Annotated in this window: 53 protein-coding genes and 1 pseudogene; 35 read left to right on the forward strand and 19 right to left on the reverse strand. The window is 63.8% G+C overall.

Annotated elements, in window-relative coordinates; all coding sequences use genetic code 11:
• Positions 1–88: 88 nt before the first annotated feature.
• Positions 89–913, forward strand: coding sequence for a VanW family protein (locus QZS21_RS04415; RefSeq protein WP_295580709.1), 825 nt, complete (start codon positions 89–91; stop codon positions 911–913).
• 38 nt (positions 914–951) lie between these two features.
• Here the strand turns inward: QZS21_RS04415 and QZS21_RS04420 are convergent, their stop codons facing one another.
• From QZS21_RS04420 to QZS21_RS04435, 4 genes are all read right to left on the reverse strand, one after another.
• The gene (locus tag QZS21_RS04420; RefSeq protein WP_295580711.1) at positions 952–2,328 is read right to left on the reverse strand and encodes an MATE family efflux transporter; all 1,377 of its coding nucleotides are present in this window, start codon (positions 2,326–2,328) and stop codon (positions 952–954) included.
• A gap of 156 nt (positions 2,329–2,484) precedes the next feature.
• The gene (locus QZS21_RS04425; protein ID WP_295580713.1) at positions 2,485–3,327 is read right to left on the reverse strand and encodes a MetQ/NlpA family ABC transporter substrate-binding protein; all 843 of its coding nucleotides are present in this window, start codon (positions 3,325–3,327) and stop codon (positions 2,485–2,487) included.
• Positions 3,328–3,355: 28 nt separating this feature from the next.
• Positions 3,356–4,039 carry a methionine ABC transporter permease gene (locus QZS21_RS04430; RefSeq protein ID WP_295580715.1) on the reverse strand — a complete coding sequence of 228 codons (684 nt, stop codon included), beginning with the start codon at positions 4,037–4,039 and terminating at the stop codon, positions 3,356–3,358.
• Positions 4,032–5,036 carry a methionine ABC transporter ATP-binding protein gene (locus tag QZS21_RS04435; RefSeq protein WP_295580807.1) on the reverse strand — a complete coding sequence of 335 codons (1,005 nt, stop codon included), beginning with the start codon at positions 5,034–5,036 and terminating at the stop codon, positions 4,032–4,034. The genes QZS21_RS04430 and QZS21_RS04435 overlap by 8 nt, the downstream gene beginning before the upstream one ends.
• A 537-nt stretch (positions 5,037–5,573) precedes the next feature.
• Between QZS21_RS04435 and QZS21_RS04440 the strand changes: the two genes are divergently transcribed.
• Together QZS21_RS04440 and QZS21_RS04445 are read left to right on the forward strand one after the other, a co-directional pair.
• Positions 5,574–6,422 carry a DUF368 domain-containing protein gene (locus tag QZS21_RS04440; RefSeq protein WP_295580717.1) on the forward strand — a complete coding sequence of 283 codons (849 nt, stop codon included), beginning with the start codon at positions 5,574–5,576 and terminating at the stop codon, positions 6,420–6,422.
• 123 nt (positions 6,423–6,545) lie between these two features.
• Positions 6,546–7,601: a hypothetical protein gene (locus QZS21_RS04445; RefSeq protein WP_295580719.1), complete on the forward strand. Its 1,056-nt coding sequence runs from the start codon at positions 6,546–6,548 to the stop codon at positions 7,599–7,601.
• Between the two features lie 60 nt (positions 7,602–7,661).
• Here the strand turns inward: QZS21_RS04445 and QZS21_RS04450 are convergent, their stop codons facing one another.
• The 4 genes from QZS21_RS04450 to QZS21_RS04465 form a co-directional block, all read right to left on the reverse strand.
• Entirely contained in the window at positions 7,662–8,948 is a 1,287-nt protein-coding gene (locus QZS21_RS04450) for a methionine gamma-lyase family protein (RefSeq protein ID WP_295580721.1), read from the reverse strand.
• 120 nt (positions 8,949–9,068) lie between these two features.
• Positions 9,069–9,968, reverse strand: a complete 900-nt coding sequence (locus QZS21_RS04455) for an SH3 domain-containing C40 family peptidase (RefSeq protein WP_295580722.1) — start codon at positions 9,966–9,968, stop codon at positions 9,069–9,071.
• Positions 9,969–10,013: 45 nt separating this feature from the next.
• The gene (locus QZS21_RS04460) at positions 10,014–10,322 is read right to left on the reverse strand and encodes a hypothetical protein (RefSeq protein WP_295580723.1); all 309 of its coding nucleotides are present in this window, start codon (positions 10,320–10,322) and stop codon (positions 10,014–10,016) included.
• A gap of 240 nt (positions 10,323–10,562) precedes the next feature.
• Positions 10,563–11,333 (reverse strand): IclR family transcriptional regulator, encoded by a 771-nt coding sequence (locus QZS21_RS04465; protein ID WP_295580725.1) that lies wholly within the window; start codon positions 11,331–11,333, stop codon positions 10,563–10,565.
• A 385-nt stretch (positions 11,334–11,718) separates the two neighbouring features.
• Between QZS21_RS04465 and QZS21_RS04470 the strand changes: the two genes are divergently transcribed.
• The 13 genes from QZS21_RS04470 (at position 11,719) to QZS21_RS04530 (ending at position 25,295) form a co-directional block, all read left to right on the forward strand.
• Positions 11,719–11,919 carry a 4Fe-4S binding protein gene (locus tag QZS21_RS04470; RefSeq protein ID WP_295580809.1) on the forward strand — a complete coding sequence of 67 codons (201 nt, stop codon included), beginning with the start codon at positions 11,719–11,721 and terminating at the stop codon, positions 11,917–11,919.
• Positions 11,920–11,963: 44 nt separating this feature from the next.
• Positions 11,964–13,034, forward strand: a complete 1,071-nt coding sequence (gene vorB, locus QZS21_RS04475) for a 3-methyl-2-oxobutanoate dehydrogenase subunit VorB (RefSeq protein ID WP_295580727.1) — start codon at positions 11,964–11,966, stop codon at positions 13,032–13,034.
• A complete protein-coding gene (locus tag QZS21_RS04480) occupies positions 13,031–13,771 on the forward strand; it encodes a thiamine pyrophosphate-dependent enzyme (RefSeq protein ID WP_295580729.1) in 741 nt (246 codons plus the stop codon). Before vorB ends, QZS21_RS04480 begins: the two co-directional genes overlap by 4 nt.
• A gap of 3 nt (positions 13,772–13,774) precedes the next feature.
• The gene (locus tag QZS21_RS04485; protein ID WP_295580731.1) at positions 13,775–14,302 is read left to right on the forward strand and encodes a 2-oxoacid:acceptor oxidoreductase family protein; all 528 of its coding nucleotides are present in this window, start codon (positions 13,775–13,777) and stop codon (positions 14,300–14,302) included.
• A 12-nt stretch (positions 14,303–14,314) separates the two neighbouring features.
• Positions 14,315–14,746: a hotdog domain-containing protein gene (locus QZS21_RS04490; RefSeq protein WP_295580733.1), complete on the forward strand. Its 432-nt coding sequence runs from the start codon at positions 14,315–14,317 to the stop codon at positions 14,744–14,746.
• 39 nt (positions 14,747–14,785) lie between these two features.
• Complete coding sequence (locus QZS21_RS04495; protein WP_295580736.1) at positions 14,786–16,051, forward strand: DUF362 domain-containing protein; 1,266 nt, start codon at positions 14,786–14,788, stop codon at positions 16,049–16,051.
• Between the two features lie 55 nt (positions 16,052–16,106).
• Positions 16,107–17,159, forward strand: a complete 1,053-nt coding sequence (locus QZS21_RS04500) for a DctP family TRAP transporter solute-binding subunit (protein ID WP_295580738.1) — start codon at positions 16,107–16,109, stop codon at positions 17,157–17,159.
• A gap of 91 nt (positions 17,160–17,250) precedes the next feature.
• On the forward strand, positions 17,251–17,811 hold the full coding sequence (locus QZS21_RS04505) for a TRAP transporter small permease (RefSeq protein WP_295580740.1): 561 nt from the start codon (positions 17,251–17,253) through the stop codon (positions 17,809–17,811).
• Positions 17,808–19,088, forward strand: coding sequence for a TRAP transporter large permease (locus QZS21_RS04510; protein WP_295580742.1), 1,281 nt, complete (start codon positions 17,808–17,810; stop codon positions 19,086–19,088). Before QZS21_RS04505 ends, QZS21_RS04510 begins: the two co-directional genes overlap by 4 nt.
• Positions 19,089–19,315: 227 nt before the next feature.
• Positions 19,316–20,398: an iron-containing alcohol dehydrogenase family protein gene (locus QZS21_RS04515; protein WP_295580744.1), complete on the forward strand. Its 1,083-nt coding sequence runs from the start codon at positions 19,316–19,318 to the stop codon at positions 20,396–20,398.
• Between the two features lie 36 nt (positions 20,399–20,434).
• Positions 20,435–21,094, forward strand: a complete 660-nt coding sequence (locus QZS21_RS04520) for an RraA family protein (protein ID WP_295580746.1) — start codon at positions 20,435–20,437, stop codon at positions 21,092–21,094.
• A gap of 211 nt (positions 21,095–21,305) precedes the next feature.
• Positions 21,306–23,447 carry a YcdB/YcdC domain-containing protein gene (locus QZS21_RS04525; protein ID WP_295580748.1) on the forward strand — a complete coding sequence of 714 codons (2,142 nt, stop codon included), beginning with the start codon at positions 21,306–21,308 and terminating at the stop codon, positions 23,445–23,447.
• 198 nt (positions 23,448–23,645) lie between these two features.
• Complete coding sequence (locus tag QZS21_RS04530; RefSeq protein WP_295580750.1) at positions 23,646–25,295, forward strand: bifunctional diguanylate cyclase/phosphodiesterase; 1,650 nt, start codon at positions 23,646–23,648, stop codon at positions 25,293–25,295.
• Between the two features lie 91 nt (positions 25,296–25,386).
• Here the strand turns inward: QZS21_RS04530 and QZS21_RS04535 are convergent, their stop codons facing one another.
• From QZS21_RS04535 to QZS21_RS04555, 5 genes are all read right to left on the reverse strand, one after another.
• Positions 25,387–26,535 (reverse strand): aldo/keto reductase, encoded by a 1,149-nt coding sequence (locus QZS21_RS04535; RefSeq protein WP_295580752.1) that lies wholly within the window; start codon positions 26,533–26,535, stop codon positions 25,387–25,389.
• 155 nt (positions 26,536–26,690) lie between these two features.
• A complete protein-coding gene (locus QZS21_RS04540; protein WP_295580754.1) occupies positions 26,691–26,936 on the reverse strand; it encodes an IreB family regulatory phosphoprotein in 246 nt (81 codons plus the stop codon).
• Positions 26,937–27,088: 152 nt separating this feature from the next.
• Positions 27,089–29,788 carry a phenylalanine--tRNA ligase subunit beta gene (pheT, locus tag QZS21_RS04545; protein WP_295580756.1) on the reverse strand — a complete coding sequence of 900 codons (2,700 nt, stop codon included), beginning with the start codon at positions 29,786–29,788 and terminating at the stop codon, positions 27,089–27,091.
• A gap of 84 nt (positions 29,789–29,872) precedes the next feature.
• A complete protein-coding gene (gene pheS, locus QZS21_RS04550; RefSeq protein WP_295580811.1) occupies positions 29,873–30,898 on the reverse strand; it encodes a phenylalanine--tRNA ligase subunit alpha in 1,026 nt (341 codons plus the stop codon).
• 422 nt (positions 30,899–31,320) lie between these two features.
• On the reverse strand, positions 31,321–32,874 hold the full coding sequence (locus QZS21_RS04555; protein ID WP_295580758.1) for a hypothetical protein: 1,554 nt from the start codon (positions 32,872–32,874) through the stop codon (positions 31,321–31,323).
• A gap of 159 nt (positions 32,875–33,033) precedes the next feature.
• Here QZS21_RS04555 and QZS21_RS04560 point away from each other — a divergent pair, with 159 nt between their 5' ends.
• The 6 genes from QZS21_RS04560 to QZS21_RS04585 all read left to right on the forward strand — a co-directional run bounded on the left by QZS21_RS04560 (position 33,034) and on the right by QZS21_RS04585 (position 38,125).
• Positions 33,034–34,560: an NAD(P)H-hydrate dehydratase gene (locus tag QZS21_RS04560; protein ID WP_295580760.1), complete on the forward strand. Its 1,527-nt coding sequence runs from the start codon at positions 33,034–33,036 to the stop codon at positions 34,558–34,560.
• A gap of 21 nt (positions 34,561–34,581) precedes the next feature.
• The gene (locus QZS21_RS04565; protein WP_295580762.1) at positions 34,582–35,187 is read left to right on the forward strand and encodes a hypothetical protein; all 606 of its coding nucleotides are present in this window, start codon (positions 34,582–34,584) and stop codon (positions 35,185–35,187) included.
• A 39-nt stretch (positions 35,188–35,226) separates the two neighbouring features.
• Entirely contained in the window at positions 35,227–36,393 is a 1,167-nt protein-coding gene (alr, locus tag QZS21_RS04570) for an alanine racemase (RefSeq protein WP_295580764.1), read from the forward strand.
• Between the two features lie 171 nt (positions 36,394–36,564).
• Positions 36,565–36,933, forward strand: coding sequence for a type II toxin-antitoxin system PemK/MazF family toxin (locus QZS21_RS04575; protein ID WP_295580766.1), 369 nt, complete (start codon positions 36,565–36,567; stop codon positions 36,931–36,933).
• Positions 36,934–37,016: 83 nt separating this feature from the next.
• On the forward strand, positions 37,017–37,523 hold the full coding sequence (locus QZS21_RS04580; RefSeq protein ID WP_295580768.1) for a hypothetical protein: 507 nt from the start codon (positions 37,017–37,019) through the stop codon (positions 37,521–37,523).
• Positions 37,524–37,594: 71 nt separating this feature from the next.
• A complete protein-coding gene (locus QZS21_RS04585) occupies positions 37,595–38,125 on the forward strand; it encodes a hypothetical protein (RefSeq protein WP_295580770.1) in 531 nt (176 codons plus the stop codon).
• Here QZS21_RS04585 and QZS21_RS04590 read toward each other — a convergent pair.
• Positions 38,119–38,442, reverse strand: a complete 324-nt coding sequence (locus QZS21_RS04590; RefSeq protein WP_295580773.1) for a hypothetical protein — start codon at positions 38,440–38,442, stop codon at positions 38,119–38,121. The genes QZS21_RS04585 and QZS21_RS04590 overlap by 7 nt on opposite strands.
• Before the next feature lie 199 nt (positions 38,443–38,641).
• Between QZS21_RS04590 and nrdR the strand changes: the two genes are divergently transcribed.
• Positions 38,642–39,097, forward strand: coding sequence for a transcriptional regulator NrdR (gene nrdR, locus QZS21_RS04595; RefSeq protein WP_295580775.1), 456 nt, complete (start codon positions 38,642–38,644; stop codon positions 39,095–39,097).
• Between the two features lie 7 nt (positions 39,098–39,104).
• Here nrdR and QZS21_RS04600 read toward each other — a convergent pair whose 3' ends face one another.
• Both QZS21_RS04600 and QZS21_RS04605 read right to left on the reverse strand, forming a co-directional pair.
• Positions 39,105–39,488, reverse strand: coding sequence for a DUF4363 family protein (locus QZS21_RS04600; RefSeq protein ID WP_295580777.1), 384 nt, complete (start codon positions 39,486–39,488; stop codon positions 39,105–39,107).
• The gene (locus QZS21_RS04605; protein WP_295580779.1) at positions 39,485–40,168 is read right to left on the reverse strand and encodes a DUF421 domain-containing protein; all 684 of its coding nucleotides are present in this window, start codon (positions 40,166–40,168) and stop codon (positions 39,485–39,487) included. Before QZS21_RS04605 ends, QZS21_RS04600 begins: the two co-directional genes overlap by 4 nt.
• A gap of 359 nt (positions 40,169–40,527) precedes the next feature.
• Here QZS21_RS04605 and glmS point away from each other — a divergent pair, with 359 nt between their 5' ends.
• From glmS to QZS21_RS04635, 6 genes are all read left to right on the forward strand, one after another.
• Positions 40,528–42,366, forward strand: coding sequence for a glutamine--fructose-6-phosphate transaminase (isomerizing) (glmS, locus tag QZS21_RS04610; protein WP_295580781.1), 1,839 nt, complete (start codon positions 40,528–40,530; stop codon positions 42,364–42,366).
• Between the two features lie 141 nt (positions 42,367–42,507).
• The gene (locus tag QZS21_RS04615; RefSeq protein WP_295580783.1) at positions 42,508–43,047 is read left to right on the forward strand and encodes an RNA polymerase sigma factor; all 540 of its coding nucleotides are present in this window, start codon (positions 42,508–42,510) and stop codon (positions 43,045–43,047) included.
• Entirely contained in the window at positions 43,028–44,158 is a 1,131-nt protein-coding gene (locus QZS21_RS04620) for a hypothetical protein (RefSeq protein ID WP_295580785.1), read from the forward strand. Before QZS21_RS04615 ends, QZS21_RS04620 begins: the two co-directional genes overlap by 20 nt.
• 133 nt (positions 44,159–44,291) lie before the next feature.
• Complete coding sequence (locus QZS21_RS04625; protein WP_295580787.1) at positions 44,292–45,104, forward strand: MerR family transcriptional regulator; 813 nt, start codon at positions 44,292–44,294, stop codon at positions 45,102–45,104.
• Between the two features lie 206 nt (positions 45,105–45,310).
• Positions 45,311–46,051: a hypothetical protein gene (locus tag QZS21_RS04630; protein ID WP_295580789.1), complete on the forward strand. Its 741-nt coding sequence runs from the start codon at positions 45,311–45,313 to the stop codon at positions 46,049–46,051.
• Positions 46,052–46,234: 183 nt separating this feature from the next.
• Positions 46,235–47,920, forward strand: coding sequence for an S-layer homology domain-containing protein (locus tag QZS21_RS04635; RefSeq protein WP_295580790.1), 1,686 nt, complete (start codon positions 46,235–46,237; stop codon positions 47,918–47,920).
• Positions 47,921–47,936: 16 nt separating this feature from the next.
• Here the strand turns inward: QZS21_RS04635 and QZS21_RS04640 are convergent, their stop codons facing one another.
• Together QZS21_RS04640 and QZS21_RS04645 are read right to left on the reverse strand one after the other, a co-directional pair.
• The gene (locus tag QZS21_RS04640) at positions 47,937–48,839 is read right to left on the reverse strand and encodes a DMT family transporter (protein WP_295580792.1); all 903 of its coding nucleotides are present in this window, start codon (positions 48,837–48,839) and stop codon (positions 47,937–47,939) included.
• Positions 48,840–49,003: 164 nt separating this feature from the next.
• On the reverse strand, positions 49,004–49,135 hold the full coding sequence (locus QZS21_RS04645) for a hypothetical protein (RefSeq protein ID WP_295580794.1): 132 nt from the start codon (positions 49,133–49,135) through the stop codon (positions 49,004–49,006).
• A gap of 292 nt (positions 49,136–49,427) precedes the next feature.
• Between QZS21_RS04645 and infC the strand changes: the two genes are divergently transcribed.
• The 3 genes from infC to rplT are packed head-to-tail and all read left to right on the forward strand — an operon-like array spanning position 49,428 to position 50,558.
• Positions 49,428–49,934, forward strand: coding sequence for a translation initiation factor IF-3 (gene infC, locus QZS21_RS04650; RefSeq protein WP_295580796.1), 507 nt, complete (start codon positions 49,428–49,430; stop codon positions 49,932–49,934).
• Positions 49,935–49,975: 41 nt separating this feature from the next.
• Positions 49,976–50,173, forward strand: coding sequence for a 50S ribosomal protein L35 (gene rpmI / locus QZS21_RS04655; RefSeq protein ID WP_187031929.1), 198 nt, complete (start codon positions 49,976–49,978; stop codon positions 50,171–50,173).
• A 34-nt stretch (positions 50,174–50,207) separates the two neighbouring features.
• Positions 50,208–50,558, forward strand: coding sequence for a 50S ribosomal protein L20 (gene rplT / locus QZS21_RS04660; protein WP_295580799.1), 351 nt, complete (start codon positions 50,208–50,210; stop codon positions 50,556–50,558).
• Between the two features lie 100 nt (positions 50,559–50,658).
• On the opposite strand, the gene trmB is transcribed toward rplT, so the two are convergent.
• Positions 50,659–51,705, reverse strand: coding sequence for a tRNA (guanosine(46)-N7)-methyltransferase TrmB (gene trmB, locus QZS21_RS04665; RefSeq protein WP_295580801.1), 1,047 nt, complete (start codon positions 51,703–51,705; stop codon positions 50,659–50,661).
• 367 nt (positions 51,706–52,072) lie between these two features.
• Here trmB and QZS21_RS04670 point away from each other — a divergent pair, with 367 nt between their 5' ends.
• The 3 genes and pseudogenes from QZS21_RS04670 to QZS21_RS04680 form a co-directional block, all read left to right on the forward strand.
• Positions 52,073–52,909 (forward strand): 3-hydroxyacyl-CoA dehydrogenase family protein, encoded by an 837-nt coding sequence (locus QZS21_RS04670; RefSeq protein ID WP_295580803.1) that lies wholly within the window; start codon positions 52,073–52,075, stop codon positions 52,907–52,909.
• Between the two features lie 29 nt (positions 52,910–52,938).
• Complete coding sequence (locus tag QZS21_RS04675; protein ID WP_295580805.1) at positions 52,939–54,081, forward strand: acyl-CoA dehydrogenase; 1,143 nt, start codon at positions 52,939–52,941, stop codon at positions 54,079–54,081.
• Positions 54,082–54,100: 19 nt separating this feature from the next.
• Positions 54,101–54,212: pseudogene (locus tag QZS21_RS04680) on the forward strand (electron transfer flavoprotein subunit beta); the annotation flags it as partial.

The raw sequence follows: 54,212 nt of genomic DNA on the forward strand, positions 1-54,212 counted from the left end.
CCGCTTCTTGGTGTAACGATTTGTTTCGGATTTGAGAGGAATGCTCCGCCGTTTTCTGCTAGGGTACTGCACAAAGGGGGAATGCCGTATGGGGAAGAGCGATTCGGCGCCGCAGCCGCCGCTTCACCGCAGCTGGCTGCGCCTGCGCCTGGGAAAGGCCTACTACGCTGGGAGGCGCTACCTGCTCTGGTGCTCCCCCCGATTCCGCTGGGCGAAGGAGCGCAGGGAGGAGCGCCTCCCGGAGGTCCAAACCGCCCATGCGACACCTTTGCTCCGCCATTTACAGGGGGACGAGATGGAGTGGCAGCGGAACAAGGTGGTGAATCTGCGGCTGGCCGTGGCCCGGCTGGACGGCGTGGTGCTCCGTCCCGGGGAGACCTTCAGCTACTGGAAGCTGATCGGCAGGCCCAGCCGCCGGAAGGGATACCGGGAGGGGATGGTGCTCTTCCTGGGCCGCATCGGCGGCGACGTGGGGGGTGGCCTGTGCCAGCTGTCCAACCTAATCTTCTGGATGACTTTGCACACGCCGCTGACGGTGGTGGAGCGCTATCGCCACTCCCATGACGTCTTTCCCGACGCCGGGCGGACCCAGCCCTTCGGCAGCGGTGCCACCTGCGCCTACCCCCACCGGGATTTGATGATCCGCAACGATACGGACCAGACGTTTCAGCTCTGTCTGAAAGTGGGAGAGACCCATCTGGAGGGGAGCTGGCGGGCTGTCCGGCCGCCCCAGCGGACCTATGAGATTTTGGAGCGGGACGCCCGCATCGACCAGGCGGCCTGGGGCGGCTACATTCGCCACAACGCCCTCTACCGGCGGGTGCGGGCGCTGTCCGGAAAGGTGGTGGAGGAGACTCTCCTCTTCACCAACGACGCCATTATGATGTATAGCCCTCTTCTGCCGGAGGCATGAGAGAAGCCCGGTGCGCCAAAACGGTGCACCGGGCTTGCTCATTGTACCTCACTGAGGCGGCCCCGGACCCGCCGGAAGGCCCAGAGGTAGCAGAGCATGTGGGCCAGGAAGGTGAGGCCCCAGGAGATGGGGTAGGACCAGTAGACCGTCTGCACGGTGTGGAAGGCCGGCAGCTGGAAGACGGTGGCGACCACCAGCAGCCGCAGCCCGCAGGCGCCGATCAGCGTCACCAGCATGGGCAGGACGGAGTAGCCGATGCCCCGGAGGGAGCCCACCGTGACGTCCATCAGCCCGCAGAGGGCATAGGTGGTGCAGACGATGAGGAGGCGGTCCATACCCGCAGAGATGACCTGAGGGCTGTCGGAGTAGATGCCCAGGAGCTGGGGGCCCAGGAGGGCCACCAGGCCGCCCAGGGCCGTTCCCACTGCCAGCACGCATAGTTGGGCCCGGTGGAGAATCTGGGGGATGCGCTGGAGATTGCCCGCCCCCAGGTTCTGGCTGGTGAAGGAGATGTTGGCCTGATAGAAGGCGTTGAGGGAGACGTAGACGAAGGCCTCGATGTTGGCGGCGGCCGCGTTGCCCGCCACCACGGTTTTGCCGAAGGAGTTGATGGTGGACTGAATCACCACGTTGGACAGGGCGAACAGCACCCCCTGGAGCCCGGCGGGCAGGCCGGTCTGGAGGATCTGTTTCAAACGGGCGGGCCAGACGTGCAGCTGGCGGAGCTCCAGGCGGATGCCGCCGGTCTCCCGCATCATGCACAGCACCACCAGCGCCGCGGAGATGCACTGGGAGATCACCGTGGCCAGGGCCACGCCTGCCACGCTGAGGTGGCAGACGATGACAAAGAAGAGGTTCAGGATCACGTTGACCACGCCGGCGGCAAACAGGAAGTACAGCGGCCGCCGGGTGTCCCCTCCGGCCCGCAGCAGGGCGGCGCCGAAGTTGTAGAGCATGGTGGCGGGCATGCCGATGAAGTAGATGCGCAGGTACAGGGCCGCCAGATCCAGCACCTCCGGCGGGGACTGCATCCACACCAGAATGGTCCGGGCCCCCAGGGCCCCCGCCGCCGCCAGGAACAGGCCGCTGAGCAGGCTCACCAGCATGGCGGTGTGGACGGTTTGGTGCAGGTTCTCCCGGTCCTCCGCGCCGTAAAACCGGGCGGCCAGGATGTTGGCGCCCACGGACAGGCCGATGAACAGGTTGGTCAGCAGGGAGATGATGGCGGCGTTGGACCCCACCGCCGCCAGGGCGTTGTCCCCGGCAAAGCGCCCCACCACGATGATGTCCGCCGCGTTGAACAGCAGCTGCAAGACGCTGGAACACATCAGCGGAAGGGCGAATTGCAGCAGCTTTGGCAGAATGGCCCCGCTGCACATGTCGATCTCATAGGTTTTTCCCCGGTTTTGCGCCATGACGGCAAGCCCCCCATTGGACTTGTATTTGCCTGCGTCCCCGCAGACAGCCCCCTTATTTTAACGCAGTCTTTACGGAAAAGCCAGCGTTTTCTACATCTTTCGCCAAAAGGACCCGGGGAGCAGACGCTCCCCGGGTCTTCGGGAATGGGACGCTCAGAAGGCGGGGATCACGGCGCCGTCGAAGGTCTCCTCAATATAGGTGCGGATGGTGTCGGAGTGCAGGGCCGCCACCAGGGCCTGGATGGCGGGCTCGTTCTCGCTGCCCTCCTTCACCACCAGGATGTTGACGTAGGGGGAGTCGGAGGACTCAATGGCCAGGGAGTCCTCCACGGGGTTCAGGTCGCTTTGCAGCGCGTAGTTGGAGTTCACCACGGCGATGTCCACCTCGGAGAGGACAGTGGGGACCATGGCGGCCTCCAGCTCGGTGAAGGTCAGGTTCTTGGGGTTCTCCGCGATGTCATTGGGGGTGGCCTCCAGGCCCGCGCCCTCCCGGAGCTTGATGAGCCCCTGGGCCTCCAGCAGCAGCAGCGCCCGGGCCTCGTTGGTCACGTCGTTGGGGACGGCCACGGAGGCGCCGTCGGCCAGGTCCGCCAGAGAGGCGGTCTTGCCGGCGTAGATGGCCATGGGCTCGATGTGGACGCCGGCGACGCTGACCAGGTGGGTGTTGTTCTCAACGTTGAAATTGTCCAGGTAAGGGACGTGCTGGAAGTAGTTGGCGTCCTCGTCCCCCTCCTCCACGGCGGTGTTGGGGATCACGTAGTCGCCGTACTCGTTGACGTGCAGCTCAATGCCCTGCTCGGCCAGAATGGGGATGCACTGCTCCAGAATCTGGGCATGGGGGGTGGGAGAGGCGGCCACATTCAAAACCACGGTCTCGGCGGTGGGGGCGGCGGGGTCGCCGGTCTGGGCGGGGGTCTCCTCTTTCTTTCCGCCGCAGGCGGCCAGGGACAGGCACAGGACAGACGCCAGTGCCAGAGTCAGCAGCTTCTTTTTCATCGTTCTTTCCTCCATTGCGTTTTTGGTTTTATTTCAAGCGTTTGTCAATGTGGTTCGACACCCGGCTGAAAACGTATTGAATGACCTGGACCAGGACGATCAGGAAGATCACCGTCACCAGCATCATCGAGGGCACCTTCCGCTGGTAGCCGTACCGGATGGCCAGGTCGCCCAGGCCCCCGGCGCCCACGGCGCCGGCGATGGCGGTGTAGGCCAGGATGGTGACGATGGAGATGGCGGCGCCCAGGACCAGGGAGGGCTTTGCCTCCGGCAGGTAGACCTTCCAGACGATCTGGAGGGGAGAGGCGCCCATGGACTGGGCCGCCTCCACCACGCCGGCGTCCACTTCCGCCAGGGAGGTCTCCACCATCCGGGCGATGAAGGGAGCGGCGGAGACCACCAGGGGCACGATGGCGCCCTTGACGCCGATTTTGGTGCCCACGATCAGCTTGGTGAAGTCCATGATGGCGATCATCAGGATGATGAAGGGGAGGGAGCGGCCGATGTTGATGATCCAGCCCAGGATGCGGTTGACGAGCCGGTTGGGCCGGATGCCGTGGGGCTGGGTCAGGATCAGGGCCACGCCCATGGGCAGGCCCAGCAGGTAGGCGAACACGGTGGAGACCACCACCATCACCAGGGTGTCCCAGGTGCCCTCCAGCAGCAGGACGCCGTACTGGCTCCAGAAGTCCGCGGTAAATATCTCAAGCATGGTATTCCACCTCCTCGGCAGCCACGTCCGGCTGGGAACGGATATAGGCCAGGGCCTTGGCGGCCTCGGCGGGGTCGTCCGGCAGGCCCAGCAGCATGGTGCCGAAGGCCTTGCCGTCGATGTTGCGGGTGTCCGCCCCCAGGATGTTCACCTTCACGCCGCAGTCGATGGCCAGGGAGGCGATGAGGGGCTGATAGGCGGTGCCGCCGTTGAAGGCCACCCGGACGGCCCGGGTGCCGGCGGGGTACTGCTGGACGCTGGCGCCGCCGGGATAGACCAGGCGCCGGGCGGCGTCGGTGGTGGGGTGGGAGAAGATGTCCTCTACGGACCCCTGCTCCGCCACCACGCCCCCGTCCAGAATCGCCACCTGGGAGCAGATCTCCTCGATGACGCTCATCTGGTGGGTGATGACCACCACCGTCACCCCCAGCTTCTGGTTCAGCTCTTTCAGCAGCTCCAGAATGGAGGCGGTGGTGGTGGGGTCCAGGGCGGAGGTGGCCTCGTCGCACAGCAGCACCTTGGGATCGGTGGCCAGGGCCCGGGCGATGGCCACCCGCTGCTTCTGGCCGCCGGAGAGCTGGGCGGGGTAGGACCCGGCCTTGTCCCCCAGGCCCACCAGGTCCAGCAGCTCCGCGGCCCGGCGGCGGGCCTGGGCGGCGGGGACGCCGGAGAGCTCCATGGGAAAACAGACGTTTTTCAGGCAGGTCCGCTGCATCAGCAGGTTGAAGCTCTGGAAGATCATGGTGATGCTGCGCCGGGCCAGGCGCAGCTCCTTTTCCGAGAGGGCCGTCATGTCCCGCCCGTCCACCACCACCTTGCCGGAGGTGGGCCGCTCCAGCAGGTTCATGCAGCGGACCAGGGTGCTCTTTCCGGCGCCGGACAGGCCGATGATGCCGAAGATTTCGCCCTGGCGGATGTCCAGGCTGATGTCCTCCAGGGCGCGGACGGCGGAGCCGCCGCTGCCGAAGGTCTTGGTCAGATGCTGGATCTGAATAATGGGTGCTTCCACGATATCAAAACTCCTTTTCGGGTTTTTGGGGAAAGAAAAAAGCCCTTGAAGCCGTCAGCCTCAAGGACGAGCGCACTGCTGCGCCGTGGTACCACCTTGGTTCGCACGCCTTCTCACGAAGACGGCCTTTGAGAGTGCCATCACACTCCTGCGCTGTGACGTGCGCACACGTCGCGGCCTATGCCCTGGCAGTCGGCCGCGCAACTCCGAGACCATGTTCTCCAGGCCCTTCCGCGCCCCTTTCCACCTGCCGGGGCTCTCTGTGGCGTATCTGCCTGGGTACTCTTCTCTTCATCGTCTTTTCAATTCGATTGTTGTGTTGTAGTTTACACGGTATCAGCGGCCTTGTCAACAGGAAAAAGCGCCGGATGGCGATAAAAATGGGGCGGGAAATTTATCTGATTTCCACAAAAATGAGGAAAAAGGGAAGAAACCTCCATTTTTTTCGGCCTTCAAGGCGGTATTGGATTGCAAGCCGGGGGCAAAACTGCTATCATATTTTGAAACAGAACGGGAGGGAACGGCATGGGAAGACCCGGAAAGCGGGAGACGGTCATACGGTGGCTGCGGGATTTGCTCTGCGGCGTGTTCATCGGCGCGGGCGCCATTTTACCGGGGGTCTCCGGCGGCGTGTTGGCGGTGGCCTTTGATATCTACCGCCCCCTCATGGAGGTGCTGACCCATCCCCGGAGCGCCGTTCCCAAGTACTGGACCCGGTTTCCGCCCCTGGCTGTGGGATGGTGCCTGGGCTTTCTGGGTTTTGCCAAGGGCATCGCGGCCTGCATGGACCGGTCCGCCACCGTCACCGTCTGGCTCTTCATCGGGCTGATTGTGGGCACCGTGCCCTCCCTCTTCCGGGAGGCGGGGCGGGAGGGGCGCTCCGCCGCCGCCTGGGTCAGCATGGCGGTCTGCGCCCTGGCCATGTTCGGCGGCCTCTTCTACGTGAGCCACATCGCCGATGTGACAGTGGAGCCCAGCTTCTGGTGGTACAATTTCTGCGGCGTCCTCTTCGGCATGAGCGTGGTCATCCCCGGGATGACCTCCTCCTCGGTGATGATGGCCCTGGGACTGTATCAGCCCATGCTGGAGGGGCTGGCCCGGCTGGATTTGCTGGTGCTGTCCGCCTGTCTGCCGGGATTGGTGCTGACGGTGCTGCTGCTGGCCCGGCTGGTGACCTGGTTCTTCCGCCGCCACTACGCCGTGGCCTTCCACGGCATCCTGGGCATCGTGCTGGCCTCCACGCTGGTGATCGTCCCCCTGTCCTACGGCGGCCCGGGGGAGATCGCCCTCTCCGCCCTGTGCTGCGCGGGAGGTTTCGGTCTGGCCTTTTTCATGGCCCGGCTGGACCGGCGCATTCAGGAGGACGCGGCATAGGCATCCGGAAACCCGCCGGACGGCGCACGGCTCCCAGCCGTGCGCCGTCCGTTTTGGCCCTTGTGCGCCGCCGGCCCCTATGGTACAATTTTGGTATCAAAAGTGAGAGACGGGGGTGGGCTTGTGAAATGGCGTGGGCTGTTTCTGGCCGTGCTGCTGGTGGGGATGCTCTCCGCCTGCGGCGGCCGGAAGGCGCCGGAGCGCTCCGGCGCCGTGGTGGAGGCGGAACTGGGGGAGACGCTGACCGCCTTCGTCCTGCGGACGGAGAGAGAGGACGTTGGGATTCTCCTGACGGAGGAGACTGAGGTGTGGTCGTGGGTGGACGCGCTCCCGGGCGAGGCGTTCTTGGCGCAGGCGCCTTTGGGAACGGTGGTCATGGTGGAGTGCGGGGAGGAGCAGACCGCCTATACCGACCGGGACGGGCGGCAGCTCGCCGCCTACCCCGCCCAGCGGATTTATGTGCAGGAGGCCCGGACGGGGGAGACCGCGCCGCTGCCGGACGGCCGGGAGGCGGTGTGCTGGGACATCGGCGGCGATTCCGCCTACCGTTTGGAGGACGGCACGGAGCTGCTGCGGGTCCGGCGGCCCAGCGGGCCAGGGAATGTCTACGTGGGCGGCATTGAGAGCTTCGACGATCTCAGCGAGGCGGCCAAGCCCCGGGTGCTGTCCTTTTACGAGGAGCAGGGGCTGCTGTACGACACCCAGGCCATCTTGGAAAAGGCGTACCGGGACTACCGGTCCCGCGGTGCGGACCAGGCGTTTGACGGCTATACCGTGGGGCAGGAGATCGCCCCCACGGCCTCCAGCGGGCGCGTGATGTACTTTCTGACCTCCGTCACGCTGCCCATCGACGGCGCTCATGCGCAGGAACTCCGTCTGGGGGCCGCCTTTGACCGGGAGACAGGGGAGGCGCTGCCCGCATGGGATCTGTTCGCCTGTTCCCGGGAGGAGGTCCTGCAAACCCTCCTGGACCGGGCGGATATCACAAATCCGGTCCTGCGCGGGGAGATGGAGGCGGCCTTCCGGCCGGAGTCCCTGGTCTTCTTTCCCGAGAACCTGGAGGTGTCCTTCCCCCAGGGCGCCCTGCCCAGCGAGGAATATGCCTACATGCTGGGTCTGGACTACGATGATCTGGACGGCGTTCTCTATGACTGGGCGGTTCCCTCCGGCAGGGAGTGAGCGCCGTTTTCAAGTAAGCACCCCCGGCACTGCAAGGCAGCGCCGGGGGTGCTTGTTTCTTTATGCGGGCAGGGCGGCCAGGCCCGCCTCCACCAGCTTTTGCAGGCTCATGAGAATGCCCAGCTTGGCGTGGTACCAGGTTAGCCCTCCCTGGAAGTAGACGGCGTAGGGGGGACGGATAGGGCCGTCGGCGGAGAGCTCGATGGAGCTGCCCTGGACGAAGGCCCCCGCCGCCATGATGACGTCGGAATCGTAGCCGGGCATGGCCCAGGGCTCCGGCGTCACGTAGCTGTCCACCGGCGCGGCGGCCTGGATGCCCCGGCAGAAGGCCATCATGGCCTCCCGGCTGCCCAGGGTCACCGCCTGGATGATGTCGTGGCGGGGCTCGGCGGCGCCGGGCACACAGGAAAAGCCCAGCCGCTCGTAGATGTTGGCGGCAAAGATGGCGCCTTTCAGCGCCCCGGAGACCACGGTGGGGGAGAGGAAGAGGCCCTGGTAGAAGGCGGGCATCAGCCCCAGGTTGGCGCCCACCTCCTGGCCCAGGCCCGGGGCGGAGAGCCGGTAGGCGCACCGCTCCACGCAGGCCTTGGTGCCGCAGATGTAGCCGCCGATGGGGGCCAGGCCGCCGCCGGGGTTTTTGATGAGGCTGCCCACCACCATGTCCGCCCCCAGGTCTGAGGGCTCCAGCATCTCCACAAACTCGCCGTAGCAGTTGTCCACCATCACCTTCACGTCCGGCTTCACGGACTTGCAGAAGGCGATGAGCTGGCCGATCTGGGCTACGGAGAAGGAGGGGCGGGTGGCGTAGCCCTTGGAGCGCTGGATGGTGATAAGCTTGGTCCGCTGGTTGATGGCGGCCTGGATGGCGTCGTAGTCAAAGCCGCCGGAGGGGGTCAGGTCCGCCTGGGCGTAGGTGACGCCGTACTCCTTCAAGGAGCACTTGCTCTCCCGGATGCCAATGACCTCCTCCAGGGTGTCGTAGGGGGCGCCCACGGGGGAGAACAGCTCGTCCCCCGGCAGCAGGTTGGCGGACAGGGCCACGGTCAGCGCGTGGGTGCCGCAGGTGATCTGGGGCCGGACCAGGGCGGCCTCCGTGTGGAACACGTCGGCGTAGACCCGCTCCAGGTTGTCCCGCCCGGCGTCGTCATAGCCGTAGCCGGTGGTGGCGGCGAAATGGGTGGCGTTCACCCGGTTTTTCTGCATGGCGGCCACCACTTTTCCCTGGTTGTACTCCGCCGTGCGGTCGATGCCGTCAAACCGCTCCCGCAGGTCCGTCAGCACCTGCTCGCCAAACCGGTAGACAGCCGGACTGATGCCCAGCTGCTGATACATTTCTTCGATTTCCATGATCAAACCTCGTTTTTTCTCATCTTCAGACTGAAATTTCATTATAGCAGGGCGGCGGCCGGAAGGCAAGCACAGAAAAGGCGGCGTACACTTGGTGTACGCCGCCTTCCGGGTTCATGCTCAGACGTGGATGCCGCCCACGAAATAGGTGTTGTAGTAGCCGCTGGTCAAATCGCTGATGATGACGCCGTTGCTGCGGGAAGAGGAGGAGTGGATGAACTGCCCGCCGCCTATGTAGATGCCGGCGTGGGAGCAGGCCTTTCCGGCATTGCGGCTGGGATCGTTGAAGAACACCAGGTCGCCGGGCTGGAGGGCGCCGATGCTCCACACCTTCGTGCCCACGCCGCTCTGCCACTGGCCTGTGGCGGTGTGGGGCAGGGAGTAGCCGAACTGCTGGTAGACGTACATGGTGAAGCCGGAGCAGTCAAAGCCGCTGGGGGAGGCGCCGCCGTAGACATAGCGGGTGCCCAGATGCCGCCGGGCGGTGTCCACAATGCTGTTGCCGGAGACGGAGGAATCGGAGCTGGTCAAATCCAGGAAGTCGCTGCGGATGTACCCGGAGGTGCCGTATGTACAGGTGACGGCGTACCAGCCGTCCTCAAAGGCGGTGACGGTGACGGTGTCCCCCTCGTTCAGGGAGGCCAGCACGCCGGCGCCGGTGGAGGCGGTGGCGCGGACGTTCACGCCGTTGCTGTTGACGCGGCCGTAGGATTCGAAGATGTTGTCCTGATCGATGACCAAATATTCGGCGGAGACAAAGCCGGTCTTGCCGTCATAGCTGATTTCATACCAGCCGTCAAAGGAGTCATCCAGCACGGCAACAGCCACGCTTTTGTCCAGGGTTGCGACAACGGAGGAGGAAGTGGAGGCCTCTGCGCGCAGTCTCAGGGAAGAGCCGGTGGTGGCGCCCACGGCGATGGCCATATCCTCTTCGGCGGCCAGGGCGGAGACAGCCAGCAGCACGGTGGCGGCGGCGGTCAGGAACAGAGTCCGCGCCGCCTTTCCTGCAAAGTGTGTCATGGGTGTTACGCTTCCTTTCGTCTGATCTTTTGTGGGGGGGAGCGCTTACTTTTCCTTACCGGCCAAAGCCCGCTCCAGCCAGATGGCGGCGATATCCATGGCGGCGTAAAGGCTGTCCTTTTCACTTTTCTTCACAACGCGGTCCCGGGACTTCAGATCCGGGTCCGTCAGCTGCAGCTGGACGGAGACCTTGGTGGCGACGTTGAGATCCTGGTCCTTCTTGCTGTCCAGAACCTGCATCATGATGATATATTTCTCGGCCATCGTCCCGTAGTAAATCAGGTTGTCAACCCGACGGAGAGGGTGGCCCTTATAGATGAGGCCCTCCGCTTTCGCGGACTTGCTTTCTGCCATAGAAACACTCCTTTGAAATAATTGTAACCGAATTGTAACAGAATTTATCCGTTTTGTCAATAAAGGGCCGGACGATTTTGGCGGAAATTTTTGAGGGTGGGGGGACATGCGGGAGTTTGGTGGAGTCCTTGGGAGAAAAAGAATGCCATACGGCGGAAAAAAGGAACACGGCGCCCAAACCAGCGGTTTGGGCGCCGTGTTCCTTTATGGATGGGGGCGGAAATAAGCTGTGTGCTTGCCTCAGGGAAGCAGGGTCAGGCGCCGGATGGTGTCCGCAATCATGTCCCGGTAATAGGTGAGATTGTTTTGCAGGTCCCTGGAGGAGGAGATGCTGACGGAGGCATAGATTTCACCCGCGGCGGAGAAGACCGGCAGGGCGATGCAGTAGACGTCCGGGTGATACTCACCGCGGTCCATGGCGTAGCCGTTCAGCCGGATGGTGTTCAACTCCTCCAGCAGCATCTCGGGGGAGGTGATGGTTGCGTCCGTGCACTTGATATAGGTAAGGCGTGCGGCGATTTCACGCTGTTCATGCAAGGGCAGGTATGCCAGCAGGCATTTTCCGCCGGCGGCGGTGTAAATGAATTCGGATTCTCCGACGCCCTCCTCCACATTGGCAATCGGGAGATTGTTCTCAATGCGGTAGAGATTTACGATTTTGGAGTGGTCCAGGTCGCTCAGAATATAGAAGTTGACATTTTCGGAGGTCTTTTTTGCCAGTGCCTCCAGGGGCTGACGGACCATGCTCAGCAGGGATTCCGCCTTTGTCATATGGTACACAATGGAGAAAAACGCCATTCCAAGGCGATACCGGCGGGTTTCGCGGCTGTATTCAATATAGTTGAAAATCTGCATAGTTTTCAAAATGCGGTGGATTTTTGCAGGGTCCATCTGCAGGGCCGCCGCAATATCCTTTACGCGGCACCAGCCCTTTCCGGCCAGATAGTTGATGATTTCAATGGCGCTGTAGACGGACTGGTTGACTGAGCTCTTAGAAAGGTGATCCATCATAATGACCCCTCCGAAAACTTTAATTATTGAAATTATTATAGAAAGTATTTGGCTGGCCGTCAAGGGATGGGGAGGAGATTCTTTCTCCTCATTCCCGTTTTGACCGGCCTAAAGCGGGCCGCTGCCGTCTGCCGGACAAGACCAAATTTGTGAAAAATGTAAAAGCCCTTCGTCGAAATGGAAAAAAAGCAGGTGGTACAAGTGAAAAAAGAGACAAAACATTTTTCTGTAAGTTTAAATATTAAATTATAAATATCTAAAAATACAAATATTAAATACTTTGCGCTTAATAATTGAATTATATACGCGGTAGTGATAAAATAATTAAAAATAAAAGACCGGAAAAAGAATCGAGGAGAGGGAGGTGTTCAGAGTGAACCGGGTAGTGATTCATCAGGAGTGGTGCAAGGAATGCGGGTATTGTGTCCATTTTTGCCCGCAGAAGGTCGTGCTGCGGAAGAGCGGGGAGGTCAACAAAAAGGGATACTGCTATATCGTTGCAGACCGGATGGAGCAGTGCATTGCCTGCGGAATTTGCGCGTTGGTGTGTCCCGAGATGGCGATTTCCGTGGAAAAGGACGCCTGATGCGGGGAAGGGAAAAACGACGATCAGGAAAAGGAGAAACTCGTGTGAAAGCAGATGTTTTGATGCAGGGCAACAGCGCCATTGCGGAGAGCGCGATCCGGGCGGGCTGCAAGTACTATTTCGGATATCCGATTACGCCGTCCTCGGAAATTGCAGAGTATTTTGCGCGGCGTGCCTGCCCGGGTGGCGTCACGTATGTCCAGGCCGAGACAGAGACGGCGGCATTCAATATGGTGGCAGGCGTCTCCGCCGCCGGCGGCGTGGGAATGACGGCCACATCCGGGCCGGGCTTTTGCCTGGGTGTGGAGGCCCTTTCCTTCATGTCCAGCGCCCAGCTGCCGGGGGTGGTGGTGGACTGCATGCGCCCCGGCCCCGGAGACGGAGAGATTCTCGCCGCGCAGGGGGATTACTTTCAGCTGACAAAGGGCGGCGGGCATGGAGACTACCGCTTGATTGTGCTGGCTCCATACTCCGTGCAGGAGCTGGCGGACTACACGGTGGAGGCGTTCCATCTGGCGCGGAAGTATCGGAATCCGGTGGTGCTGGCCAGTGACGGGGCACTTTCCAAGCTCTATGAGAACACGGTGCTGCCGGAACCGTGCCCGGAGGAGGACGACGAACTGGACTGGGTGCTGACCGGCGCGAAAGGCCGGGAGGCCCGGACCATCGTCACCTGCGGATATGGCCCGGAGCAGTGGGAGCGGCATTGCCTGGAGCTGCAGCGGAAGTTTTCTGAAATGCAGGCGGCGGAGCAGCGCTGGGAGAGCAGCTGGACAGAGGATGCGGAAGTGATTGTGGTGGCCTACGGCAGTGTGGCCCGGGTGGCGGCGGATATGGTCAAGCAGGCCCGGGCCGCGGGCAGACGGGTTGGCATGATCCGCCCCATTACGCTGTGGCCGTTTCCGGAGAAGGCGTTTGCACCGGTGGCGGATCGGGCTTTTTTCGTGGTGGAGCTCAGCGCGGGGCAGATGGTGGAGGATGTCCGGCTGAATGCCGCAAAGAAGGAGAACGTCGCCTTCTACGGCAGGCTGGGCGGAAACATGCCCACTGCCGACGAGCTGTACGCCGCGCTCTGCCGGGCATTTTTTCCAGGTGAGGAGGAAGAGGAAGCATGATGGTCTATCAAACCCCGGCGTCGATCACGGGGACGTATATGACGACCTGCGGCGGCTGCGGACACGGCCTGGTCACCAAGCTGGTGGCGGAGCTGATTGACGAGCTGGAACTGCGGGAATCCATGATTATGGTTTTGCCGATTGGCTGTGCCACCAATGCATGGGAGTATTACAGAGTGGACGCTTTCTGTGCGCTTCACGGTCGCGCACCGGCGGTGGCGACGGGGATCAAGCGGACCCGGCCTGACAACATTGTGGTTTCCTACCAGGGGGACGGGGACTTGGTTTCGGAGGGGCTGTCTGAGATCATGCACGCGGCCATCCGCGGAGAAAAAATCACCGTGATTTTCATGAACAATGCCATTTTCGGCATGACCGGAGGCCAAATGGCGCCGACAACCCTTCTCCGGCAGGTCACCACCACCTCCCCCCACGGAAAGAGCGAGGTGTCGGACGGGTATCCGGTGAAAATGGCCGAGCTGCTGGCGGGGCTTCCGGGCTGTTATTACAGTGAGCGGGTGGCGCTCCATTCGGTGGCCAATATCCGGCAGGCAAAGCGGGCGATCCGGCGGGCGCTGCAATATCAAATGGAGGGACGGGGCCTCTCCTTTGTGGAGGTGCTGTCGCCGTGTCCCACCGGCTGGCGTGTCACGCCGGTGCAGGCGCTGGAGTGGATCGGCAGCAGCATGGTGGAGACCTATCCGCTGGGGGTCTACAAAGAACCGGAGGTGACGTGAGGCATGGAGAAAAAGTTGATCCTGTCCGGCATTGGCGGACAGGGAATCGTGATGATGGGGCAGTACCTGGGCTATGCGGCGATGAAGCTCGGGCGGAAGGTGACCCTTGCTCCCGCCTACGGCCAGGAGAAGAGGGGCAGCTATGTGCACTGTCAGCTGATTCTGGGGGAGGAACTGGCGGCCCCCTCCATTTCCAAAGCGGATGTGGTCTTTGCAATGGACGATGACTCCGTCCGCCTCTATGAACCCTGCGTGAAGAGCGGCGGCACACTGCTGGTCAATGCGGACGCCGTGTCGTGTTTGCCCGGAAGAGGGGATATCGCCACGGTGAAGCTGCCGCTGGCCTCCCTGGCGCTGGAGGCGGGGAATCTGAAGACGGCGAATATGGTGGGCCTGGGGGCCCTGGTCCGGTGCAGCGGCACGGTGCCCTTCGAGATTGTGCAGGAGGTCCTGCGCGAGCGGATGAAGCCGGCGCTGCTGGCGGAAAACCTGAGGGCGCTGGAGCTGGGCTATCAATTTGAACAGACATAAGGAGGGGAATGTATGCTGGGAGAAAAAGTGATGCTGCGGGTCCGGATGAGCGGGAAGGATGTCCACTATGCCGGCAACCTGGTGAACGGCGCCCGGATGCTGGACTACTTCGGAGATGTTGCAACGGAGCTGGCCATTCGCCTGGACGGGGACGAGGCGCTGTTCCGCACCTATGAGCACGTGGATTTTCTGGCGCCTGTCCACGGCGGCGATTACATCGAGTATGTGGGATGGCTGGAGGCCGTTGGAAGAACTTCGCACCGGGTGGTGCTGGAGGCGTACAAGGTCATCGAGTCCATGGAGAATGAGGCGTCCGAATCTGCGGCAAGAGTGCTGGACCCGCCGGTGCTGATTGGCCGTGCGGAGGGCGTCTGTGTCACGCCCAAGGAGTGCCAGCGGGGCGGACAGTCTCCGGCCTTTGTGGGACTGCGGGGCAACGCGTAAATGACACCGGGCAATCCGGCGGGGAGGAGGGAAGAGACGATGAATCCGATGTTTCCGGAGCTCTTTTGCGTGGAGCAGGCGTTCTGCCGGGACCATGTGGCGGATGTGCGGACGGAGCTCTGGGAGAGAATGGAGCGGCTGGGAGTGGAAATCCGGCCCGGGGCGGAGATTGCGGTTGCGGTGGGCAGCCGCGGCATTGCCAATATTCCCCTGGTGGTCAGGACGGTGGTGGAATGGGTCCGGAGCAAAGGCGGACAGCCGTTTCTTATTCCAGCTATGGGCAGCCACGGCAATGGGATCGCGGCGGAGCAGCAGAAGATCCTGGAGGGGCTGGGGGTGACGGAGGCCTACACCGGTGCCCCGATCCGGGCGTCCATGGAGGTGGTGGAGCTGCCGGGCGACGGCCTGCAAAATCGGGTGTACATGGATAAAAACGCCTTTGATGCCGAAGGAACCATTGTCATCAACCGCATCAAGAGCCACCCGGATTTTACGGCGGAGACAGAGAGCGGCCTGATGAAAATGTGCACCATCGGTCTGGGAAAGCACAGGCAGGCGCTGGAAATCCACCGGTGTGAGATTGACGTGCTTCAAAAGACCATTGTGCAGACGGCGCGTCAGGTCATCCGGCACGGCAATCTGCTCATGGGCATCGGCCTGGTGGAAAATGCATATCACCAGACCATGGAAATCCAGGCGCTGCGCCCGGCGGAATTTGAGGAGGCGGAGATCCAGATGCTGCGGCGCTACAAGGCCGTCAGCCCCAAGTTTCCGGTGGAGCAGTTCGACATCCTGATGGTGGATGAGGTGGGAAAGGAGATCAGCGGCTCCGGAATGGAGACGAAGATCGTGGGCCGGCTCCGCAGCGGCGCGGAGGAGCCGAAGACGCCCCGCATCCGCTACATCATTGCGGCGGACCTCACGGAGGCGTCCCACGGCAATGCCTGCGGGCTGGGGCTGGTGGATTTCACCACCAAAAAGCTCTTTGATAAAATCGATATCGACGCCACCAATGAGAATATTGTCACCTGCCGCTGCATTGAGCAGGGACGGATGCCGCTGATTGCGCGGGACGACCGGCAGGCGCTGGAATTTGCGCTGCGGGCGCTGGGGAATCTTCCGCCGGAGGGGCCCCGGATTGTGCGGATCAAAAACACGCTGCGGATGGACCGGATTTTTATGACACGCAATCTCTTGGAAGCGGCGGCGAAAAACCCCAATGTGTCCAGAATTGGAACGGACGCAGTCCCGCTCTTCCGCGGGGAGGACCGGGAGCTGGTTCCCTTTGAGGCGCTGGAGCAATAGAGGAGAGAACCTTGCAATACCAGGACGTGCAATCAAACATATGGAGGAGAAGAATATGAAGGCTTACAGAAAAGTGCTGTCTCTTGCGATCGTGTTTGCACTGGTGCTTGGACTTGCCGCCTGTGGCGGTTCGCCGGGCGGAGAGGCCGGCCCCGCCGGCGACGGCGGTTCCGGCGGCGCGGGGGAGAGCATTACGCTGCTCTGTGCCAATGCCGCGGCGCCCGACCAGGCGGTGACCGTGGCGCTGGAGCATTTTGTGGAAGTGGTCAAGGAGCGGACCGGCGGCGCGGTGGTCATTGACTTGCAGAGCAACGGTGCGCTGGGCTCGGAGGAGGAGACCATCGAGTCCGGCATGATGGGGACCATCGACCTCGTTGTGGTGGGCAGCGCCGCCGCCGGCGGCACGATTCCCGAGTATTGCGTCTGTGACTTCCCCTTTGCATTTGAGACGCCGGAGGACGCCTATGCGTTTTACGACGGGGAGATCGGCCGGATGCTGTTTGAAAAAGCGGCGGAGGTCGGGCTGATCGGTCTGGCTTATGCGGAAAACGGCTTCCGCAACATGACCAATAACGTCCGCGAAATCCATACGCCCGAGGACATGAAGGGCCTGAAGATGCGCACGCAGAGCGCCCAGATTTACATGGATATGATGAACGCCCTGGGGGCGTCCGCAACGCCGATTCCATACGGCGAGCTGTATACGGCTTTGCAGCAAAAGACGGTTGACGGACAGGAAAACCCCATCGGAAACATCTATTCCGCCAGATTGTACGAGGTGCAGAAGTATATCACCCTGGACCGCCACACCTATGACTCGAACATCATCTTCCTGAGCGAAGCGAGCCTGGACAAGCTGAGCGACGAGCAGGTGGAGATCATCAAAACGGCGGCATACGAGTGCGCCGTGGAGAGCCGCGAGATCAACAACGCCAACGAGGCGATGTGGATGGAGGAGATGGAGAAAGCGGGCGTGGTGATCACCTCCCTCACCTCGGAGGAGCACGCGCTCTTTGTTGAGGCGACCAAGGACGTCTACAAGGACTTCATTGACGTCGCGGGAGAGGACTTTGTAAATGCCTATCTGGAGGCCATCGGCAGAAAGTGACGGTTGAACGCCGGGAACGTCTCCCGAAATACAGGGAGACGTTCCCGGGAAACCGGCCTTTCATCTCATCAAAGAAGAACAGGGGGCGGCTATGTCAAAGGAAGAACATAAAAAACAGGGCGGGAACGCCATGCTCCGGCTCCGCGGCATGTGGGAGAATCTGGAGATGAACATCGGCGTGGCGGCTGTGAGCGTGGTCGTTGTCATCGCCTTTATACAGGTGGTTGCCCGCTATGTGGTGGGCCAGTCTTTACAGTGGGCGGAGGAAATCTGCAAGTTCGGTATCATCTGGATGACCTTCGGCGGCGCGGCGTATGCGTTTCGGATGGGGGCCAACATCGGCGTCTCCTTCCTGGTGGACCGTCTGCCCAGGAAGGCGGCCAGGGTTTTGGCCGTGGTGGTTCAAATCGTGCTGATCGCCTGCTTTGTCCTTTTGTTTGTGGTGGGCGCGGAGCGCATGGCGGATCAAATTGTGAAGCACCAGGTATCCACAGCGGCCCGGCTTCCCATGTGGATTCCCTGGCTCTCGGTTCCGTTCGGTTCCGCGTTGACCGTCGCCCGGCTGGTGGAACAGCTGCCGGCGCTGCTCAGGGGGCCGAAGGCAAAGACGGCGGAGTGCATCGCAGAGGAGAGAGGGGAGGAATCGGAGTGACCGTTACATACCTGTTGTTCGGCGGGCTGGTGTTGTTTTTGCTGGTGGGCTTTCCCATTGCAATTGCCATTTTCCTGTCCACGCTGGCCGCGTTTGTCTACTGCGGCGTCCCTCTGGCACAGATGGTGCAGCGGATGTTTGCGTCGGTGAATTCCTTCACCATTCTGGCGATCCCCTTCTTTATGCTGGCGGGGTCGCTGATGGAGACCGGGGGAATGTCCAAACGGCTGGTCCGGTTTGCCCATTCCCTGGTCTGCTGGCTCTCCGGCGGCCTGGCTCATGTGCAGGTGCTGGCGTCGGCGTTCTTTGCGGCCCTGTCCGGGTCCGCGCCGGCGACGACGGCGGCCATGGGCGGCATCCTGATCCCGGAGATGAAGAAGAAGGGGTATCCGCCGGAGTTTGCGGCGGCGGTGCAGTCTGTGGCCGGCACGGTGGGCCCCATCATTCCGCCCTCCATCCCCATGGTGATCTACGGCGTCTTTGCCGGTGAGTCCATCGGCGCCCTGTTTGCGGCGGGAATTCTCCCCGGAATCATTTACTGCATCGGCTTTTCCATCCTGATCTACTTTATGGCGAAGAAAAACCACTACGGTACAACGGAAACGTTTTGCCCGGGGAATGTCTGGGTCACTTTTAAGGACGCGATTTGGGCGCTGCTGGTGCCGATCATCATTTTGGGAGGCATTTACTCCGGCATCTTTACGCCTACAGAGGCCGGAGCCGTGGCGGCGGTCTACGGACTGGCGGCGGGAATCTTCATCTATCATGAGCTGGATTTCAAAAATCTGAAGAAGTGCCTGGCCAGCGCGGCGATGAACACGGCGATGGTTATGCTGATCTTTGCCTCCTCCTCCGCGTTTTCCTGGCTGATGACCAGCCAGGGGGTTGCCAAGCTGGTGGGGAACTGGTTTGCCTCCGTCTCCTCGTCGCCCACGGTGTTTTTGCTGCTGGTGATTGTGCTGCTGATGTTTATGGGCTGCTTTATGGAGACGATTGCCTGCATTCTGCTGGTGTGCCCGGTGCTGCTTCCGGTGGCTACCGCCCTGGGAATTGACCTGGTGCATTTCGGAATCATTGTGACCATGACGCTGTGCATCGGCATGGCGACGCCGCCTGTGGGCGAGTGCCTGTACATTGCGGCGGGGATTGCCGGCGTGAAGTTTGAGTCGCTGCTGAAGCATGTATGGCCGTTCATCGTCTCAGCGGTGGCGGTGATTCTGCTGGTGACGCTGGTTCCCGAGATCGCGCTGCTGATTCCCGGGCTTCTGTATGGCTGACCGGCACTGGCTGCCGCATTGGAGAAGTGGAGCAGATGTAGATGCCGACAAAGCCGCAGCCCGGTGCAGGAAACGGCGGACAAAGGCGGAGGAGAACACTTTCAGGAAGTTGTGATTTGGAAAAACGGAATTTCCGAGTAGCCGGATGGGACGGGACGTCCCGTCAGGAAGATGCGAGAGAGGAACATTGCGGCCCAATGGGGGTATTTTGAAAGGAGCGTCGATCCATGTCTGATTACATGTTCCAGTATCTGCCCTGCTATACGGTGGGGGCCGATGCATATGAGAGAGTTCCGGAGGTCTGCGGCAGATTTGGGAGAAAAGCAGTTGCCGTGGGCGGCCACAGGGCGCTGGTGGCTGCCCGGCCCTACCTGGAGAAGGTGCTGAAGGGCACGGAGATAGAGATCATCGAATACCTGTGGTACGGCGGGGAGGCCTCCCTGGAAAATGCGCAGATGGTGGCGCAGTCCGAGAGCTATCGGAACGCGGACATGCTGTTTGCCGTCGGCGGCGGAAAGGCGCTGGATACCTGTAAGTACGCGGCCAGGTTCCTCGGCCCCAAGCCGGTTTTCGCCTTCCCCACCATTGCGGCAACCTGCGCGGCCTCCTCGGCCGAGGCGATTATGTACTATCCCACCGGCGAGATCCGGGACACGCTGCAGCTGGGCAGGCCGGTGGAGCATATTTTCATCAACACGGAGATCATCGCAAAGGCGCCGGACCTGTATCTCTGGGCGGGGATCGGCGATACCATGGCGAAGCATTTCGAGACGGAGCTGGCGTCCAGGGGAAAGCCCCTCTCCTACAAGCAGGCGCTGGGGGTGGAGGCGGGCACCATGTGCTATAAGCCCCTGGTCCAGTACGGGGCGCAGGCCATCGAGGACTGCAAAAACAACGTGACGTCCGAGGCCTTTGAGAAAATTGTGCTGACCAATGTCATTACCACGGGGATGGTCTCCGGTCTGGTGGGAGTTACGCTGAATACGGGGATTGCGCACTGCGTGTGCTATGGGCTGACCTTCATCCCCCGCATCGAGAAAAACCACCTCCACGGCGAGCTGGTCTCCTACGGCGTGCTGGTGCAGCTGTTCGCGGATGGAAAGGACGAGATGGTGGAGGAGCTCTATCCCCTCTATCAGGCAATTCATCTGCCGACGAAAATGGCGGATATTGAAGTCCGCCAGGAGGATTTGGAGACGATCATCCAGCAGACGCTGCAGGTGGGGGATATCTCCTGCGTCCCGTACGAGGTGACGGGAGAGATGATTTTGAACGCCATGCAGAAGCTGGAGGCCTACCGGCCATGCTGAGAGGCGCGGGCAGCCTGCGGAAAGGAAGGACATGCCATGACGGAAGCGGAGCTCTTTGAGAAAATGAAGCGGGAACTGTATACCGGGCTGATTTGCGATGTGATGGATACGCTGGGATACCGGAATCAGGCGCTGAGCTGTACCATCCGGCCGCTGGAGGCGGATAACTGTAAACTTGCCGGGCGGGCCAAGACGATTCTTGCGGTGGACGTCTATGCGGTTGAGGAAAACCCCTATGAGATGGAGATTCGATCCATTGATTCCATTCGGCCGGGGGAGGTTCCCGTCGTATGCACCAACAGCAGCCCGAACAACGGCGTGTGGGGCGGGCTGCTGTCCACCGCCACGAAAATGCGCGGCGGAACGGGGGCGGTTGTGGACGGCCTGATGCGGGACACGGAGGAGATCCGAGCGCTGGGCTTTCCTGTGTTCTGCTCCGGCTACAAGCCCCTGGACTCAAACGGCCGGGGCAAGGTGATCGCCATGGACTGCCCCGTGGTGGTGGGCGGCGTCCGGGTGGAGCCGGGAGACGTCGTGTTTGCGGATTTTGACGGGGTGGTGATCATTCCCGCCGCCATTTTCGACCAGGTAGTGGAGCGCTCGTTTGAAAAGCGGGAGCGGGAGAGCCATACGAAGCGGGAGCTTCTGGAGGGGAAACTGCTGGCGGAGGTATACGCGAAGTACGGCGTCCTGTGAGTGGACGGCTTGGCCGCCGGGAGAATGCCGGATCGAAATCGGGAGGGAGCTCCCCGCCGTTTTTGCGGCGGGGAGCTCCCTCCCTGCCAAAAGGGGCGCAGAGAGGAAATTTTTAGGCGCGGCGGCAAAAAACAGGGAACCTTCCGGAAACCGTTTCGTCTCAATCAATAAGGAGAATGCCCCAAAATTTCTTAGGGATGGAGGAGATTGGATGAAAAAGGTTCTCAGCCTGTTTTTGGCGGCGGTGCTGGCGGGCAGTCTGGCGCTGCCCATGGCCGCGGCGGCGGAAAACGCCGACAGCCGCCTGAGCCAGGTCACGCGGAGGGTGAAGGAGACCCTGGACATCGGAGAGGAGTACGAGAGCTTTTACGGGGAGCTGCAGGAGGCGGGGGCGGCACCCCGCTGGCTGCTGCAATGGAGCGGGGAGGACGCCGGTGTGAGCGTTACCGCCGGAGAGGACGGGAAGGTTTACAGCTACTCCCGCAGCGTGAACCAGACGGCGGGCCGCGACGGCGAGGGTTTGCCCACCTTCCCGGCGGTCAGCCGGCAGCAGGCCCAGGCCGCCGCCCAGGCCTTTTTGGACCGGGTGCTGACTGCGGGGGAGACGGCGGCGTTCCGGGAGGACCAGGTTTTGCGGGCCGGCACCCAGTCCTACCGGCTGCGGGGCACGGTCCGGCTCAACGGGCTGGACTCCCCCATCGGCTTTTCCGTCACGGTGTGGGCGGAGGACGGCACGGTGACCCGCTTTTCCCGGGATGATCTCTATGAGACGTACCTGGGCGGCATCCCCTCCGCCGCGCCCTTCGCCGGGGCCCAGACCGCCGGGGGGCTGCTCAAGGGCGTGCTGTCCCTGCGGCTGGAGTATGTGCTGGAGGGGGAGCGGGCCGTGCTGCGCTATCTGCCCGACGACATCGACGCGTACTACGTGGACGCGGCCACCGGAAAGCTGGTGAATCTGAGCGAACGGTACCGGGAGATCGGCGGCAGGGCTGCCGTAAACGGCGCCAATACGGCCGCGGCGGAGGCGGAGGCGGCTATGGACAAGGGGGAGTCCGGCCTCAGCGCCGCGGAGCAGGCGGGCATTGCCAAGCTGGAGGGCGTCCGGAGCAGGGAGGACCTGGACGGGGCCGTGCAGGCCGTCCGGGAGCTGGGACTTGACCGCTACACCCTCTCCGGCTGCACCTACAGCGTGGACCGGGAGAGCGGGGACGTGACCGCCCGGCTCCAGTACGCCCGGCAGGCGGAGGACGGCGTCTGGCGCCGCACGGTCCTGGTGGACGCCAAGACCGGGGCGCTTCAGGCGGTATCCAGCACGGCGCCCTATGAGAAGACCCGCCGGGCCGCCGTCACCGCCGCCGCGGCCCAGGAGACGGCGGAGGCGTTCCTCCGCTCCCTGTGGGGCGGGGACTACGCCGACTGCGCCCTCTACCGCGCCACGCCCTGGAGCGGGGAGAGCTACGGGGCGTCCCACAGCTTCCTCTATGCGCAGCGGGAAAACGGCTACTTCTTCTGCGAGAACCGGCTGTCCGTCTCCGTGGACGTGAACGACGGCTCCATCAGCGGGCTGAGCCGGGACTTTGACACCGACGCGGTTTTCGACGGCCCGGACGGCATCCTCTCCGCCCAGGCGGCGCTGGACGCCTGGTTTGCCACCTACACGGTGAAGCTGGCCTATCTGGCGGTGCCCCAGGCCCTGGACGAGTCCATGCCGGAGGCCAAGCCCCTCTTAGAGCAGGGGGCGTCCTATCAAAACGCCCTGAAACTGAGTTACACCCTGGAGCGGGAGACGGACCTGGCGGGCATTGACGCCAAGACGGGCAAGCCCGTGGCCGCCGGGGAGGACGCCGGAACCGCTACCATTGCCTACGACGATTTGGAGGGCTGCTGGGCCGGGCCGCAGGCGGAGGAACTGGCGGCGTACGGCGTGGGCTGGCTGGGCGGCAGCCTGGCGCCCGCCCGGCCCCTGACCCAGTTGGATATGGTGGCGCTGCTGGCCAGCACCGAGGGCTATTGGTATAACCCGGACCAGGACCCGGAGGGGCTGTACGCCTATGCCTACGCCATGGGCCTCATCACCCCTGCGGAGCGGGACGACGGCCATCTCCTGACCCGGGCGGAGACGGTGAAGCTGCTGCTGGACGCCGCGGGCTACGGCCGGGCGGCCCGGCTGACGGGCATCTTCCGGTGCAGCTACACCGACGCGGCCCGGATTCCAGCCGCGTATTACGGCTACGCGGCCATCGCCCAGGGGCTGGGCATCGTCAGCGGAGACGCGGCGGGCGGCTTCGCCCCCAACCGCACCGCCACCCGGCTGGAGGCTCTGGTGATGCTCTACCGCTATATGAATCGCTGACCCGGCGTTTTTCGGGCGCGGGGGAGAGGCCTGCGGCAGTTTGCCGCAGGCCTCTTTGCGCGGATTCAGAATGGCATTGCATTCCTCCCCGTCCGTATGGTATAATTCCTACGTTGGCGTATGATGGAAGACGATATGGGCGGAACGCGAGCGGTCACCGGCGAAGCGGAAGATGATGGAATGACATGGAGTGTGGATATGTTACCAAAGAGGACGATCCTCGTCGTGGAGGACAATGAGCTGAACCGGGCGCTTTTGAGCGGCATTTTGTCCGCGGAGTACACCGTGCTGGAGGCGGAAAACGGGCTGCAGGCCCTGTCGGTTCTGCGGGAGCGGGGAGAGACGGTCTCCCTGATTCTTTTGGATATCGTGATGCCGGTGATGGACGGATACGCCTTCCTCTCCGCGCTGAAGGAGGATCCGGCGATTGCCGCCATCCCCGTCATTGTCACCACCCAGAGCGACAGCGAGTCGGATGAGGTCAACGCCCTGGCCCTGGGCGCCACCGACTATGTGGCCAAGCCCTACAAGCCCCAGGTGATTTTGCACCGGGTGGCCAACATCATCAAGCTACGGGAGACGGCGGCCCTCATCAATCTAGTGCAGTACGACCGGCTCACCGGGCTGTACGGCAAGGAATTTTTCTACCAGAAGGCCAGGGAGCTGCTGGTGCGGAACCCCGGCAAGTCCTACGACATCCTCTGCTCGGACATTGAGAACTTCAAGCTCATCAACGACGTGTTCGGCGTGCCCGCCGGGGACCGGATTCTCTGCGGCGTGGCCGGGCTGTATCTGAAATATGTGGGGGAGCGGGGGATCTGCGCCCGCCTGGCGGGGGACCAGTTCACCGCGCTGATTGAGCATACCCAGGACTATACCCAGGAGCTGTTTGCGGAGGTGGGCGCGCAGATCAAGGCCCTCTCCAACGCCAAGGACATCGTGACGAAGTGGGGCGTCTACCCGGTGGAGGACCGGACGCTGACCATCGAGCAGATGTGCGACCGGGCGCTGCTGGCCGCCCGGAGCATCCGGGGCCAGTACGGCAAGTACTTCGCCCTGTACGACGACACGCTGCGCAGCAAGCTGCTGCGGGAGCAGGAGATCACCTCCGGCATGGAGAGCGCCCTCCAGGCGGGACAATTTGCCATCTATCTGCAGCCGAAGTACAGCCTCCGGGACGACTCCCTGGCGGGGGCGGAGGCGCTGGCCCGGTGGATTCACCCGGAGTGGGGCTTTTTGTCCCCGGCGGAGTTCATCCCGCTGTTTGAGCGCAACGGCTTCATCACCAAGCTGGACCAGTACATCTGGGACCGGACCTGCGCGGCGCTGCGGGACTGGGACGCCCGGGGGCTGACCCGCATCGCCGTCTCCGTCAACGTCTCCCGGGCCGACATCTACAACGCGGACCTGGAGAATATCCTGATGAATACCCTTGAGAAGTACCGGCTGGAGCCGTCCCGGCTGCACCTGGAGATCACGGAGAGCGCCTATACGGAAAACCCCAGGGAGATCATCGAGACGGTGGGGCGGCTGCGGCGGCGGGGCTTCGTGGTGGAGATGGACGACTTCGGCAGCGGGTACTCCTCGCTGAACATGCTCAACGAGATGCCGGTGGACATTTTGAAGTTGGACATGAAATTCATCCAGAGCGAGACGGCCAAGCCGGCCAGCCAGGGCATTTTGCAGTTTATCATCAGCCTGGCCCGGGGGATGAAGCTGGAGGTGGTGGCCGAGGGCGTGGAGACCCAGGAACAGCTGGAGCGCCTGCGGGGCATCGGCTGCGACTATGCCCAGGGGTACTATCTGGCGCGGCCCATGCCCTGTGCGGCGTTTGAGGAGCTGCTCTGAGGGCGGCTTCCCCCGCAGGACCGAAAAAGAGAAACGGACAGGCACTTCTAAAAGAAGCGCCTGTCCGTTTTCGTTCGCCGTCCGGAGCGGCTCAGTAGCCGAAGACCCGGGCCGCCTGGGCCATGTTCTCCGCTGCCGGGACGGAGAAGGGGCAACGCTTCTCGCAGGCGCCGCAGCCCACGCATGCCCCGGCGTGTTGGCTGAGGACGGCGTAGTGCTCCCGGACGGTCTCCGGCACGCCGCCCTGGGCCCTGGCCAGATTTAAAAACTTGGTCACCGTGGCCACGTCGATGCCCTTGGGGCAGGGGGCGCAGTGGCCGCAGTACATGCAGTGGCCCTCCCACCGGATGCGGGGGAAGGCGGCGAAGGCGGCGGCGTAGTCCCGCTCCTCCTCCGTGGCGGACTCATAGGCCAGGGAGGCCTGCAACTCCTCCAGGGACCGGGCGCCGGACATGACGCAGGCCACGGCGGGGCGGGTCAGGGCGTAGTGGAGGCACTGGACGGGGGTGAGGGCCTTGCCCGCCGGGGACAGCTCCTCGCTGAGCAGGTCCCCGCCGCCGAAGGCCTTCATCACGGTGATGCCCACCCCCAGCTTCTGGCAGGTCTCGTACAGCCGCTCCCGGTCCGGGTCCATGTTGGTGAGCTTTCCGGCGTAGCTGTCCGCCACCCACAGATTCTCGCAGTTCTCGTCCCCGGGCAGCAGGTCGTAGCAGGGGTTGACCGAGAACATCAAGACGTCGATGAGGCCGCTCTCCACCGCCCGGAGGGCGGCAATCGGGTTGTGGCTGCTGACGCCCACATGGCGGATGCGGCCCTGCCGCTTCTGCTCCTGGATATAGGCCATGACGGGGCCGCGGGCCACCTCCTCCCAGACCTCCGGGGCGTCCACATAGTGGACCATGCCGATGTCCACGTAGTCCGTGCCCAGGTTTGCCAGCATGGTCTCGAAGGCGGCCTCCACCTCCGCGGGTTTCCGGGTGGCCCGGTACTGGCCGTTTTCCCAGATGGCGCACAGGTGGGCCTGGAGAACGAACTGCGCCCGCCGGTCCCGGATGGCGCTGCCCACCCGGCGCTGGACGTCCGGGTTGGGGGTGTAGAGGTCCATGCAGTTGATTCCGGCCTCCAGGGCGGCGCGGAACAGCGCCTTTGCGAAATCGTCGTCCTGGAGGACAAAGCCCTCACAGCCCAGGGCGATCTCGCTGACTTGCAGGCCGGTGCGGCCCAGTGTCCGATACTTCATATCATAACTCCCTTTTGCGTTTTCCCCATCATATACCCTAAAGTCAGCTTTAGGTCAAGGGGAAACGGGCCATTTGGGCGGAAAAAATCCCGCAGGGCCGGAGGCCGCCCGGGGAGGGCGGTCCGGTCACTGCGGGAAACGGCTGAAAGGGAACCTCACTGGGCCAGATACCGGCGTACCAGCACCTGCAGCAGCTCATCCCGGTCGATCTTGCGGATCAGGGTCCGGGCGTTGTTGTGGTTGGTGATATAGGTGGGGTCCTCGGACAGGATATAACCCACGATCTGGTTGATGGGATTATAGCCCTTTTCCTCCAATGCCTGATAGACCGTGGATAGAATCTGGTGAATCTCCGCGTCCTTATCCATCGCAATGTTGAATTTTCGGGTAAAATCGTCCATACAGACACCACCTTTCTTTCTTTGGGGCGTTGACCAATATGAAGATAGTATACTCGCTTTTTGGAAAACTGTAAAGCGTTTCAGCTGGAATTTTCCGAAAGATTTTTACTATCCCCGCCAGGCATCTGCCTGGCGGGGATTCATATGAGGGATCAGCGCAATACGGCGTCCAGCTCGTCTTTCAGCAGGTCCAGGATGCTTCTCACATCCTCGTCGGCCTCTTCGGCGGTCAGGTTCCGTTCGTCGGAGCGAAGGGTCAGGTTGAAGGCCACGCTCTTCTTCCCCGCGGGGATGCCGGTGCCGGTGTAGATGTCAAACAGGGCCACGTCCTTCAAAAGGCCCTTGGCGCCCCGGCGGATGCAGCTCTCCAGCTCCGCCACCGGCACCTGCTCGTCGCACACCACGGCGATGTCCCGGGTGACGGCGGGGAACTTGGGCAGGGGCTGGTACAGGGGCTTGCCGCCCTGGCAGGCGTACAGCGCGTCGAAGGACAGCTCCGCGGCGTACAGCTCGCAGTCCACGCCGTAGTTGTCCGCCACGTGGGGGTGGATCTGGCCCAGGACGCCCAGCAGCGTCCCGTTGCAGGTGATTTTGGCGCAGCGGCCAGGGTGGTAGGAGGGGTTCTCCCGCTCCGCCGTGAACGACGCGCCGGTGATCCGCAGGCCCTCCAGCACGCTCTCCACGGCGCCCTTCAGGGTGAAGAAGTCCATCCCGCCGCCGTAGGCCCCCAGGGAGAGGACCTTGGGCTCGTGGGCCATGCCAGAGCCGTCGTCTTTGGCGAAATAGGTCCGGCCCAGCTCGTAGAGCCTGGCGGACTTGTTGCGGAAGTTGTAGTTCCGGGTCAGGATTTCCAGCATGGAGGGCAGGGTGGTGGTGCGCATGATGGAGGTGTCCTCCCCCAGGGGGTTCAGGATTCTCATGGAACGGCGCAGGGGGGAGCCGGTGGGCAGGTCGATTTTGTCGTAGTAGGTGGGGCTGATGAAGGAGTAGGTGATGATCTCGTTGTAGCCCGCGGTGCGGCACAGGGCGCCGATGCGGTTTTCCGCCTTCTGAACCGGGGAGAAGCCCCGCCGCTCGTTGAGGCCGGAGGAGAGGGTGTCGGGGATGTTGTTGTACCCGTAGAACCGGGCCACCTCTTCGGCGATGTCGGAGTAGTGCTCCACGTCTCCCCGCCAGGAGGGCACCTGGATGGTGTTCCCCTCCAGGCCGAAGCCCAGGGACAGCAGGATGCGGCGCATCTCCTCCTCGGGGACGGCGGTGCCCAGCAGGGCGTTGATCTTCTCCGGCTCCAGCTTCACGGTGGTGGGGAGGCTGTCCCGGGCGATGACGTCCATCACGCCGTCCACCACCTCGCCCGCGCCCAGCAGCTCCACCAGCTCGCAGGCCCGCTGAACGGCCTTCATGGTGTTCATGGGGTCCAGGCCCTTCTCGTACCGGGCGGAGGCCTCGGTGCGCATGTTCAGGGCGGTGGCGGTGCGGCGGACGGAGGCACCGTTGAAGTTGGCGGACTCGAAGAGGACCATGGCGGTGTCGCCGATGATTTCGCTGTTGGCGCCGCCCATGACGCCGGCCACGCACACGGGTTTCTCCTCATCGCAGATGCACAGCATGGAGGGCGTCAGGTGGCGCACGGTGCCGTCCAGGGTCTGGATGGTCTCCCCCTCCCGGGCGGTGCGGACCACGATCTTCCCGCCGTCCACGCAGGAGAAGTCGAAGGCGTGCATGGGCTGGCCGTACTCCAGCATGACGTAGTTGGTGATGTCCACGATGTTGTTGATGGGCCGGACGCCGGAGTTGCGCAGCCGCTCCCGCATCCAGGCGGGGGAGGGCTGAATCCGCACGTTTTTCACCAGGCGGGCGGTGTACCGGGGGCACAGGTCGGCGTCCTCGATCTCGATGTCCACATGGTCCGCGATGGAGCCGCCGCAGCCCTGAATCTCGGGGGTGTGAAGGGTAAGGGGTTTCCGGAAGGTGGCGCTGGCCTCCCGGGCAAGGCCGATGACGCTGAGGCAGTCGGGCCGGTTGGGGGTGATCTCAAACTCCACCACGTGGTCGTCGGCACCGATGAGGGCGGCGATGTCGTCGCCGGGCTTCCCGCTGTCCGCCTCCAGCACCCAGATGCCGTCGGGGATGCAGTGGGGGAACTCCCGCTGGTCGGCACGGAGGTCCGCCAGGGTGCAGATATGGCCCTTGGCCGTGTCATAGGCCGCCAGGTCCCCCTGGTGGAGGTTGGAGCAGGGGGTGGTAACGGCGGCGGGGCCGCCCTCGCCGGGGTAGGCGAGGGTGCACGCCCAGCCCTCCGGGGCGGGAAGGACCGCCGTCACCTGGGCGGCGATCACCGTGCCGAAGAGCTTGTGGCCGGACTGGACGTCCGCCGGGATGGAGGGCTTCGCGGGGTCCAGGGGCTTGTAGTCGTTCAGCAGCGCGGCGGGGGTGATGACGGCGCCGGGGTAGTCGTGCTCGGCGGTGAGGTTCAGCTCCTTCAAAGAGCACAGCATCCCCTCGGACGCCACGCCCCGCAGCTTGCCCTTTTCGATCTTCACGCCGCCGGGCAGCAGGGACTTGTGCCGGGCCACGGGCACCAGGTCGCCGGCGTGGATGTTCCAGGCGCCGGTGACGATCTGAATGGGCGCGTCGCCGCCCACGTCGATCTGGCAGACCCACATGTGGTCGGAGTCGGGGTGGCGTTCCATGGAGACGATGCGGCCCACCACCACGTTTTTCAGGGATTCATTCAGGACCTCGGTGACCTCCACCTTGGAGCCGGAGAGGGTCATGGCATCCGCGAAATCCCGGTCGCTCACAGGCCCGATGTCCACATAGTCCTTCAGCCATTTTCTCGATAGCTTCATAGCGCATAAACTCCTTCATGAATTAGGGATTGGAAAGACGGGAGGGGGGGCGGCGTGCGCCGGGCCCCGCGCTCCCGGGAGAGATCAGAACTGCTCCAGGAAACGGATGTCGTTTTCAAAAATCAGCCGCAGGTCGCTGATTTTGAACTGGCCCATGGCCAGCCGCTCCAGGCCGAAGCCGAAGGCGAAGCCGGCGTACACGTCCGGGTCCACGCCGCAGTTGCGCAGTACCTTGGGGTGGACCATGCCGGCGCCCAGCACCTCAATCCAGCCCTCGCCCTTGCAGGTGGGGCAGCCCGCGCCGCCGCACTTGTGGCACTGGATGTCCATCTCGCAGCTGGGCTCGGTGAAGGGGAAGTGGTGAGGGCGGAAGCGGGTTTTCGTGTCGGGGCCGTAAATCTCCCGGATGACGGCGTTCAGCGTGCCCTTCAAATCCGCCATGGTGATGCCCTTGTCCACCACCAGGCCCTCGATCTGGTGGAACATGGGGGAGTGGGTGGCGTCCACCTCGTCTTTGCGGTACACCCGGCCGGGGGAGATCATGCGGATGGGCACGCCGTAGGTCTCCATGGCCCGGATCTGCATGGGGGAGGTCTGGGAGCGCAGCAGGATGGAGGAGTCCTCCGTCAGGTAGAAGGTGTCGGACCACTCCCGGGAGGGGTGGTCCTCCGGGGCGTTGAGCTTGGTGAAGTTGTAGTCCGCCTGCTCGATCTCCGGGCCGTCCATGATCTCAAAGCCCATGTTGATGAAGATCTCCTTGATCTCGTCCAGCACCGTGTACATGGGGTGCTTGTGGCCCACCGGCAGCCGCTTGCCGGGGATGGTGACGTCCAGGGCCTCCGATGCCAGCTTTTCCGCCAGGGCCTTTTCCGCCAGGCGGGCGGCCTGGCGCTCCAGAGCCGCCTCCACCGCGGCGCGGACGTCGTTGGCCAGCTGGCCCATGACGGGCCGCTCCTCCGGGGAGAGCTTGCCCATCTGCTTGAGCATGGCGGTGAGCTCGCCCTTTTTGCCCAGGTACTGCACCCGGATGGCTTCCAGCGCCGCCGTACTGCCGGCGGCCTCCACGGCCCCCAGCACCTGCTTGCGAATGGCTTCCAGTTGTTCTTTCATCATGAATAACTCCTTTTCTCGGATGTGGATGACGGAGAAGAGAGCGGCGCGCCGGCGCCGGGCGGGCGGGCCTGACGGCCCGTGGCATCCGCCCCGGGGCATAAGAAAAGACCCCCCGTCCCCCCGTTGGGACGAAAGGCCTGCCTTCCGCGGTACCACCCAGATTCGCGCCTTCCGGCGCGCACTTGCCGCCCCGGTAACGGAGGGCGTCCGCCGTGTCTCCACGGCAGCTCCCGGGCGAACCAAACCGGGCGTCCGCAGTCTGGCTTGCAGCCGGTGACCAGACCTCTCTTGGCGGCGTCTCGCGGTTATTTTCCCGTTCATCGCTGATAACAACTCCTACTTATATCACAGAAAATGGGGAATTGCAAGAGAAAAATCCCCCATCCCGCCGATTTCAGGCGGGATGGGGGAGGAGGGCGTCAGGGGTCCAGCAGGCGGACATCCCGCAGGTCCTCCATCTCGATTTTCGTCACCACGCCGTCCTTTACCAAGATGGCGATGTGCTTGCAGCCGGCGTCCCCGCCGGGCTCGTAGAGGTAGCAGGCGTCGTAGGGGTCCGGGGACGCGCCCTCGATCTTCACCGCCTGGATGTAGGTGCGCCGCAGGCTCTCCTCGCTGTACCCGCAGTAGAGGCCCCGGGCGGTGCAGAGATAGCCCTCGGATTGGTCGTAGGGGACGGTGGTGGAGAGTTTATAGAGGTATTCCACGCCGTCCTGGACGGAATAGGCCAGCTGAAGGGTTCCGCAGTCCAGCTCATACACGGTGCCGAAGGTGTCGCCGCTGCCGGTGTGGGTGACGGTACCCTCCAGGTCGTAGCCCCAGGGGAAGGTACCCTCCTGGGGACCCAGGGTCAAAACGCCCTTCGTCCCCGGCACGATCAGGGCGAACTCCGCCGCCAGGGGGCCCGGGCCGCCGTCCCCTCTGGCCACGGCATCGTCGTAGGCGGCGCGCAGCGCCTCCGCCGCGGCCTGCTCGGCGTCATTGGCGGGCATGAGAACCTGCAGGAGGTCGCCGTAGCCGCTGTCCGGATGCCAGTACCACGCGGCGCCGCCCAGGAGATCGGCCACGGTCTGCTGCCACGCCGGACGCAGGGTCGCCAGGGCGGAGAGCACCGCCTGGGGGGCGTCCAGGAAGCGGAAGAACAGATCGTCGCTGGCGCCCTCCGTATAGGCCCCGTCGGAGTGGAGGAGGAACAGCGCCAACTGTAGATGGGACCAGTCCTTCCGCGCCTGCGCCTCCTTTGAGAAGGTGTCGGGGTCGTAGGAGAAGGTGAACACCGTGTCTGCGTCCAGGTCCAGACCGTCGCTGGGGCAGAAGCTGGTGAACCGCCAGCCGTCCTCTGTCTTTTCATACGCCAGCGTTGTCTGGGAATAGCCGATGGTGACGTCGGGCCGCTCCCATTCCCAGCTGTCCGCCCAGAAGGTGAGGGTCACGATCCACCGGTCCTCCTCCGCCTGGTTTACCTCCACGGTCTTGTCCAGAAGGTAGAGATTCTCGCCCCGGGCGCCGTCCTGGGCGTAGAGCACGCCGTCAAAGTCCCGGTAGTGGTCCGGGGACAGGGCGAAGAGGGCGTCCACCAGCGCCGGGGAGAAATAGGTCTCCGCCTGGGCCCGCAGGTCCGCCAGGGAGGCGATGGAGACGGCGGCGCGATAGGGGAGGTAGCTGTCCGTCGCTTTCTGGACGGCCAGCGTGGGCATGGGGAAATCCCGGCAGTCCACCCGGTAGTAGACGGCATCTCCCTCGGTGCGGCTGTCCGTCCGGTCCAGGGGCAGGGTGCCCAGGTCGAACCAGTCGTACACCTGGGCCGCGGCGGCGTAGAGATTCAGCATGTCCGCCTCCCGGGGGGTCTCCGGGACGGGCATGGAGAGGAGCGGTGCCGGTTCCTCCGGGACCTCCGGCGCTTCCGGCGCGTTGGTCGGGGCGCAGCCCGCCAGCAGCACCAGCATCAGCAGTAGGGAAACCATCCGTCTCATGGGGACACCTCCTTTGATGGGTTCATCATAGCAGGGTTTTCCCCGGAAATCATAACGATTTGGTGACAAAATTCCGGGGCCCGGCGGGCGGGAAATCGGATTGCATTGCACCGTAGAACCCCTTATAATAGAGAAAACATCACACGGGAGGCGACACGGATGAAATTGGCGACGGCGGCGCAGATGCGGGAATTGGACGAGCGGGCCATCCGGGAGCGGAACATCCCCTCTCTGGATCTGATGGAGCGGGCGGCGGAGGGCGTGGCGGAGGTGGCCCTGGCCCTGCTGCCGGACCGGCCGGGGAGGTGCCGGGGCGCGGTGCTCTGCGGCAGCGGCAACAACGGCGGGGACGGCATCGCCGCCGCCCGGCTGCTGTTTTTGGCAGGGCTGCGGGTGCGGGTGTTCCTGGTGGGCAGCTACGAGAAGCTGACGTCCGACGCCCTGGAAATGACGGGCCGCCTGTCGGAGTGCGGCGTGGAGCTGGAGCCCTTTGACGAGGCGGCCCACGCCGCCTGGATTTTGAACAGCCACGTGGTGGTGGACGCCCTGCTGGGGGTGGGCCTCTCCCGGGAGATCGCCCCGGACTCCGCCTATGCCGCGGCCATCCGGCTGATGAACGCAGGCCGGGGGGCCGTGGTGGCCGCCGACATCCCCAGCGGCGTGGAGGCGGACACCGGCCGGGTGCTGGGCTGCGCCGTAAAGGCTGACAGGACAGTGACCTTTACCCATCAGAAGGTCGGCCATGCGGTGGGGGAGGGCGCCCTGTGCGCCGGTGCGGTGGAGGTGCGGGACATCGGCATCCCCCGGGACCTGGCTGCGGGGCTGGTGTGCCCGGCCCAGTCGGTGGAGGCGGACTTTGTGCGCGCCGCCCTGCCGTCCCGGAGGGCGGACGGCCACAAGGGGGACTTTGGCAAGCTGCTGGTGGTGGGCGGCGCCGTGGGCTATACCGGGGCGCCCTATCTCACCGCGGCGGCGGCGGTGCGTTCCGGCTGCGGCCTGGTGTCCCTGGGAGTGCCGGAGAGCATCTGGGCGGTGGAGGCGGCCAAGTGCGTCTGCGCCATGCCATTCCCCCTGCCGGAGAAGAAGGGGCTGTTTAGCTATAAGGCTTTACAGCCCATCCGGGACAAGCTGTCTGCCTGCGGTGTGCTGGCCCTGGGCCCGGGGCTGGGCCGGGGGGAGGCAGTGGAGCGGCTGGTGCTGGCGCTGCTGGAGACGGAAAAGCCGGTGGTGCTGGACGCCGACGGCATAAACGCGCTGGCGGGGCATATGGATGTGTTGGATGCCCGGCGGGGCCGCGTCACCATCCTCACGCCCCACGACGGAGAGTTCGCCCGCCTGGGCGGGGACCTTCGCGGCGGGGACCGGGTGGGGGCGGCCCGGGCCTTTGCGGCGGATCACGGCTGTGTGCTGGTGCTGAAGGGCCACCGGACCGTGACGGCCTCCCCGGCGGGGAACGCGCTGGTGAACACCACGGGGAACTCGGGCCTGGCCAAGGGCGGCAGCGGCGACGTGCTCACCGGTGTCATCGCCTCGCTGCTGGCCCAGGGGGCCCCGGCCGTGCACGCGGCGGCGGCGGGCGTCTGGCTCCATGGCCGGGCGGGGGACCGGGCGGCGGAGCGCCTCACCCCCTACGGCATGACGCCGGAGGACGTGATCGCCGAACTGCCGGCGGTCTTTGGAGAATGAAACGGACGGGAGGAATGAAGGGTGCGCAGGTGGAAGTGGCTGTGCGTACCAATGATGATCCTGTGCCTGCTGACGGCCTGCGGCGGCACAGACGAGGCGGAGGCGGCGGACCTGCGGGACCGCTACCACGACATGGCGGGCTGCACCATGGAGGCGAAGGTCTCCTGCGGCCAGGAAGACCTGGCCTGGGAGGCGGTGCTGCGCTGCGACTACGTCCCCGGCGGGGAGAGCACCGTGGAGGTGCTGGAGCCGGAGAGCATCGCCGGGGTGCGAGCCCGGCTGTCGGACACGGACTGGAGCCTGGAATATGAGGACCTGTGCCTCAACGCCGGGCCTGTGGGCCGGGAGGAGATCAGCCCGGCGCTGTGCCTGCCCCGGCTGATGAACGCCCTGCGGGACGGGTGGCTGCTGGAGGAGAACGAGGAGGCGTGGAACGACGTCCCCTGCCTGCGCATCACCGTGGACCAGAGCGGCGTCCAGGACGGGAAGATCGTCTCCACTGTGTGGCTGCGGCAGGACGACGGCACGCCCCTCCGGGGGGAGATCGCCGTGGACGGGGAAATAATTTTGACGGCGGAGTTTACGAATTTCGTGTTTTGTGATACGATGGAGCAGCCGGTATCCTAAAAAGGACGCTGCAAGACAACGGAGAAGGGACCCGATTCCATGGAAGACACGATTTTACGGCGGACCTGGGCGGAGATTGATCTGGACGCCCTGGCCCACAATTACCGCCAGGCCCGGCTGCGCACCGGTCCGGGCGTGAAGTATCTGGGCGTGGTGAAGGCGGACGCCTACGGCCACGGCGCGGTGCAGACCGCCCGGAAGCTGGAGGCCCTGGGGGCCGACTACCTGGCGGTGTCCAGCCTGGACGAGGCCCGGGAGCTGCGCCACGGCGGCATCGCCATGCCGGTGCTGATTCTGGGCCACACGCCGCCGGAGATGGTGCCGGAGCTGATCCGCTACGGCATCACCCAGACCGTCTCCGCCCAGGCCAAGGCGGAGGCGTACAGCGCCGCCGCCGCGGCCTGCGGCGGCACGCTGAAGGTCCACATCAAGGTGGACACCGGCATGTCCCGGCTGGGCTTTTTGGTGCGGGACGGCCATTTTGACGGCGGCGTGGAGGCCATCTGCCGCTCCTGCGGCCTGCCCCATCTGGCGGCGGAGGGCATCTTCACCCACTTCGCCGTCTCAGACGACGGCGGCGCGGACAGCGAGGCCTACACCCGGGAGCAGTTTGCCCTCTTCACGGCGGTTTTGGAGGCCCTGGCCGCCAGGGGGCGGACTTTCGCCCTCCGCCACTGCGCCAACAGCGGCGCGCTGGCCCGGTATCCCGAGATGTTTTTGGACATGGTCCGCCCCGGCATCGCCCTCTACGGCGTGGGGGACGACGCGGAGGCCCTGGGATTGCGGCCGGTGATGACGTTGAAATCCTGCATCTCCACCATCAAGGTCTTCGACCCGGACACGGACATCAGCTATGGCCGCACCTACCATACGGCGGAGAAGACCCGGGTGGGGGTGCTGCCCATCGGCTATGCGGACGGGCTGTTCCGGGGTCTCTCCAACCGCATGGCAGTGCGGACGGCCTCCGGCCCGGCCCCCATCCGGGGCCGCATCTGCATGGACATGACCATGGTGGACCTCACCGGGCTGCCGGAGGTCCACGTGGGGGATGCGGTGGAGCTGTTCGGTAAGGAGCAGCGGGTGGACACCCTGGCCCGGCTGCTGGACACCATCCCCTACGAGCTGACCTGCGCGGTGAGCAAGCGGGTGCCCCGGCTGTACATGGAGAACGGAACAGCGGTGGAGCGGAGCCTCCGGCTGCTGTAGAGAAAAGGGAACACTCAGGTCCTGTCCCGGGCATAGGATAGTACGGGGCAGGGACGCCGGAATTTTGCCTCCCGGGCGGCGTATAAATTCCGTAACTGCGTGGGAGAATGAAAGTGGCCTCACCGAAATTCCTTCGGTGACGGGTACTTCTTTCGGCGGAGTGTGAACTTTGTGGATACGAGTGTCAAGCGCGGCGATATTTACTATGCCGATCTCTCCCCGGTGGTGGGCAGCGAACAGGGCGGCGTCCGGCCGGTTCTGATCATTCAGAACGACACCGGGAACCGTTACAGCCCCACCGTGATCGCGGCGGCCATTACCTCCCAGACGGGCAAGGCGCGGCTGCCGACACATATCGACCTTCCCGTGGACCAGAGCTGCGGACTGAGCCGGGATTCCGTGGTCCTGCTGGAGCAGGTGCGGACCCTGGACAAAAAGCGGCTGCGGGAGCGGATGGGTCATGTGGAAGAAAACGTGATGGAGAAGGTGGACTTTGCCATCGCGGTGAGTTTCGGTTTACCCCACGACCAGATGGTGTGAAGCGCCGCATCCCCGGGAAGGGCATGGATCCCTTTCCGGGGGAGCGGCTTTCCCAAGACGAAGGACAGACGACGGAGGTACATATGAAAAAGAACAGGTGGTTTTTGCGGCTGCTGGCGCTGCTGGTGCTCTGCGCGGGACTGAATATGACGGTGTCCCTGGCGGCGGAGGCGGGGTCCGACCAGGACCCCTTGGTGACGCTGAGTTATCTCAACGAGACGTTTTTGAACAATGTCCTCCAGCGGGTGGACGAGAAAATCGCCCTCCGCAACAGCCAGATCGCCCAGCAGACGGGGGGACAGGCCCCCTCCGGCAGCGCCTCCTCCGCCACCTTCACGGTGGTGACCCTCTCCAGCGGGCAGGTCCTCACCGGGGACATCGGCTGCGAGGTGATGCTGCGGGTGGGCAGCGCCGCCTGCGTGGCCCCCTCGGCCCCGGGGCTGATTGACGAGACCACCGCGGCCGCCCTCAGCGGCGGCGCCGCCCTGGCCCAGAACCACCTGTACATGATGACCGTTGAGGGCCGGGGCGTGCGGGCCACCGCCGCCACCACCAAGCTGCTGGTCCGGGGAAGCTACACCATCGCCTGAGCCTCATAAAGACGCCCGTCCGCGCATAGGATTGCGCAGACGGGCATCTTTTTTTGGAGGGGAGGAGAACCATGGACAGGTTTCCGATACTGTGGGAGGGCCGGAACGCCGGGGAGCTGACGGTGGAGGGAGAAGCGCTGTACACCTGGTTTTCCGCCCGGTGCCGCCCACCCCGGGAGGGCCTTTGGTGCGTCTGGGCCGTGGGAGAGCGGGGAGAGCTGCGGCTGGGGGTGCTGGAGCCCGCCGGGGAGCAGGCCGCCATCCGGCGGCGATTTTCCCAGCGGATGACGGAGCCGCTGGGAAGGTTGCTGCGGGGGGAGCTGCGGCCGGCTGGGGAGAGCCGGGAGACCCCGGCCTGGACCCCGGCGGCGGAGCCGGAGCGGCTGTTCCGCACCCTGTGGCTGCGGCGGCAGCTCCACGGCGTCCAGGGGGCGCTGACCTGGCAGACGGGGGACGGGCAGCGCCGCCTGGCCCTGCCCTGCGACACCAAAAAGCCCTTCCCCCTGCCGTCCCTGTTCTGCTTTGCCCGGCTGGGCCGCATCCAGGGGGCGGACTACTGGATCTTCGCCTTCGACCGGGAGGAGTGGCCGGTGTTTCACTGAGCGGCGGGCCGGAGGCGGCAGACCAAAACGCAGGCCGCCCCCCACAGGGCCAGCGCCCCGCCGGGACTCAGCGCCGGGACAAGGAGACGGCAGGGCAGTGCCGCCAGTGCCCAGACGGCGGCCCGGTAAAACCGGCGGCGGAGGTCCGCCGCCCCCGCCCGCAGGCGGAAGCGGCTGTACGCCCCCTCCAGCCCTAGCACCGCCCCCATCTGCGCCGCCGCCGTCAGCAGCAGGGGCAGGGGGCCCTCCAGGGCCAGCAGGGGCAGGGGAAAATAGGGGGCGGCCACGCACAGGCCCCAGGGTGTGAGACGGCGCATCCGGCGACCCCTCCGTTCTCCGTGGAATTTGTCCAAAAAAATCCAGGCAATCAAATGAATTATGGATACCATATCCGATGGGGGTATGGTATAATAAAAAAATACGGTGGGAGGACCGCCCTGGGGCCGTCCTCTCTCCGGCATTTCCCACACCACAAAAGACCGCGCCGGAGGTCCCGGCCGGGATCGGAGGTCCGCCATGAAATGTCCATTTTGCGGTTACAGCGAGAGCAAGGTCATTGATTCCCGCCCCGCCGACGAGGGCGCCAGCATTCGCCGCCGGAGGGAGTGCCTCTCCTGCGCTAAGCGCTTCACCACCTATGAGACGGTGGAGAGCCTGCCCATGGTGGTGGTGAAGAAGGACGGCAGCCGCCAGAGCTTCGACCGGCGGAAGGTGCTGGGGGGCATGATCCGGGCGTGCGAAAAGCGGCCGGTGCCCCTGGCAGAGCTGGAGAAGATCGCCGATGAGATCGAGCAGGACCTCCAAAACTCCATGGAGCGGGAGATCCGTACCGAGGTCATCGGCGAGCGGGTCATGGACCAGCTGCGGAACGTGGACCAGGTGGCCTACGTCCGCTTTGCCTCCGTGTACCGCCAGTTCAAGGATATCGACACCTTCATGGCGGAACTGAACAAGCTGCTGTCTGAGAAGTAAGATTCCTTTACAGCACGTTTCGCACCGAGAACCGCTCCATCTCCGCCAGCAGCCGCAGCTGGTCCCGCAGGTCGGAAACCTCCGCCCGGAACTCGCTGGGCTCCCGGGCGGCGGCAAAGGCCATGGCCCGGCGGTACATGGCCTCGGCGTCGTCCACGGCGTCGTGGGCGGAGACCACGTGGAGATAGGTCTGGCGGGCGGCCCAGTCCTGGTAGCTGTCGGTGAGGACCTCCACGGCGGAGGCCCAGTTTCCGGCCTGGGCCAGGGCGTCTACCTGCTGCAATTGGGACTGCCAGCGGGCGGTCTCCGTCTTCATGGCGGCGCCGTTCCACAGGCAGAAGGCCAGAATGGCCCCCAGCACCAGAAGGGGAGGCAGATAGGCTTTTTTCATGCCGGCGTCTCCTTTTTCACGCAGAATACGGTTCCCTCTTCATCCAGCGTCAGCAAAAAGACCTCCTCCGGCCCCGACAGGGACTGGCTGCGCAGGGTCTTTTGGAGCCACGCCTCGTCCCGTCCGCAGGCGCGCAGATGTTTGCGCAGCACCCGGCCGTCGTTGATGAGGATCACCGGCAGCGTCACGTCGTCCGCCGTCTCCAGCCCCAGTTGGGCGGCGGTGGGGGGCTGGCAGCGGCCCCAGGGCAGCACGGACAGCTGTCCGGAGTTCTCCAGCACGGCGTACTTCACGTCCTCCACGCTGGAAATCCCCTGGCCCCGCAGTTCCTCCAGCAGCTCGTCCAGGGTGTATCGGTTTTTCTGCATCACTGCCTGCTGCACCTTGCCGTGGCGGATGAGGATGGCGGGTGTTCCGCAGACCAGCTCCCGGAACCGCAGGTTGTGTAAAGATATTTGACTCAACAGCATGGAAAGGGCCAGCAGCGTCAGGATGGGAATGACGCCCGCCAGCAGCGGGATGCCGAAATCCTGCATAGGTACGGTGGCCAGGTCCGAGATCATCATGGTCAGTACCAGCTCGCTGGGCTCCAGCTCGCCGATCTGGCGCTTACCCATCAGCCGCAGGCCGATCATGATGAGAAAGTAGAGTATCACGGTGCGGGCAAAAGCGGTCATCATATGCAGTCTCCTCCGTTGCAGTAGGATTTGCCGGAGGGGCGCGTTTTATACGGGATACAGCTTCCGAAGGGGAGTTTTATCATAGAGACCCATCATGAAAAATCGCAGAGCAGAGAGGAGGCCCATGGGGAGATCCCATCAGAGCGCCATGTTCCTGTGGAGTGTTTTTGCTTTACAGGATAACGAGGAGAAGAGAGAATCGAACATTCGGCGGATGCTCTTCCGTGGCCGCGGACATGTGACACAGCTGACAAATATGCGGGAAACCGCAAAACAGAGAGGCTGTGACCGCGGGAAAAGCGACAAATGACTGCGCATTTGTCCTTTTGATCACTTTTTGTATCAGGAGGATTTTCTTTATGTGTGGAATCATCGGATTCGTAGGCCGCCGGCAGGCGGCGCCCATTTTGCTGGACGGTCTGGCCCGGATGGAATACCGGGGCTATGACTCCGCCGGCATCGCGGTCCGCTCGGAGACGGCGGGACTGCAGGTGAAAAAGAGCAAGGGCCGGCTGCAGGTGCTGTCGGACCTGACCCGCGGCGGCGCCGACCTGGAGGGTACGCTGGGCGTCGGCCACACCCGCTGGGCCACCCACGGCGAGCCCAACGACGTCAACGCCCACCCTCACGTCAGCGAAAACGGCAGCATTGCCCTGGTCCACAACGGCATCATTGAAAATTATATGGAGATCAAGGAGCACCTCCTCAAGCAGGGCGTCACCTTTACCTCCGACACGGACTCCGAGGTGGTGGCCCAGCTGCTGGAATTCCACTACAACGAGTGCCACAACATGCTGGAGGCGGTGGGCCGCTGCCTGCGCCGCATCGAGGGGTCCTACGCCTTCGGCATCATCTGCTCCGACTATCCCAACGCCCTCATCGCCGCCCGGAAGGACAGTCCCCTGATTCTGGGGTACAGCCCGGAGGGGAACTTCATCGCCTCCGACGTGACGGCGGTCATCAAGTACACCCGGGACGTGGTGTATATGAACGATGGGGAGATCGCCGTGGTCACCGCCGACAGCATCGACGTCTTCGACAGCGAGCTGATCCCCCTGGACAAGGAGCACCACCAAATCGACTGGGATGTGTCCGCCGCGGAGAAGGGGGGCTACCCCCACTTCATGCTCAAGGAGATCATGGAGCAGCCGGAGGCCATCCGCAAGACCGCTTTCCCCCGTATCCGGGAGGGCAGAGTGGTGCTGGACCGGGTGAAGCTGACGGCGTCCTACGTGCGGGACATCTCCCGCATCTTCATCATCGCCTGCGGGTCCAGCTACCACGTGGGCATGGTCAGCAAGTACAACTGGGAGCGGCTGCTGCGCCGCCCGGTGCAGGTGGAGCTGGCCTCGGAATTCCGTTACAGCGATCCGCTGGTGGATGAGCGGACGCTGGTCATCGTCATCAGCCAGTCCGGCGAGACGCTGGACACTATGGCCGCCATGCGGGAGGCCAAGCGCCGGGGCGCCCGGACGCTGGCGGTGGTGAACGTGGTGGGCAGCTCCATCGCCCGGGAGGCGGACGACGTGCTGTACACCTGGGCGGGGCCGGAGATCGCCGTGGCCACCACCAAGGCCTATACCACCCAGCTGGTGCTGATGGATTTGATCGGCCTGTACCTGGGGGATCTGCTGGGCAGCGTGGGCGCGGCGGAGTACGCCGCCGTCCTGGAGGAGCTCCAGGCCCTGCCGGAGAAGATGGAGCGGATTCTGGCCCACCCGGAGGACGTCCAGTACTTTGCCTCCCGGTACTTCAACCACGAGTCCATCTTCTTCATCGGTCGGAACCTGGATTATGCCATGGGCCTGGAGGGCTCCCTGAAGCTCAAGGAGATCAGCTACATCCACTCCGAGGCCTACGCCTCCGGCGAGCTGAAGCACGGCACCATCTCCCTGATTGAGCCGGGCACCCTGGTGGTGGCCCTGGGCACCTACGCCGCCCTCTTCGACAAGGCCATGAGCAACGTGGTGGAGGTGAAGGCCCGGGGGGCCGAGGTGCTGGCGGTCACCACGGAGCCCTTCCGGGAGCGGATGGAGAAGACCGCCGACGCCGCCATCGTCATCCCCGAGACCCATCCGGTGCTCCAGCCCTCCCTGGGCGTGGTGCCGCTGCAGCTGTTCGCCTACTACGTGGCGCTGCAGCGGGGCTGCGATATTGATAAACCCCGGAACTTGGCAAAGAGCGTCACGGTGGAGTGAGGCGCCCGGCGCCACGCAAAACCGGGAGACATCCGTCCTGCCCCGGGCAGGGCGGATGTTTTTTTCAAGTTCCTGCAACCTTCCGGCGGTCTGAGACGTTTATCAGGCAGAGGGAAGCCAAAAAAGGGGGGAGAGGCCCATATGCTCACATCGTATACCATGCTGCTGGCGTCGGACCCGGACCGGGAGCACTTTGCCCGGCTGTACCGGGCCAACTACCAGCGGATGAGCCGTCTGGCGGCCCAGCTTTTGGGGAGCGGTCCCCGGGCGGAGGACGCCGTCCACGACGCGTTTATGAAGCTGATCCGCCACTATGACGAGCTGCGGGAGCGGCCGGAGGAGCGGCTGTCCGCGTGGCTGGCGGTGGTGGTGAAGAACACGGCGCTGGACATGCTCCGCCGGGAGAAGCACGAGACGGACCTGGAGGACGCCCGGTGGGAGCCCTCGGTTCCGGCGGACGAGGGCCAGTTTCAGGCCCTGGTGGCCCTGATCCGGCAGATGCCGCCGGACTACCGGCGGATTTTGGAGCTGCGCTTCGTGGCGGAGTGGAGCCTGGCGGAGATCGCCCAGGCCATGGATTTGACGGAGAGCGCCGTCAAGACCCGGGTGTTCCGGGGACGAAAACTGCTGATTGAACGGCTGCGGAAGGAGGGGTACCTGGATGGACGGGCCTGTATTTGACGCGATGCTGAAAAACGCGCTGGAGGAAGCACTCCAGGAGGACCTGAGAGAGCTGGAGAAAACCCCGCCGCCGCCCGTGTCCCTCCGCCAGCGGCGGCGGATGCGGCGGATGCTGGCGGATCCCTGGCGCTATGCCCGGCGGCTCCAGGCGGAGGAGGCGGAGGCCCCGCCGCCGCGGCGGAAGAGGAACCCGGCCCGGTGGCTGCTGGTGGCGGTGATCGCGGCGCTGCTGGCGGGCACGGCGGCGGGCTATGCCCTGCGGGGCGGCGATTTTTTCCGCCAGATGTTCGAGGAAAGCCCCTGGGCGGCGGAGTACGGCGAGGCGGCGGACACGGAGCAGCTGCTGGACATGGGCGGCGGCAACGTGGGCTCTGTGCTGGAGGACGATCACTTCCGCTTGGAGCTGCTGGACGCGGTGTCCGAGGGGGAGAACGCCATGGCGGCGGTGCGGATCACCGTGAAGGACATGGGGCTGCTGGAGCGGACCTTCGGCCGCCGGACCGTGGCGCCGGGCCTGTTCCTGCGCCAGGACGGCTCCTTCTTTGAGTCCGGCTCCAGCGGCACCCAGTACGTCTACCCCGATATGGACGATTCCCTAGCGGACAACCAGTTCATGATGATTTTCCGCACCGACCGGAACCGGGCCACGGAGGGGCGGAAGTACACCCTCACCTTCCATGACTTCGGCTACTACGATTTCGAGGACCGGGCGTCCCCCGCCGGGCGGGAGGTTCTGCTGATCCCCGGGAACTGGACGCTGGAGCTGGAGCTGAGCTTTGACGGCGGGACCGTAGTGGAGAAAGCGGAGGCGGTCCAACTGGAGAGCTGCGCCTTTACGGTGGACCGGGTGCGGGTCTCCTCGCTGTCGGTCGGCATGACGCTTCACTGCGGCTTTGCGGAGGTGGAGACTTTGAGCGACGTGCTCAAGGACGCCGTGATCCGCATGGAGGACGGGACGGAGGTGCCCCACACCGGATACCGCTTTGCAGGCGGGGGAGAGGACGAGGCGGGCTTTGCCTGCGAGATCCTCTACGAGTTCGGCATGCCCCTGGAGCGGGAGGAGATCTCCGCCATTGTCATCCAGGGCCATGAGATCTCCCTGAGTGAATGACGCATACCGCGGATGCCCGCACCCTATTTGGGGTGCGGGCGGTCTTTTTTTGAAAAAGCCCTTGACTCTCACACAGGGAGAGGGACTATCCTATGGATGAGCTCAAAAATACCGATGCGGAGGAACATGTTCCATGCTGAAAATCGGAGAATTTTCCAAACTGTCCAGAATCAGTATCCGAATGCTGCGCCACTATGACGAGCTGGGCCTGCTGGCCCCGGAGACCACCGACCCCTTCACCGGCTACCGCTATTACCGGGAGGCCCAGCTGCGGGACGCCTGCCGAATCACGGCCTGGCGGGCCATGGGCTTCTCCCTGGCGGAGGTGGGGGAACTGCTGGGGGAGGCGGACGCGGACGCGCTGGAGCGGCGCCTTGCCCGGCAGCGGGAGGCGCTCCTCCAGACGGCGGAGGAGGTGCAGCATCGGCTGCGGCTTCTGGATACAGCCGTGGAACGGCTGAGAAAGGGCGAGAATATGCAGTATGATGTGACGATCAAGACCATTCCGGAGCGGTACGTGGCCAGCGTCCGGCAGGTGATCCCCAGCTACGACCGGGAGGGAGACCTCTGGCGGATTTTTTTACAGGAGACGGCCCACCTGGCCATCCGGGACGGGGACCCGGTGCTGTGCGCGGCGTATTTCTTTGACGGGGAGTACAAGGAGCGGGATGTGGACGTGGAGATCCAAAAGAGCGTCCGGGGCAGCTACCCGGACACCCCCCACGTGAAGTTCAAGACCATGCCTGCGGTGGAGGTGGCCTCCGCTGTGTGCAAGGGCAGCTACGAGCAGATTGGCGCCGTCAACGCGGCGGTGGCCGCCTGGGTGGAGAGCAACGGCTATGCCTTTGACGGCACCGCCTTCAACCTCTACCACGTCAGCCCCCACGAGACCGAGAACCCGGAGGAATATGTGACGGAGGTCTGTTACCCCGTCCGCCGCCGGTAAGGGTAACTGCGCAAAACAGCCAAAAAGCAAGCCGCTTTTTGGCTGTTTTGCTGTTTTTTTCCAGCGGGTGAAACGAAGCGGCCGGGACCGCCGTCTTTAAGACGTCCAGAAAAAGTTTCGATGGCGGGAACAAATGGCCCGTGGAAACCGTCTATTCCAAAACATGGGAGTGGGGCAGGCTGTTTTGTCCCGAAAGGAAGCGGTGTATGGAGAGAAAACGAATGGCGGGCGTGCTATGCCTGCTTTTGGCCACGGCGGCCGCCGTGGGCTTTTCCCGGCCCGGTGCCCAGACGGGACAGCAGGAGGCGGAGACGCCTGCGGCCCCGGCGGCGGCGGAGGCCCGGCAGGCCCTGCGGCAGTATTTTGCGGCGCAGTACCGGGAGGCGGAGTGCTCCGCCATCTACGCGGATCTGACCCACGACGGGGTGGAGGAGCTGCTGGTGCTGGAGATGGACGGCGATCGCCTGGGGGAGCCGGTGCAGCTCCACGGCGGCCGCCTGGACCCGGACCGCTTCACGGCGGGGGAGGTGACGGTGCTGTGGGTGGAGGAGGATGGCTCCGTCCGTCCGCTGTACAGCTTTACCTGCAGCTCCGCCCACGCGGGCTGGGGGGAGCTGTACCTGCAAAAGCGGGACGGGCGGGACTACCTGCTCCACTACGCCCCCTATACCTCCACCGGCCGGTCGGACTTTCAGCTGGTGCTGTTCTCCCTGGCGGAGGACGGGACGCCGGTGGAGGCGGAGCGCCTTCAGGCGGCCTTCGCCGCCGGGGAGGCCCCGCTGCCGGAGGAGGACGCGGCAGAGGCCGCGGCGTTTTTCACCGCGGCGGAGGCGCTGCTGGAGGGCGCCAAGCCGCTGCTGGTCTACGACGTCATCCACGACCCCCTGACCGGCGCCGACGGCCCCCGCCTCTTCGCCTATCTGGACGAGCTGTTCACCACCTTCTGAGTCCTTTACATAACATTTTTTCACAAATGCGGAAAATGCCGAAATTCGTCTTGACCCGGCGGAGCGCTTTCCGTATAATGAAGGACAGGCGCTGTTGATCAGGCGACATAATGCCGCAGCCCTTTTGGGGCTGCGGCATTTTCTGATAAGAAGGACGACAAAATTCGACGGGAAGGAACCACTATGAGACATTTTCGTTTGCCCAGGCGGCTGACCGCCGCGGCCCTGGCCGCCGCGCTGGCCATGCTGCCCGCCGCCGCATTTTCCGATACCGAGGGCCACTGGGCCCAGGGAGCCATCTCCAAGTGGAGTCAGGAGTACAGCCTCATCCAGGGGTATGAGGACGGGACCTTCCGGCCGGATAACTCCATCACCCGGGGGGCCTTCGCCGGGATCATGGACCGCTTTTTGCAGTTCCGGGCGGTGTCCCCGGCGGAGACCTTCTCCGACACCGCGGGGACCTACTGGGAGTCCGCCATTTTGAAGCTTCACGCCGCCGGGGTGTACCTGGGCAACGGCGGGAAGGCCCTGGCGGGGGACACCATCACCCGCCAGCAGGCGGTGACCATGATTGCCCGGGCCTTCTCCATCACCGGTGACGCAGAGGTGGCCCTGCCCTACGGCGACGGGGACCTTGTGGCGGAATACGCCCGGGGCGCCGTGGCGGAGATGTCCGCCCGGGGGTACATCACGGACACCTGGAACGGGGACTTCCGGCCCGGGGAGCCCATCACCCGGGCGGAGATCGTCAACATCCTGAACAACATGATTCAGGTGCTGGTCCAGGAGAGCGGCACCTATTCCGGCGACCAGGCCGGCACGGTGATGATCAACGCCGCCGGCGGCGCGGAGCTGATGAACATGACCATCGCCGGGGACCTGATTCTGGCGCCGGGCGTCACCGGGCCGGTGACGCTGACGGACGTGACCATCGCCGGCAGCGTGCGGAATTTCAGCGGGGTGGAGCCCACCGTGGTCACCACCCAGCCGGAGGAGACCCCCGTGACGCCGGAGGACCCGGGGCACCCGGAGGACCCGGAGGTGGTTCCGCCGGAGCCGGAGGGGCCCGGCATCCGGCCCAGTGAGGTCTATACCCCCGGCGCCACCAACGGGGAGACCTTCCTCTACAGCAACCAGCAGATTCCCGTCTACGCGGACCGGGCGCCCAGCCAGCTCTACCCCGGGGATTTCTACTGGGAGGAGGACCGGCTGGTTTACGCGGGGGACGCCTTCCGCACCCGCTTCGGCATCGACGTCTCTGCCTACCAGAACCGGGCCAGCGAGAACGAGACCATCGACTGGCAGGCCGTGGCGGACGACGGCGTGGAGTTCGCCATGGTGCGGATCGGCCTGCGGGGCTACTCCAACGGCGCCATCCACGCCGACGCCTTCTACCGGGAGAACATCCAGGGGGCCATGGACGCGGGGATTGAGACGGGGGTGTACTTCTTCGCCCAGGCCATCACCGTGGAGGAGGCCATTGAGGAGGCGGACTTCGTCATCGGACTGCTCCGGGACTTGGACATCAACGGCCCGGTGGCCTACGACTGGGAGATGCACGACGCCACCTACCGGGTTTACGGCACCTCGCCGGAGATGGCCACCGCCTGCGCCGTGGCCTTCTGCCAGCGGGTGGCGGAGGCGGGCTACACCCCCATGGTCTACGCGGGCAGCTACGTCAGCTACGTGAAGTACGACCAGGGGGCCATCGCCCCCTACCTGAGTTGGTATCCGGAGTATAAGAGCGCCAGCTCCGAGAAGCTCTACCCCGCCTTCTACTACCAGATGGACTACTGGCAGTTCTCCAGCAGCTGCTCCATCAACGGCATCGGCGGCCGGGTGGACGCCAACATCCAATTCCTGAGATGAGAAAAGCAGGCGCCTGTCAGGCGCCTGCTTTTTCCGGCACGGGGACCTTCACCCGCCGCTGGGACACCACCACGCCCACAGTGATGAGCACCGCTCCCAGCAGGGCCAGGGGGGAGATGGGCTCCTTCAAAACCAGCCGGGCGGCCACGATGGTGACAAAGGGATTGAGGTAGATGAAGTTATTGGTGGCCACCACCCCCAGCAGCCGGAAGGCCTTGTTCCACAGCACGTAGCAAAGGCCGCTGCCGATGAGGCCCAGGAAGAGGAAGTTCCCCGCCGCCAGAGGCGTCAGCAGGGGGGCGGTGGGGTAGGGGGCGTGCTCCAGCAGCACCAGGGGGAGGGCGGTGGCGGCGCCCCAGAAGAGGGTCCGCCGGGTCATCAGAAGGGGGTCCAGCCCCTGGCCCATCCGCCGCAGCAGCACGGAGTAGACCGACCAGCACAGCGCCGCCGACAGGGCCAGCAGGTCCCCCCGGGGGTTCAGCCGCAGCACGAAGGTGCCGTTGCACACCACCAGCACCACGCCGGTGAAGGCCGTCAGAAAGCCGAAGAGGGTGCCCCGGTGAAACCGCTCCTCCCCGGTGACGTGGGCCAGGATCGCGGTGAAGATGGGCGCGGCGGCCACCAGAATGCTGACGTTGGAGGCCAGGGTGTAGGTCAGGGCGGTGTTCTCCGTATAGAAGTAGATGGAGCACCCCGAGACGCCCAGCAGGAGGAAGGCCAGCTCCTGCCGCCCGGTGAGGGCCAGCTTTTTCGGCCGCAGCAGCCACAGCGCCCCGTAGGCCAGCAGAAAGCGGGTCAGCATGATCTGGGAGGGGGTGTAGTACTGGAGCAGCAGCTTGCTGGAGATAAAGGTGGAGCCCCACACCGTGATGGTGAAAAGGGCGAAGAGGTAGCCCGGAAGTTTCTCGTGCTGTTTCATAGCGGTTCATCCCGTCCTGTCGCAATCAAGTTGGCCCCTATCATATCACAGGCCCGGGGAAGGTGCAAGAAAAAGCGGGAAACGGGGGAGTGGCCGCCGCGGCGCAAAAAAACACGCGGCAGGGACTACATCCCGCCGCGTGTCTCCATGTCAAAGGGAAGCGCTCACTTGCGGTTCTCCTTCTGGTTGCGCTCATTCTGGTTCTGCTGCTGGTTCTGGCTGCGCTCGTTCTGATTGCGCTCGTTCTGGTTGCGGTTCTGCTGGTTGTTCTGATTGCGCTCGTTCTGGTTCTGCATAAGGACACCCCCTTCCACTCACTTGCGTTCAGCCCTATTCTCTCCTGGCAGGGCGGAAAGTATACGGAGACGGCGAAAAAATTTTGGTTGACAAACCGGGACGGGGCTGATATACTAAATCAGCAAAACAAAGAAGGCTGCATGCATCCGCCTCACCTCCAGCCACCGGCAAAGAGGTCAACATCGTGAGAATCGGGCTGCCCTAGGGGCAGTTTGTTGTTGCGCGGATGCCAGGGATGGTGTCCGCGTTTTGTCATTTTGGAATGGAGGTGCTTCGACCATAGCTAAGTTAGTGCATGAACTGAACGAAGATATCAACGACAAGGAAATCCGGCTGATCGGTTCCGAGGGGGAACAGCTCGGCATCATGGCTTCCGCGGAAGCCTTGCGGATTGCCGATGAGCAGGGTTTGGACCTGGTCAAAATCTCGCCCCAGGCGACCCCTCCGGTCTGCAAGCTGATGAACTACGGAAAGTTCCGGTTTGAGCAGAGCAAGAAGGAAAAGGAAGCCAGGAAGAACCAGCATGTGGTCGAGATCAAGGAGATCCGGATGTCTCCGGGCATTGATATCGGAGACTTCAACACGAAGCTCAAAAACGCGCAGAAGTTCATCGCCGAAGGCAACCGTGTCAAGGTCTCCGTCCGCTTCCGCGGCCGCGAGATGGCTCACACCGACATCGGCAGAGAGCTGCTGGCCCGGTTTGCAGAGCAGTGTGCCGAGACCGCCAATCTGGACAAATCCGCCAAGCTGGAGGGACGCATGATGTCCATTTTCCTCTCCCCCAAGGCCGGCAAGTAAGATAACCAAGATTTTCAAACACACGGAAGGAGCAAACTACGATGCCTAAGCTGAAAACCCATAGCGGTGCCAAGAAGAGATTCAACCTCACCAAGACCGGCAAGGTCAAGCGGGCCAAGGCCTACAAGAGCCATATCCTGACCAAGAAGGATACCAAGCGTACTCGTCGTCTGCGTGCCGGCGGCTATGCGGATGCCACCAACATGGACGCTGTCCGCAAGATGATCCCCTACAAGTAAGATACGAGACGTTTAGAATAGGAGGCTTTACACAATGGCTAGAGTTAAGGGCGCGATGATGACGCGCAAGAGAAGAAGCAAGGTCATGAAGATGGCCAAGGGCTACTGGGGTTCCAAGTCCAAGCATTTCCGGGTTGCCAATCAGGCAGTCATGAAATCCCTGAGCTATGCATATACCGGCCGCCGGCTGAAGAAGCGCGACTTCCGGTCCCTGTGGATCACCCGCATCTCCGCTGCCTGCAAGATGAACGGGATGAACTACTCCACCTTCATGCACGGCCTGAAGACCGCCGGCATCGAGATCAACCGCAAGATGCTCTCCGAGCTGGCCATCAACGACGCCGCCGCGTTCACCCAGCTCACCGAGATCGCCAAGAAGGCCTGAGCGGCCCTCCGATGGTGACTCCACAGCGCCCCGGGAACCTTCCCGGGGCGCTGTTTTTTGCGCGAAAAGGGCCCCTCCCGGCAAAGGGAGGGGCCCGCGCTTATTCCTGGGAGGCCTTGCAGAAGTAGGGGCCGCAGTCCGCCTCATGGGTGTGGGCGTAGGTCCAGGTGAACGCCTTGTCCACCAGATACCAGTCCATGCCAGGGACCGCGCCGCCCTCCTCGGGCAGGGAGGCGATCTCCGCCCTGGAGATGGCCCGGACCGGGGGGACCCCCTCCGGGGGGTATTCGGCGAAGAAGAGGTAGAGTGTCTCCTCCGGAGTCTCGGCCAGGGCCCGGCGGGCCGCCTCGCCGGACCGGCAGGGTGCCAGGTTCCAGGAGAAGAGGTGCCAGAGGTAGCTCCCCTCCGAAAGGACGTGTCTGCCCAGGTCCGCCTCGGACACGCCGGCGGCGAAGGCGTCCAGCCACCGGTCCTTCACCACCTCGATGTCGGCGGGGAAGGGCTCCTCCCAGGGGATCATGGTGGCCACCAGCCGGTTGATGGGCAGGCCCTGCTCGTAGAACTTGGCCTCGTAGTCCGTCATGACCCCCACTGGGCCGTCCTGGTGGAGGTTCCGGGTGACCTCCGACAGCGTGAAGCCGAAGGCGGGAATCTCCTCCACGGAGAACTCGAACAGGTCCTGGTTGTCCGTTTTGAAGTGAATCTGCCCGCCCATCTTCAGCACCTGGCGGTACAGCTTCAAAAAGTTCCCGTGGGTCAAACGGCGCTTGGCGTGGCGCTTGCTGGGCCAGGGGTCGCAGAAGTTGACGTAGATGCGGTCCGCCTCGCCGGGGGCGAAGAAGGAGGGGAGCTGGTCGGCGTTGGCGTCCACAAAGTAGACGTTGGTGAGCCCGGCGTTCACGCACCGCTCCATGGCCACCACCATGGCGTCCGGCACCCGCTCCACGGCGATGAACAGCACGTCCGGCTCCGCCGCGGCGGTGCCGGCGGTGAAGCGGCCCTTGCCGCAGCCCAGCTCCAGCCGGACCTCCCGGGCCTGGGGCATCAGCTCCCGCCACCGGCCCCGGCGGTCATAGGGGTCCCGGATCAGGCGGTCGCCGCAGCGGTCCATCCGGGGAATGAGATTCTTCTTTTTTCGCATACGCATGGCAGCATCCTCCTGGGATTGTGGTTTCAAACGAAAAGGGCCTCGAAAACGGGCCCGGCAAAGGGGATTGTACCACAGAAACCCCGCGCTGTAAATGCTTTTCCGGGTGGGAGAGCCGGGGGAAGCCCTGTTAACGTATTAACGATTTGTATAAAATTTAGAGGGGAATATGTACAAATTGTAAAAAAACGAAATTTCTGCGGACACCATTGCAAGTTTGACTTGATAAATGAGGAGGAGGACCCTATAATGAAGATTGTGAGTAAATTGGCAAAGTCAGCGTTTGCTCTCTTTTCCCCCGCAGACCGAAACCAAGGTACACAGGTGACCGAAACGACTGAATTTTAAATAACAGGAGGAAAACAACATGAAGGTAGCAATTTTTGGTGCAGGTACGATGGGCAGCGGCATTGCCCAGGTTTTCGCGGCGAAGGGCCACACCGCCCTGATGTACGCCAGCTCCACGGCGTCCGCCCAGAAGCACAAGGATAAGCTGGCCGCTTCCCTGCAGAAGCGGGTGGAGAAGGGTAAGATGGCCCAGGAGGCCGCCGACGCCCTGATGGCCAACATCCTGGTGGAGGAGAAGACCGCCTGCGCCGACGCCGACCTCGTCATCGAGTGCGTCAAGGAGGATATGGCCACCAAGAAGGTTCTGCTGGGTGAGCTGGACGCCATGTGCAAGCCCGAGACGATTTTTGCCTCCAACACCTCCTCTCTGTCCATCACCGAGATGGCCAACGGGCTGAAGCACCCCGTCATCGGCATGCACTTCTTCAATCCCGTGCCCAGCATGAAGCTGGTGGAGATCATCCGGGGCGCCAACACCACCCAGGAGACATTCGACTTCATCTATCGGCTGACCCAGGAGATCGGCAAGGACCCCGTGGAAGTGGCGGAGGCCCCCGGTTTCGTGGTCAACAAGATTCTGGTTCCCATGATCAACGAGGCCATCGGCCTGGTGGAGACCGGTGTGGCCTCCGTGGCCGACATCGATAAGGCCATGCAGCTGGGCGCCAACCATCCCATGGGCCCCCTGGCTCTGGGCGATTTCATTGGCCTGGACGTGTGCCTGGCCATCATGGAGACGCTGTACAACGAGACCGGCGACTCCAAGTACCGTCCCGCCCTCCTGCTGAAGAAGATGGTCCGTGGCGGCCTGCTGGGCCGCAAGTCCGGCAAGGGCTTCTACGACTATTCCAAGTAATTTCATTTCAATCTTAAGGAGTGGATGGTATGGACTTTCACCTGACAAATGAGCAGCTGATGCTCCGCAAGATGTATCGTGAATTTGCCGAGACCGAAGTCAAGCCTCTGGCTGAGGAGCTCGACGAGGAGGAGCGCTTCCCCATGGAGACCGTGGAGAAGATGGCCAAGCTGGGAATGCTGGGCATCTACTTCCCCAAGGAATACGGCGGCGCCGGCGGCGACGTGCTCTCCTATGCCATGTGCGTGGAGGAGCTGGCCAAGGTCTGCGGCACCACCGCCGTCATCGTCTCCGCCCACACCTCCCTGTGCTGCGCCCCCATCTATGAAAATGGCACCGAGGAGCAGAAGCGGAAGTACCTTCCGGACCTGCTCAGCGGTCGCAAGCTGGGCGCCTTCGGCCTGACGGAGCCCAACGCCGGCACCGATGCCTCCGGCCAGCAGACCGTCGCCGTGCTGGAGGGGGACCACTATGTGCTGAACGGCTCCAAGTGCTTCATCACCAACGGCAACGTGGCGGACACCTTCGTGGTCTTTGCCATGACCGACAAGAGCAAGGGCAACCACGGCATCTCCGCCTTCATCGTGGAAAAGAGTTTCCCCGGCTTCTCCACCGGCAAGCACGAGAAGAAGATGGGCATCCGCGGATCCTCCACCTGCGACCTGATCTTTGAGGACTGCATCGTACCCAAAGAGAACCTGCTGGGCAAGGAGGGCAAGGGCTTCAAAATCGCCATGCAGACCCTGGACGGCGGGCGGATCGGCATCGCAGCCCAGGCCCTGGGCCTGGGCGAGGGCGCGGTCAACGAGGCCGTGAAGTACACCCAGGAGCGGGTCCAGTTCGGCAAGCGCCTCAGCCAGTTCCAGAACACCCAGTTCCAGCTGGCCGATATGCACACCCGGATGCAGGCCGCCCAGTATTTGGTGTACGCCGCCGCCTGCAAAAAGCAGCTGCACGAGGACTATTCCATGGACGCCTCCATGGCCAAGCTCTTTGCCGCTGAGGCCGCGTCCGACGTCACCCGCCGGGCCGTGCAGCTCTTTGGCGGCTACGGCTACACCCGGGAGTATCCCGTGGAGCGTATGATGCGGGACGCCAAGATCACCGAGATTTACGAGGGTACATCCGAAGTCCAGCGCATGGTCATTTCCAGCCGCCTGGGCGTGAAATAAGTAAGGAGGTATAGGTCAAATGAAAATCATTGTTTGTGTCAAGCAGGTGCCGGATACCTCCGGAAAGGTAGCGGTAAACCCGGACGGGACGCTGAACCGCGCGTCCATGCAGACCATCACCAACCCGGATG

The sequence above is a fragment of the uncultured Oscillibacter sp. genome (assembly GCF_900544955.1).
Classification (GTDB): Bacteria; Bacillota; Clostridia; order Oscillospirales; family Oscillospiraceae; genus Oscillibacter.

Bases quoted from the DNA above. Each gene is read 5' to 3' on its own strand.
- QZS21_RS04415 (WP_295580709.1), top strand. From the start codon at position 89: ATGGGGAAGAGCGATTCGGCGCCGCAGCCGCCGCTTCACCGCAGCTGG.
- QZS21_RS04495 (WP_295580736.1), top strand. From the start codon at position 14,786: ATGAATCCGATGTTTCCGGAGCTCTTTTGCGTGGAGCAGGCGTTCTGC.
- QZS21_RS04535 (WP_295580752.1), bottom strand. From the start codon at position 26,535: ATGAAGTATCGGACACTGGGCCGCACCGGCCTGCAAGTCAGCGAGATC.
- rplT (WP_295580799.1), top strand. From the start codon at position 50,208: ATGGCTAGAGTTAAGGGCGCGATGATGACGCGCAAGAGAAGAAGCAAG.
- QZS21_RS04490 (WP_295580733.1), top strand. From the start codon at position 14,315: ATGCTGGGAGAAAAAGTGATGCTGCGGGTCCGGATGAGCGGGAAGGAT.
- QZS21_RS04630 (WP_295580789.1), top strand. From the start codon at position 45,311: ATGGAGAGAAAACGAATGGCGGGCGTGCTATGCCTGCTTTTGGCCACG.
- QZS21_RS04670 (WP_295580803.1), top strand. From the start codon at position 52,073: ATGAAGGTAGCAATTTTTGGTGCAGGTACGATGGGCAGCGGCATTGCC.
- trmB (WP_295580801.1), bottom strand. From the start codon at position 51,705: ATGCGTATGCGAAAAAAGAAGAATCTCATTCCCCGGATGGACCGCTGC.
- QZS21_RS04530 (WP_295580750.1), top strand. From the start codon at position 23,646: ATGTTACCAAAGAGGACGATCCTCGTCGTGGAGGACAATGAGCTGAAC.
- QZS21_RS04555 (WP_295580758.1), bottom strand. From the start codon at position 32,874: ATGAGACGGATGGTTTCCCTACTGCTGATGCTGGTGCTGCTGGCGGGC.
- pheT (WP_295580756.1), bottom strand. From the start codon at position 29,788: ATGAAGCTATCGAGAAAATGGCTGAAGGACTATGTGGACATCGGGCCT.
- QZS21_RS04675 (WP_295580805.1), top strand. From the start codon at position 52,939: ATGGACTTTCACCTGACAAATGAGCAGCTGATGCTCCGCAAGATGTAT.
- QZS21_RS04525 (WP_295580748.1), top strand. From the start codon at position 21,306: ATGAAAAAGGTTCTCAGCCTGTTTTTGGCGGCGGTGCTGGCGGGCAGT.
- QZS21_RS04615 (WP_295580783.1), top strand. From the start codon at position 42,508: ATGCTCACATCGTATACCATGCTGCTGGCGTCGGACCCGGACCGGGAG.
- QZS21_RS04440 (WP_295580717.1), top strand. From the start codon at position 5,574: ATGGGAAGACCCGGAAAGCGGGAGACGGTCATACGGTGGCTGCGGGAT.
- QZS21_RS04505 (WP_295580740.1), top strand. From the start codon at position 17,251: ATGTCAAAGGAAGAACATAAAAAACAGGGCGGGAACGCCATGCTCCGG.
- QZS21_RS04620 (WP_295580785.1), top strand. From the start codon at position 43,028: ATGGACGGGCCTGTATTTGACGCGATGCTGAAAAACGCGCTGGAGGAA.
- QZS21_RS04420 (WP_295580711.1), bottom strand. From the start codon at position 2,328: ATGGCGCAAAACCGGGGAAAAACCTATGAGATCGACATGTGCAGCGGG.
- alr (WP_295580764.1), top strand. From the start codon at position 35,227: ATGGAAGACACGATTTTACGGCGGACCTGGGCGGAGATTGATCTGGAC.
- QZS21_RS04540 (WP_295580754.1), bottom strand. From the start codon at position 26,936: ATGGACGATTTTACCCGAAAATTCAACATTGCGATGGATAAGGACGCG.
- rpmI (WP_187031929.1), top strand. From the start codon at position 49,976: ATGCCTAAGCTGAAAACCCATAGCGGTGCCAAGAAGAGATTCAACCTC.
- pheS (WP_295580811.1), bottom strand. From the start codon at position 30,898: ATGAAAGAACAACTGGAAGCCATTCGCAAGCAGGTGCTGGGGGCCGTG.
- nrdR (WP_295580775.1), top strand. From the start codon at position 38,642: ATGAAATGTCCATTTTGCGGTTACAGCGAGAGCAAGGTCATTGATTCC.
- QZS21_RS04500 (WP_295580738.1), top strand. From the start codon at position 16,107: ATGAAGGCTTACAGAAAAGTGCTGTCTCTTGCGATCGTGTTTGCACTG.
- QZS21_RS04515 (WP_295580744.1), top strand. From the start codon at position 19,316: ATGTCTGATTACATGTTCCAGTATCTGCCCTGCTATACGGTGGGGGCC.
- QZS21_RS04635 (WP_295580790.1), top strand. From the start codon at position 46,235: ATGAGACATTTTCGTTTGCCCAGGCGGCTGACCGCCGCGGCCCTGGCC.
- QZS21_RS04460 (WP_295580723.1), bottom strand. From the start codon at position 10,322: ATGGCAGAAAGCAAGTCCGCGAAAGCGGAGGGCCTCATCTATAAGGGC.
- QZS21_RS04480 (WP_295580729.1), top strand. From the start codon at position 13,031: ATGATGGTCTATCAAACCCCGGCGTCGATCACGGGGACGTATATGACG.
- QZS21_RS04520 (WP_295580746.1), top strand. From the start codon at position 20,435: ATGACGGAAGCGGAGCTCTTTGAGAAAATGAAGCGGGAACTGTATACC.
- QZS21_RS04645 (WP_295580794.1), bottom strand. From the start codon at position 49,135: ATGCAGAACCAGAACGAGCGCAATCAGAACAACCAGCAGAACCGCAAC.
- QZS21_RS04425 (WP_295580713.1), bottom strand. From the start codon at position 3,327: ATGAAAAAGAAGCTGCTGACTCTGGCACTGGCGTCTGTCCTGTGCCTG.
- QZS21_RS04485 (WP_295580731.1), top strand. From the start codon at position 13,775: ATGGAGAAAAAGTTGATCCTGTCCGGCATTGGCGGACAGGGAATCGTG.
- glmS (WP_295580781.1), top strand. From the start codon at position 40,528: ATGTGTGGAATCATCGGATTCGTAGGCCGCCGGCAGGCGGCGCCCATT.
- QZS21_RS04430 (WP_295580715.1), bottom strand. From the start codon at position 4,039: ATGCTTGAGATATTTACCGCGGACTTCTGGAGCCAGTACGGCGTCCTG.
- QZS21_RS04585 (WP_295580770.1), top strand. From the start codon at position 37,595: ATGGACAGGTTTCCGATACTGTGGGAGGGCCGGAACGCCGGGGAGCTG.
- QZS21_RS04640 (WP_295580792.1), bottom strand. From the start codon at position 48,839: ATGAAACAGCACGAGAAACTTCCGGGCTACCTCTTCGCCCTTTTCACC.
- QZS21_RS04465 (WP_295580725.1), bottom strand. From the start codon at position 11,333: ATGATGGATCACCTTTCTAAGAGCTCAGTCAACCAGTCCGTCTACAGC.
- QZS21_RS04590 (WP_295580773.1), bottom strand. From the start codon at position 38,442: ATGCGCCGTCTCACACCCTGGGGCCTGTGCGTGGCCGCCCCCTATTTT.
- QZS21_RS04580 (WP_295580768.1), top strand. From the start codon at position 37,017: ATGAAAAAGAACAGGTGGTTTTTGCGGCTGCTGGCGCTGCTGGTGCTC.
- QZS21_RS04560 (WP_295580760.1), top strand. From the start codon at position 33,034: ATGAAATTGGCGACGGCGGCGCAGATGCGGGAATTGGACGAGCGGGCC.
- QZS21_RS04600 (WP_295580777.1), bottom strand. From the start codon at position 39,488: ATGAAAAAAGCCTATCTGCCTCCCCTTCTGGTGCTGGGGGCCATTCTG.
- QZS21_RS04605 (WP_295580779.1), bottom strand. From the start codon at position 40,168: ATGATGACCGCTTTTGCCCGCACCGTGATACTCTACTTTCTCATCATG.
- QZS21_RS04450 (WP_295580721.1), bottom strand. From the start codon at position 8,948: ATGGAAATCGAAGAAATGTATCAGCAGCTGGGCATCAGTCCGGCTGTC.
- QZS21_RS04455 (WP_295580722.1), bottom strand. From the start codon at position 9,968: ATGACACACTTTGCAGGAAAGGCGGCGCGGACTCTGTTCCTGACCGCC.
- QZS21_RS04625 (WP_295580787.1), top strand. From the start codon at position 44,292: ATGCTGAAAATCGGAGAATTTTCCAAACTGTCCAGAATCAGTATCCGA.